At 62.1% G+C, this 57671-nt stretch carries 28 protein-coding genes (2 of these 28 cut by a window edge); 15 read left to right on the top strand and 13 right to left on the bottom strand.

All coding sequences use genetic code 11. The features are described from left to right. The 3 genes from H0Z09_RS17280 to H0Z09_RS17290 all read left to right on the top strand — a co-directional run. Window positions 1–444 carry the 3' portion of a DMT family transporter gene (locus H0Z09_RS17280; protein ID WP_076955052.1) on the top strand. 45 nt of this gene lie to the left of the window's left edge, so the window shows 444 of its 489 coding nt (coding positions 46–489); its start codon lies beyond the left edge, outside the window; its stop codon occupies window positions 442–444. Between the two features lie 4 nt (window positions 445–448). Beyond that, on the top strand, window positions 449–901 hold the full coding sequence (locus H0Z09_RS17285; protein ID WP_076955051.1) for a DMT family transporter: 453 nt from the start codon (window positions 449–451) through the stop codon (window positions 899–901). Window positions 902–989: 88 nt separating this feature from the next. Then, window positions 990–1160, top strand: coding sequence for a metallothionein (locus tag H0Z09_RS17290; protein WP_169374691.1), 171 nt, complete (start codon window positions 990–992; stop codon window positions 1158–1160). Window positions 1161–1387: 227 nt separating this feature from the next. Here the strand turns inward: H0Z09_RS17290 and H0Z09_RS17295 are convergent, their stop codons facing one another. The 5 genes from H0Z09_RS17295 to H0Z09_RS17315 form a co-directional block, all read right to left on the bottom strand. Next, complete coding sequence (locus H0Z09_RS17295) at window positions 1388–1660, bottom strand: hypothetical protein (protein ID WP_186691724.1); 273 nt, start codon at window positions 1658–1660, stop codon at window positions 1388–1390. 16 nt (window positions 1661–1676) lie between these two features. Then, window positions 1677–1919 carry a DUF6555 family protein gene (locus tag H0Z09_RS17300; RefSeq protein WP_186691748.1) on the bottom strand — a complete coding sequence of 81 codons (243 nt, stop codon included), beginning with the start codon at window positions 1917–1919 and terminating at the stop codon, window positions 1677–1679. Between the two features lie 99 nt (window positions 1920–2018). Beyond that, window positions 2019–3047 carry a purine nucleoside permease gene (locus H0Z09_RS17305; protein ID WP_186691750.1) on the bottom strand — a complete coding sequence of 343 codons (1029 nt, stop codon included), beginning with the start codon at window positions 3045–3047 and terminating at the stop codon, window positions 2019–2021. Window positions 3048–3061: 14 nt separating this feature from the next. Next, window positions 3062–4024: a nucleoside-specific channel-forming protein Tsx gene (locus tag H0Z09_RS17310; RefSeq protein WP_186691752.1), complete on the bottom strand. Its 963-nt coding sequence runs from the start codon at window positions 4022–4024 to the stop codon at window positions 3062–3064. A gap of 138 nt (window positions 4025–4162) precedes the next feature. After that, window positions 4163–5116, bottom strand: coding sequence for an AraC family transcriptional regulator (locus H0Z09_RS17315; protein WP_186691754.1), 954 nt, complete (start codon window positions 5114–5116; stop codon window positions 4163–4165). Between the two features lie 207 nt (window positions 5117–5323). Between H0Z09_RS17315 and H0Z09_RS17320 the strand changes: the two genes are divergently transcribed. Both H0Z09_RS17320 and H0Z09_RS17325 read left to right on the top strand, forming a co-directional pair. Then, window positions 5324–6649, top strand: coding sequence for a sugar ABC transporter substrate-binding protein (locus H0Z09_RS17320; protein ID WP_186691757.1), 1326 nt, complete (start codon window positions 5324–5326; stop codon window positions 6647–6649). A gap of 25 nt (window positions 6650–6674) precedes the next feature. Further along, complete coding sequence (locus H0Z09_RS17325; RefSeq protein WP_186691759.1) at window positions 6675–7448, top strand: L-iditol 2-dehydrogenase; 774 nt, start codon at window positions 6675–6677, stop codon at window positions 7446–7448. A gap of 145 nt (window positions 7449–7593) precedes the next feature. Here H0Z09_RS17325 and H0Z09_RS17330 read toward each other — a convergent pair whose 3' ends face one another. Continuing rightward, window positions 7594–8286 carry an NUDIX hydrolase gene (locus H0Z09_RS17330; RefSeq protein WP_186691761.1) on the bottom strand — a complete coding sequence of 231 codons (693 nt, stop codon included), beginning with the start codon at window positions 8284–8286 and terminating at the stop codon, window positions 7594–7596. A gap of 144 nt (window positions 8287–8430) precedes the next feature. On the opposite strand from H0Z09_RS17330, the gene H0Z09_RS17335 reads away from it, so the two are divergent. The 4 genes from H0Z09_RS17335 to H0Z09_RS17350 all read left to right on the top strand — a co-directional run bounded on the left by H0Z09_RS17335 (window position 8431) and on the right by H0Z09_RS17350 (window position 12419). After that, window positions 8431–9078, top strand: a complete 648-nt coding sequence (locus tag H0Z09_RS17335) for a nicotinamidase (protein ID WP_186691763.1) — start codon at window positions 8431–8433, stop codon at window positions 9076–9078. A gap of 11 nt (window positions 9079–9089) precedes the next feature. Beyond that, window positions 9090–10307 carry a nicotinate phosphoribosyltransferase gene (pncB, locus tag H0Z09_RS17340; RefSeq protein WP_186691765.1) on the top strand — a complete coding sequence of 406 codons (1218 nt, stop codon included), beginning with the start codon at window positions 9090–9092 and terminating at the stop codon, window positions 10305–10307. 1 nt (window position 10308) lies between these two features. Next, complete coding sequence (gene nadE / locus H0Z09_RS17345) at window positions 10309–11121, top strand: ammonia-dependent NAD(+) synthetase (protein WP_186691774.1); 813 nt, start codon at window positions 10309–10311, stop codon at window positions 11119–11121. Between the two features lie 164 nt (window positions 11122–11285). After that, window positions 11286–12419 carry a hypothetical protein gene (locus tag H0Z09_RS17350; RefSeq protein WP_186691776.1) on the top strand — a complete coding sequence of 378 codons (1134 nt, stop codon included), beginning with the start codon at window positions 11286–11288 and terminating at the stop codon, window positions 12417–12419. Between the two features lie 27 nt (window positions 12420–12446). On the opposite strand, the gene H0Z09_RS17355 is transcribed toward H0Z09_RS17350, so the two are convergent. Further along, window positions 12447–14087 carry a methyl-accepting chemotaxis protein gene (locus H0Z09_RS17355; protein WP_186691778.1) on the bottom strand — a complete coding sequence of 547 codons (1641 nt, stop codon included), beginning with the start codon at window positions 14085–14087 and terminating at the stop codon, window positions 12447–12449. A gap of 264 nt (window positions 14088–14351) precedes the next feature. Here H0Z09_RS17355 and H0Z09_RS17360 point away from each other — a divergent pair, with 264 nt between their 5' ends. Beyond that, window positions 14352–15707 (top strand): MATE family efflux transporter, encoded by a 1356-nt coding sequence (locus tag H0Z09_RS17360; RefSeq protein WP_186691780.1) that lies wholly within the window; start codon window positions 14352–14354, stop codon window positions 15705–15707. A 39-nt stretch (window positions 15708–15746) separates the two neighbouring features. Further along, window positions 15747–16919, top strand: a complete 1173-nt coding sequence (locus H0Z09_RS17365; protein WP_186691783.1) for an MFS transporter — start codon at window positions 15747–15749, stop codon at window positions 16917–16919. Here H0Z09_RS17365 and H0Z09_RS17370 read toward each other — a convergent pair whose 3' ends face one another. Further along, on the bottom strand, window positions 16920–17285 hold the full coding sequence (locus H0Z09_RS17370; RefSeq protein ID WP_186691785.1) for a toxin-antitoxin system HicB family antitoxin: 366 nt from the start codon (window positions 17283–17285) through the stop codon (window positions 16920–16922). Then, window positions 17282–17533, bottom strand: coding sequence for a type II toxin-antitoxin system HicA family toxin (locus H0Z09_RS17375; RefSeq protein WP_186691787.1), 252 nt, complete (start codon window positions 17531–17533; stop codon window positions 17282–17284). Before H0Z09_RS17375 ends, H0Z09_RS17370 begins: the two co-directional genes overlap by 4 nt. A gap of 209 nt (window positions 17534–17742) precedes the next feature. Between H0Z09_RS17375 and H0Z09_RS17380 the strand changes: the two genes are divergently transcribed. Genes H0Z09_RS17380 through H0Z09_RS17390 form a run of 3 tightly spaced genes read left to right on the top strand, consistent with a single transcriptional unit; the run spans window position 17743 to window position 50029 of the window. Then, entirely contained in the window at window positions 17743–28671 is a 10929-nt protein-coding gene (locus H0Z09_RS17380; protein ID WP_186691790.1) for a non-ribosomal peptide synthase/polyketide synthase, read from the top strand. Window positions 28672–28674: 3 nt separating this feature from the next. Continuing rightward, entirely contained in the window at window positions 28675–36456 is a 7782-nt protein-coding gene (locus tag H0Z09_RS17385) for a non-ribosomal peptide synthetase (protein WP_186691797.1), read from the top strand. 10 nt (window positions 36457–36466) lie between these two features. Then, entirely contained in the window at window positions 36467–50029 is a 13563-nt protein-coding gene (locus tag H0Z09_RS17390; RefSeq protein ID WP_346656797.1) for a non-ribosomal peptide synthase/polyketide synthase, read from the top strand. A gap of 111 nt (window positions 50030–50140) precedes the next feature. Here H0Z09_RS17390 and H0Z09_RS17395 read toward each other — a convergent pair whose 3' ends face one another. Both H0Z09_RS17395 and H0Z09_RS17400 read right to left on the bottom strand, forming a co-directional pair. Further along, window positions 50141–52513 carry a TonB-dependent siderophore receptor gene (locus H0Z09_RS17395; RefSeq protein ID WP_186691907.1) on the bottom strand — a complete coding sequence of 791 codons (2373 nt, stop codon included), beginning with the start codon at window positions 52511–52513 and terminating at the stop codon, window positions 50141–50143. 153 nt (window positions 52514–52666) lie between these two features. Then, complete coding sequence (locus H0Z09_RS17400) at window positions 52667–54319, bottom strand: cyclic peptide export ABC transporter (RefSeq protein ID WP_186691807.1); 1653 nt, start codon at window positions 54317–54319, stop codon at window positions 52667–52669. Between the two features lie 201 nt (window positions 54320–54520). On the opposite strand from H0Z09_RS17400, the gene H0Z09_RS17405 reads away from it, so the two are divergent. After that, complete coding sequence (locus tag H0Z09_RS17405; RefSeq protein WP_186691809.1) at window positions 54521–55351, top strand: formyltransferase family protein; 831 nt, start codon at window positions 54521–54523, stop codon at window positions 55349–55351. Window positions 55352–55668: 317 nt separating this feature from the next. Here the strand turns inward: H0Z09_RS17405 and H0Z09_RS17410 are convergent, their stop codons facing one another. Then, entirely contained in the window at window positions 55669–56529 is an 861-nt protein-coding gene (locus tag H0Z09_RS17410) for a formylglycine-generating enzyme family protein (protein ID WP_186691811.1), read from the bottom strand. Between the two features lie 34 nt (window positions 56530–56563). Continuing rightward, window positions 56564–57671, bottom strand: partial view of an aminotransferase class V-fold PLP-dependent enzyme gene (locus H0Z09_RS17415; RefSeq protein WP_186691813.1) — the 3' portion only. Its footprint extends 164 nt past the window's final position; the window shows 1108 of its 1272 coding nt (coding positions 165–1272); its start codon lies off the right edge, out of view — the gene reads right to left on this strand; its stop codon occupies window positions 56564–56566.

Here is a 57671-nt window from a genome sequence, read left to right on the forward strand (position 1 = left end):
AAAAACCTTCTGCGGCTGCTGTTGTTGCCGCTGGTAATCCTCGCGGGTATGGGCCTGTCGGTTGAAGCGGGGTTGCTCGGGCCGCTGGGTGTGCAGGTGGGCCATTTATGGGCGACCTTGAGCATCTTCGGCGTGGGCTCGGCGATTTTGTATCTGCTGTTGTTGTTCAGTGGCCCGCAAAAGGGCCCGGCGCTGTCCGAGCTGCCGCGCTGGCAGTTGATCGGCGGTTTCCTGGGGCCGATCTACGTGGTGGTGCTGACCCTGGCCACGCCGCATATCGGTATTGCGATGACCATGATCGCGATTTTGTCCGGGCAGGTCGGCAAGAGTGTGCTGATTGACCATTTCGGCTGGTTCGGCACGGCGCGCAAACGGGTCAATGGCGAGCGCTGGATTGCGTTGGCGTTGATTGTGGTGGCGCTTGTTCTGATTGCACGAGGTTAAGGCGATGAATCTGATTCTGTTATTGGCAGTGGTGGTGGCCGCGGGCGCGGTGTTGAGTGTGCAGGCAGCGATCAATGGCCGCCTGGGCCAGGCGGTCGGTGTGTTGCGCGGCAGCCTGTTGACCTTTGTGGTGGGCGCGATTGTCACCGCCTTGCTGATCCTGTTCTTTGAACCGGCCCAGGCGGTGAGCGTGCTGGATGTGCCCAAATGGCAACTGACCGGCGCATTGTTCGGCGTGGTGTACATGATGGTGATGGTCGGCGCGGTGCCGATTGTCGGCACCGCCGTGGCGACCGTAGCGGTGATCGTCGGCCAACTGGGCATGGGCATGTTGATCGATAATTTCGGCTGGCTGGGCAACCCCGCCATCGAACTGTCGGGCAGCCGGATCGTGGCGATGGCCTGCCTGGCCCTGGCACTGGTGTTCATGTACCGCAGCAATACACGCACCGATTGATGATTTGAACCATCGCCGGCGGCGCGCAGTCACTGTTTGAGGTGGGGCGTGCGCCGCACCGGTCATGATCAACAAGAGGAGTCTGAACATGCCAGATCAAACGTGTGCCTGCCCACATTGCCGATGTGTGTTGGGCATTGACGCGGTGATGAAGGACGGTAAGGGCTATTGCTGCCAGGGTTGTGCCGAACACCATGCCCATGGTGAGCCGTGTGCGGCGGTAAACGGTTGCGAGTGCGCCAAAGCCGCTCATGACTGACCGCAGTTAAAAACTGGGTGGCTTGAATGGGATAGTCATATCTTGTAGTGAGCGGGCTCGTCCCGCGCTGGGCTGCGAAGCGGCCCCAAACCAGGCGAATCCGGTTTGTCTGGAGCTGCGCGGCGTGTTTATTGGGGCGGCTTCGCCACCCAGCGCGGGGCAAGCCCGCTCACTACAAGGATTTTTCGGCCAGTGGGCGTTGTGTAGGTACCATGCTGCGATGGTGTTTATTGGATTTCCAGCTCAAGCCTCAGGCTATCGTCGGACAGGCGCTGGCTATTCTTGACCACGCCGCTGGTTCGCCGCCCGTCCAGGGCGACCACCACGGTGTGCGCTGCGTGCAGATCGTCTGGCAACGGCTGGAAGACCTTGAGGACCATCCCGTCTGTTTGACGCTGCACGGCCACTTGGCACTCGACATGCTTGGCCATCGGCCCGAACAACGTGTCCTGGGTGTAGTCGATGCGCGCTTTGCCATTGACCGGTTCCAGTGAATTCATGGGTATCTCTCCTCGATCAAGCCTGGGCGCGCGCATCGGAGCGGCGCCATTGCACGCCGGTAAGGCCGAACTTTTCGGCTTGCTCCTGGCTGGTCTTTTTTACCTGCTCACGCGCGAACCTGCCGATACGGCCAATGCCTGCGTCACAACTCGCCCAATGCCAGGCTTCCAGGTTGTCGAGTTTTTCCAGGCGGATAATGAAAGACTTGGGTTCGCCATGCAGCCTGTAGTCGATCACAAAGAGTTTTGCGTTATTCATTGGTCCATCAACCCTGGTGGTGTAAGCAAGTGATCACCGACGGCCGCGAAAATTCACTCGGATTGCCGGGCGGTAGCCATCACCAGGGTTGCCTCTTTCTCAGGCTTCGGGAACGCCTTTCTCCCACGCCGACCAGTTCTGGAGGATCGCCTGCACCAACGGGTTGCCCGTGCGGTAGAGGTTTTCCAGCGCCGGTACAAAGCCGCCCTGGTCCGCGTATTTGAGCAGGTTGTCCACTTCGCTGTAGCCAGGGTAGGGGCGGTCGAAGTCCGAGCCGGCGCGCACCACGGCCAGGCGTTGGATGTCCACCAGACCCTCGCGGCTGGCACGCAGCAGTGCTTCGTAGGTGGAGTTGTCTTCCTGTTGGGTGGTGCAGTACTCGCCCTTGTTGTCGGTGAGCAGCTTGGTCCAGACTTCGGCACGTTCGCTCAGGCGCGTGCCGGAGAACCAGGTGTTGCCTGCCAAGGTGTCGCAACGGGTAACCTGTGGTGGCTGGTTGGCCGGTGCCGCAGGGTAGTGTTTGCGCCAGGCGCTCGATTCTTTGCTTTCGCTCAGCTCAACCTTTTGCGACAAGGCAAACGCCTTGGCCTGCAGCTTGGGGTTCAGTTCAAACACCTCGGTCTTGTAGTCCAACGGTGGTTTCTCGTTGGGGCCCTTGGTATTGATGCCGATATAGCCCGTCGGCCACGCCTTGGGCGCGTCCCGCGCGTCGAGTTCCCACTGGGTGCCGAATTCCACCAGGTAGTGCGCCCAGGCGGCGGTGCCGAGGGTGCCGTGCTTGGGGCTTATGCCGGCGATCCCGGCGATCAGAAAGTAGCTCTGGCGCAGGTCGAACTTGGGCGACAGCGCCAGGGCCAGCGTGGACGCGGCGGCATTGGTCTGGCCCATGCCCGTGACCAGCAGGCACACGTCCTGGGTGTTGCAGCGGATCACCGGGTATTCGGCGGACAGCCCTGGTACACGCACTTCTTGCTTGAGTGCCAGGCGATCGATCCAGGTTTGCGCCTCGGGGGCGAACATAGTGATCAGCATCACTTTGGGTTTGATCGGCGCGGGCGTATTCGCCAGCACCACGTGGGGCAGCAGGGCCAGGCCCACGGCCAGCGAGAGTCGGGTAAGTGCTTTCATCTGTAACTCCTGCATCAGAATTGGTAGCCCACGCCGGCGTAATAACCCCAGCCATCGGAGCGGGCGCGGAAGTTGCCTTCGCCGAAATTCAACTCGCTGCCATCTTCCCAGTTGCCGCCGTTATGGAAGTAACGGCCGACCAGGGTGAAGCGCAGGTGGGTAAACGAATACAACAGCACGTTGGTCGCCACCAGGGAGTTGGCGGTGCGTGCGGGATTGTCCTTGTGCAGATCCGAGCCGAAGTCGTAATTGGTGAAGCCGATATAGGTCAGTGACGCACCATTGTCGAACTTGCCGATGGGCACGATGTACTTCATTTGCGCGCGGTAACCGTCCCACGAATATTCATTGCTGGCGCCATAGTTCTCCCATTGGTATCGCCCGTAGAAGTTGGCCGACAGGTTGACCCGCGAGTGGGTATCGATGTCAGTGCCCAGGCCGCTGTACAGCGTGTTGGCGCGGTTTTCCTTACGGCTGCCGTGGTCGTAGATCCAATCGAACGCCACGTACCATTCCTTGAATGGCCCGATGGCCAGGCTGCGGCCGGCCAAATAGTCGATGGAAATGCGCGGTTCATGCTCCATGAACACCGGCGAGCCATGGTCCCACACGCCTTTGTCATTGCTGTTACCGATGGTGAGGATCTTCGGCACGTCGATGTAGCCGTACAGTTCGAAAGGCCCCTTGCGGCCGAAGTACTCATATTCCAGGTAGATATCATCCTGGGGCTTGGGGCCGAAGCTGATGTCTTTGCTGCCGATCAACGTCAGGTCCTGGTTGAACCAGTCCGACAGGTATGCGCCTGGTTTTGTCGGGCTGGCTTCAGGAGGCTTGGTTTTTGGGCTGAGGGTTTCGCCCTGTGCTGAGTCATCGACGGGTTGCCCCTGCGCCAAAATGGGCGCGCTGAGTACTCCCGTAACGGTAGCCAGTAGCAGGGAAACACCCAGGGTGGCAGGACGCCTTGAGGTGGGCTGCATTGAAAATCCCTATTCGTACGCGGTTGGGACCCGATTCTTCGGGTCAGGTGAACTTGGCGAGCAAGTCCGTACCGCAAACGTTTGCACAGGTTGTACCAACTTGGCTCAATCGATTGATCAGCCTGCAAAAAAGCCGATTTAGTCGACCTTTTGGTCAGAATTGACTGGGTGGCATTTTTCAATGGGTTGGAACAAATGCATCGCCGTTTCCCGTCGATAGTCGCTCGGCGTCTGGTTCATTTCGATGCGAAAGTGCCGGTTGAAATTGGACAGGTTGGCGTAGCCCACTTCGAAGCAGATGTCTGCCACTGACCGGTCGCTTTGCAGTAACAAGCGACAGGCGCGCTGCACGCGGAACTTGCGCATCAGGTCGATAAAACCGTGGCCGGTGTTGCGCTTGAAGAAGCGCGAAAACCCCGGCTCGCTCATCTCCAGTTGCTGCGCAATGACCGACAGGCGCACCTCGCCGGTCAGCTCGCGCATCAAATAGTCGAACGCCTTATTGATGCGTTCGGCGCTGCGTGCATCCAATGTCGGTGCGTAGCAAGGGCTGGCCAGGGCCTTGACCTGCTGCGTCGGGGCGTTTTTCAGGGTACCGAGCAGTTGCAGGAACAGGATCAAACGCTGCAGGCCATGAGCGCTGCCGATGGCCTCCATCAACTGTGCGGCCTGCAACGCCGTGTCGCCGGCGAATTCCAGGCCGCGTCGGGCGCGCTCGAACAAGGGCTGTAAATCACCAAGTTCCGGCAGGGTGGTGCGCAGGGCGAGGAGGGCGGCACCGTCGAATTGCAGCACCACATCGCGGCCGCTCAGGTGTTCGCCGGGCGCCAATTCGCCGATCCAGTCGTGGGGCAGGTCGGGGCCGATCAGCGCGACATGCCCGGCGTTGAATGCACCGATGTAGTCGCCCGCCACCAGCTTGCCGCTGCCTTGGCGGATCAAGTGGATTTCGAATTCGGGGTGGTGGTTCCAGCGCGCCAGGTCGTAGGGGTAATCGTGTTCGAACCAGCGGAAGCAGTGGTCCGGTTCGGGCAGGATCACTTCCAGCTCGGCGGGGCGGTGCTCGAACAGCTTGGCGCGGCTGACAGGCATGGCGGGCTTCTTAGGGTTCTTGGACGCTTCAAAATACGCGCCTGGGTCGTGGGCGCGCTACCCCCGTTTTGCCTGGCACTGATACTTTTTTAACTGCTGATCCAAGGTTAAAAAAGTACCGGTCGAGCATCCGCCACGCGTTTGTGAAGGCTGGGCCAAGCTGCTGTAATCGGCCCTCAACAACAAAAAAAACAGGTGGAAACCGCCATGCTCCTGTACGGAAAAGCCAAGATCCCGCAAGCCTTGTTCCTGCTTTCCAGCCTGGCGTTGGCGCTGCCAAGCCACGCCGCCGACACCGTAACCATCGCCACGGTCAACAACAGCGACATGATCCGCATGCAGCGCCTGTCCAAGGTGTTCGAGGAACAGCACCCAGGTATCAAACTCAACTGGGTGGTACTGGAAGAAAACGTGCTGCGCCAGCGACTCACCACCGATATCGCCACCCAAGGCGGGCAGTTCGACGTGCTGACCATCGGCACTTACGAAACCCCGCTGTGGGGCGCCAAGCACTGGCTGGAGCCGTTGACCCAACTGCCGGCCGACTATGACGTCGACGACATTTTCCCCTCGGTGCGCCAAGGGCTTTCGGTTAACGACACCCTGTATGCCTTGCCGTTCTACGGTGAAAGCACGGTCACCTATTACCGAACCGACCTGTTCAAGCAGGCCGGCCTGAGCATGCCCACGCACCCTACCTGGACACAGCTCGGCGAGTTCGCCGCCAAGCTCACCGCCAAGGACAGAGGCCAATACGGCATGTGCCTGCGCGGCAAGGCCGGCTGGGGCGAGAACATCGCCTTGCTCAGCACCATGGCCAATGCCTTTGGCGCGCGCTGGTTCGATGAACAGTGGAAGCCCGAGCTGACCAGCCCCGAGTGGACCGCTGCCGCCAACTTCTACGTCAACACCCTCAAGCAATACGGCCCGCCGGGGGTGTCCAGTAACGGCTTCAACGAAACCCTGGCGCTGTTCAACAGCGGCAAGTGCGCGATCTGGGTCGATGCCAGCGTCGCCGGGTCCTTCACCACCGACAAGGCGCAAAGCAAGGTGGCCGACAGCGTAGGCTTCGCCGCCGCGCCTACCGAAGTGACCGATAAAGGTTCCTCGTGGCTCTACGCCTGGTCCCTGGCGATCCCGGCCACGTCCAAGCACAAGGACGCCGCGAAGGCCTTTATCGCCTGGGCCACCTCCAAGGACTACATCCGGCTGGTCGCCGACAAGGAAGGCATCACCAATGTGCCGCCGGGCACCCGCCAGTCCACCTATAGCGAGGCCTATTTGAAAGCCGCACCGTTTGCCCAGGTAACTCTCGAGATGATGAAGCATGCCGATCCCGCGCACCCGTCGGCCAAACCGGTGCCTTACGTGGGCATCCAGTATGTGACGATTCCTGAGTTCCAGGCGATCGGCACCTCGGTGGGCAAGCTGTTCTCGGCGGCGCTGACCGGCGGCATGTCGGTTGACCAGGCCTTGCTCCAGGCCCAGACCACTACCGAGCGCGAGATGAAGCGCGCCGGTTATCCCAAATAATTTTCCAACAAGGGCCAGGTATCTCATGAAACGACTGGAAGGAAAAAGTGCGTTGATCACCGGATCGGCACGCGGCATCGGCCGCGCCTTTGCCGACGCCTACATCGCTGAAGGCGCCACGGTTGCCATCGCCGATATCAACCTGCAAAGGGCCCAGGCCACGGCCGCCGAGCTGGGCCCGCAGGCTTACGCGGTGGTGATGGACGTCACCGACCAAGGCTCCATCGACGGCGCGATTGCCGCCGTGGTGGCCCAGGCCGGCAAGTTGGACATCCTTGTCAATAATGCCGCGCTGTTCGACCTGGCGCCGATCGTCGACATCACCCGCGATAGCTATGAACGGCTATTTTCGATCAACGTCGCCGGCACGCTGTTCACCTTGCAGGCCGCCGCACGGCAGATGATCCGCCAGGGGCACGGCGGCAAGATCATCAACATGGCCAGCCAGGCCGGCCGCCGGGGCGAGCCGTTGGTGGCGGTCTATTGCGCGACCAAGGCGGCGGTGATCAGCCTGACGCAATCGGCGGGGTTGAACCTGATCAAGCAAGGCATCAACGTCAACGCCATCGCACCGGGCGTGGTGGATGGCGAACACTGGGATGGGGTGGATGCGCTGTTTGCCAGGCACGAAGGCCTGGCGCCCGGCGAGAAGAAGAAGCGGGTAGGGGCCGAAGTGCCGTTTGGGCGGATGGGCACCGCGCAGGATTTGACGGGGATGGCGGTTTTCCTGGTGTCAAAGGACGCCGATTACGTGGTCGCGCAGACCTACAACGTCGACGGCGGCAATTGGATGAACTAGAGCCAGTTCAGACAAAAAGGGATTGAGTGTGGGAGCTGGCTTGCCTGCGATAGCGGTCTGTCAGTTGAAACTTGATTGCCTGACTCGCCGCCATCGCAGGCAAGCCAGCTCCCACATTTGAGCCTCGTTGGGCTTGGAATCTAGGCTAGTCAGCAAAACTGCGATCAAAGAAGTAGATATCTCCGGGCCTCAGCATTTCCACCGTCGCCTGGGGCCTGCCGCCTTCACCGTGCTTCTTGCGCCCGGTCTCGCGCAAATACCCCGCCTCGGCCAGCTTGAGCAAACGCTGGCGAATACTGGTCTTCAACACCGGCCGCTCCAGCACCAGCGAAAAGATCGTCGTTGCTTGCGGCGCGCTGAATTCATCGCCCAGGAACATCAGCGGCAAGCTGCTGTACAGGGACTTGGAAAACAACCGCTCCTTGACCGCCGCCACAATGTTGTTGTGATCGAAGGGCAACTTGATGCCGCCGTCGGCCACCGCCGTCAGCGAAAACCAGCCCTGGTGCTCGGCTAATTCCACCTCATCGCTCACGATCGCCAGGTAGTAGGTGGACGATGACCAGCAGCGCGGATCACGAAACGCATCCCCTACGGTGCCGACTTGCTCGCTCCAGGCCAACGCCAGCCCAACCTTGTCGCTCGCGCGCAACCGCTCCACGGCATCCTTGAGGCTCAAATCTTGCACGCCGCCGTTGACGACTACGCCCGGTAGCGCCCAGTGCCCGGCGAACGGTTCGGCCTCGCGCTTGTTCAGCAGCAGCTTCAGTTCCCCGTCCGCGCGGCAATAAAACAGCACGCACAGGTCAACGGTATGGAGGTAGGCGCTCAGTGGCATGGGATGTCCTTCTAACAGCGGTGGGGCATAGTCTAACGAATCGAGCAGATATGTCATGTACTTGCTCCCAGGTAGATATCCAAATGTTTCTTGCAATGAAAGTACATGACGTGTACTTTTGTTTCCAGGCCACAGGAGAACGCCATGACCCACGCGAAAACCGCCATTGCTTCATTCGACGTCGACGCCCAGAAGAGCTTTACGCCGCTGTGCCCCGATGAGTTGCCTGTAGCCGGTGGCGACCTGATTGGTGCCGAGCTCAACTACATGGCGAGTCTGGCCGGCCATCGCGTCGGCAGTAAAGACGCCCACACGCCGCACGCCCCCTGGGTGGTGAGCCAACACAGCGCGATGCTGCAACCCACCGGCCTGGCCCACGCCGATGTGACCTGGGTGAGCCACTGCGTACCCGGCACCGAAGGCTTCACCTTGCTGGACGAATTGCCCACGCCTTATGACTACGATTACTTCATCTGGAAAGGCGTCGAACCCGACCTGCACCCCTACGGTGCCTGCTACCACGACCTGCACAACAAGCTGTCCACGGGCGTAATCGAGTACTTCAAGGCCCAGGGCGTCAGCCGCGTGATCGTCGGTGGCCTGGCCCTGGACTACTGCGTCAAGACCACCGCGCTGCAACTGCTCAAGGCTGGCCTGGAAGTGGTCCTGCACCTGCCGGCGTGCCGAAGCATCACCGAGGAGGGCGGCGTACAGGCTGTCAATGAGTTGCTCAAGGCCGGTGCCGTCATCAGCAGCACCCGCGAAGAACTGGCCGCGATGGCCACGCGTTAAGGAGATACACCATGGAAAGTGCATACGACTACCAATCCCCGGTCATCCAGGGGCTGCTCGACACCGACTACTACACCTTCACCATGATGCAGGCCGTGCTGCACCAGCACCCCAACGTCGATGTGGAGTACAGCTTCATCGTCCGCTCCAGGGAAAAACTGGGGCACTTGATTCCGCAATTGCGCGACGAGCTGGAAAAGCTCGCCGGCCTGAACATGCGCGAAGGTGAACTGCGCTTTCTGTTCAACCCACGCTTTCGCGAATACCTTACCCCGGACTACGAGCGCTTCCTCGGCCTGTTCCGCTTCAACCTGCGCTACATTCACGTCAGCGAAGTCGACGGCCAACTGAACATCCGCGTGGTCGGCCCGATGCTGCACTGCATCATGTTCGAGCAACCGGTACTGGCACTGGTCAGCGAGCTGCGCAACCGCGACAAATACCCCGACGTGACCCTGGAAGACGTTACCCGCAAGCTCTACCAAAAGTTCGACTGGCTGGAGAAAAACCTCAGCCGCGAGGAACTGGCCGACTTGCGTGTCTCGGATTTTTCCACGCGGCGGCGCCTGTCATTCAAGGCCCAGCGCGAAGTGGTCGATATCATGCGCCGCGACTTCCCTGGTCAGTTCCTCGGCACCAGCAACGCGCACCTGGCCTATGAGTTCGACCTGCCGCTGATCGGCACCATGGCCCACCAATGGCTGATGGTGCACCAGCAGCTGGGCCGTCTGCGCGAAAGCCAGAATGCCGCCCTGGAAAACTGGGTGCATGAATACCGTGGCCGCCTGGGGATGGCCCTGACCGACTGCATCAGCACCGACTTTTTCCTCAAGGACTTCGATCTGTACTTTGCCAAGCTGTACGACGGCCTGCGCCAGGACTCCGGTGACCCTATCGTCTGGGCTGACAAAGTCCTGGCCAGATATAAGGAACTCGGCATCGACCCCATGACCAAAGACCTTATGTTCTCCGATGGCCTGAACTTCGAAAAATGTCTGCCGATCCTGCGTCACATTCGTGGCAAGGCTCGGTTCGGCTTTGGCATGGGCACCAGCCTGGCCTGCGATGTGGAGGGCGTAGAGCCGCTGAGCATCGTGATGAAACTGGTCAGGGTGCACGGCGAGCCAGTGGTGAAATTTTCGGATGATCCGATCAAGAACGTCTGCGAAGACCCCTCGTTCTTGCAGTACGCAGCACAAGTGTTCAACGTTGGCAGTGTGGAGGTATGACATGCAAACCCAGGACCGTATCGCTCAGGAACTGAATATCGACCGCTCGCTGGTAAAAGGTCGCGAGCCCCAGGAAATCCAGCACCGCGTCGACTTTATCAAGGACACCCTGCGTCAATCCGGCTGCAAGGCCCTGGTGCTGGGCATCAGCGGCGGGGTCGACTCGCTGGTGGCCGGGCGCCTGTGTCAGTTGGCGGCAGAGCAACTGCGCGCTGAAGATTACCCTGCGCGTTTTATTGCCATGCGCCTGCCGTACAAGAGCCAGGCGGACGAGCACGATGCGACAGCCTCCCTGGACTTTATCCGCCCAGACCAGACCGAGACGTTGAATATTGCGGCGGGCGTCGACGGGCTGATGTCCAACCTGTCTGTGCCGGACGTCAGCGCCGAGCGCGTGGATTTCATCAAAGGCAACGTCAAGGCGCGAGCACGCATGATCGCCCAGTACGCCGTGGCCAATTTGCACAACGGCCTGGTGGTCGGCACCGACCAGGGCGCCGAAGCCTTGATGGGGTTCTTCACCAAATTCGGTGACGGCGCCTGCGACCTGGCGCCGCTGTCCGGCCTGACCAAAACCCAGGTACGCCTGCTGGGCGCGAGCCTCGGCGCACCGGCCGAGCTGGTCGGCAAGCTGCCCACCGCCGACCTGGAAGAGCTGGCGCCGGGGAAAGCGGATGAGCTGGCGTACGGCTGCACCTATGCAGACATCGATGCGTACCTGATGGGCGAGCCGGTGAGCGAGCGGGTGAGGGCGATCGTCGAAGAGGCGTACAACAAGACAGCGCATAAACGAGCGCTGCCTTTTGTGCCTTAGATTTTGAGTCCAGGCTCTTTTCAGGTGGCGAGGCGACCCCGAGCCCACCCCGAGTGCGGCCTGCGGGAACCGTATTTCCGCTCGTGGCCACAGAGGGAATGTTGATTCGACGACCAGTCGGTTCGGGTTGACAGCTATCGATTCCCATCTCTGAGGTCTTTGCCATGTCCTACGTGAATCTTCGTCAGGAAACCCCTTTTTACGGTAATTTCAACCTGCCCTGCGAGCAGCCCAGGGTTTCCTGCGATAACAACGATATCTGTCACGCGCCCAACTCAGTGGTTGCGCAGAATTTCGCGGCTAATTTCGGTTGTTTCCCGAGCGCTGACGGGTTCGTCACTCGGGAGACCCTCCTGGAATTCGCCGCTCGCCGGCTACCGACCGGTAACCCGTTCGAAGATGGCCTGGTAAAGTTGGCGAGTACGATTCTCGAGCGTCCCGAGTTGAACTGCATGCTTGATGCAATCAACCACGGCGGTTCGGTAGATGGGCGGATCAGCATGGGCGACGTGATGCGCACCATTGATCATTGTGAACGGCAGGAAGCGCCGCCCATGCGTGAATTTCCCGGGCGTTACAGCGGCGCCCTGATGCGCCAGCGCCTGGAAAACGAATATGCGCCCCAACGCGACTGGCAACAGCCCGCTTTCTCGGCACCGCGTTACGCTGATGAGACCCGCTGGAGCAGTCCGATGTCAGCGTCCGGGCAGCGTCCTTATGCAAACGACAGCAAGCAAGAACTCCTCGATAAGATCCTGGCGCGTTTCAGTTCATTTGAAGACCCGAACTCCCCAGGGCTGATCACCGATAAATCGCTTAATGCCGTTGCCAGCGGTTACCGCCTGGATGGTCAGCCCGCCACGCAAGCCGAAAGGGATCTGGCCAGTGAGCTGCTGGAGCGCGGTGATGTGTTCAAGGAGCTTGATCGAAGCAGCATGGGCGTACTCGACGGGGCTTTCTCCAGGGGTAATCTGGATTTCTCCTCAAACAAATACCGGAATATGAGTGACCACGATCTGATTCAGGGCATAAAGGATAACTTCAGGCAATACACCGCCGGCGCCGACGATCAATACATCAATGTCAATGAGCTGAAGGAAGCTGCCGGGTTAACGCCATCGAACCGTACGTTCAGCACCGAAGCTCGGGAGCTGGCCACTCAACTATTGAACCGTCCCGGTCTTTTGCGTGACTTGGACATCGGTACCAACAACCAGGGCGGGCCGGGCTACGAAGACAGACGTTTCGATATGGATAACCTCAACTTCATGCTTGATAACGGGCGTGTCTCTGTCTGATACACGCCCACATGAGCATCGCGGGCCTCACGCCACGTTGAAAAATGCCACCCTGGTGCTCAACCGGTCCGCCAGCTCCACGAGTTCCTGATTGGCGCCTTCCACTACTTCGGAGCCGGCCGCCGACTGCACGGTAGAGCCGTGAATGCGCGTGACGTTCTGCGCGACTTCTTCAGCGGCGGCGCTCTGCTGCACCGAGGCACTGGCGATCTGTGCGTTCATCGCATTGATCGCCCCCACTTCCTGGCTGATCTTGCCCAGTGCCACTTGGGAGTCGCGGGTCTGCGCCACGGTGACCTGGGCCAGGTTGCGGCTGCGTTGCATGATATCGGCGGCGTCCTGGGTGCCGCTTTGCAGCTTGCCGATCATGTCGCGGATTTCCTGGGTGGATTGCTGGGTGCGCGTCGCCAGGGAGCGCACTTCATCGGCCACCACCGCAAACCCCCGGCCGTGCTCACCGGCGCGGGCGGCCTCAATCGCGGCGTTCAGCGCCAGCAGGTTGGTCTGGGCGGCGATGGCGTTGATCACTTCAATTACGGTTTCGATGCTCTCACTGTCGCTGGACACCTGAGTGACCCGGTGGGTGGCCTGGTCGAGGATCGTCGCCAGTTCCTCGATTGCCACTGTTACTTCGCCGACCAGACGGTGGCCGCTGTCGACTTCCGCGTCGGCCAGGATGGTGGCCTTGGAGGCGGCGGACGCGTAGCCCGACACCTCGCTGACCGAGGCGGCCATTTGTGTGATCGCGGCCGCCACATGCTGCGCTTCGCTGGTCTGCAGGGTGATCTGTCGGCGGTTGTCGCTGGCAACCGACAACAAGGTGACCGAGGAGTGGCGCAGGGCCTGGGCCGCCGAACGTACTTCAGTGATGGTGTCGCCCAGGCGCGCCAGGGCGTTTTTCAGCAGGCCCATCACGCTGTCGGGGTAGCGCGTTTCGATGGGCTGGTTCAGCTCGCCATTGGCCAGGCGGCGGATTGCCTCGGCGACTTCTTCGGGCTCGGCGCCAAGGGTGGCCTTGACCTTACGGATAATCAGGAGTGAAACCAGCACGCTCAAGATAATCGCAGCGGCGCTGGCCAGCACCATCAACAGTGCAAAGTGGCTGGCGGCCGATTGCACCGTGTCCAGGCGTTGCCTGATTTGCGCTTCTTCGAAGTCAATCAGGGCGTTCACACGCCCAAGCCACTGGGTGTAGTCGGCGGACGCCTGCGTCAGCAGCAGGTCCTGGGCACCGGCGAGGTCATTATTGCGACGCAGGTTGATCACCCGCTCAGTGGAAGCCAGGGCCTGGCGCTCGATGGCCTTGATATCGCCCAACAGGCGGGTCTCTTCGCCGCTGGCGGCACTGGCGCCCAACAGGCGATCCATCATCACGGCGGAATCCTGGTAATCACGCTTGAGCTGGTCGATCTCGGCCAGGTGAAGGTTTAGCGCCGCTTCATCCTTGACTAGCACCGCATCGCGAATGGCGATGGCACGGTTGTGTACGCTGCCGCGAAAATTGATCGCGTAGCGCTGCACCACGGCGGCCTTTTCACCGACATCCTTGAGTGTGCTGTCGATAAAACCCACACGTTGGATACCGACGGCGGTGATCAGCACCAGCAGCGAGAGGGTGGACGCGAAGCCCAGGCCGATACGCATCGCCAACGAGACAGGTTTTTTCATGGGAAACTCGATAGTCAGGAGAGTAGAGGTGATGGCTAAAAGCTATCTATGCGGCGAAATCTAAAGCTCCGCCGGGTGCGCGTCCAATCAGTAAATACTGAAACCGCTATTGAGCGAATTGATGGAATAAAATCGCGCGGCCTGAGCGACGTTGGTTTCCGCGCAGCGGAGTGAGCGAGCGGGAATGCCTTAAAGCACAGGAACATAGGATCCAATTACGGTATAACCCTCGCACGCTTTAGTTTTCCGAGGCCCGGTTTTTTCATGCGAAGCCCCCTGCAACGACCCCTGTGGCAGATCTACCTGATCTTTCTGGCACCCATGGTGCTGTCCAACTTCCTGCAAAGCTTTTCCGGCACCCTCAACGGCATTTATGTCGGGCAAATGCTCGGCACCCAGGCGTTGGCGGCGGTGTCGGGGATGTTTCCCATCGTGTTCTTCTTTATTGCGCTGGTGATCGGCCTGGGGGCGGGTGCGTCGGTGCTGATCGGCCAGGCCTGGGGTGCGCAGGAGACAGGGATGGTCAAGGCGATTACCGGCGCCACCCTGACGTTGGGGGCGCTGGTCGGGGTGATTGCCGCAGTGCTGGGCAGCTTGTTCGCGCGTCCGGCCCTGCAGGCATTGGGGACGCCGGTTGATGTGTTGGACGACGCGGTCGGCTACGCGCAGAAGATGATGCTGATCATGCCGCTGCTGCTGGTCTTTATTCTCTACACCCAACTGCTGCGCGGCGTCAGCGACACAATTTCGCCATTGCTGGCGCTGATGGTCTCGACCCTGGTTGGCCTGCTGCTGACCCCGGCGCTGATTCGCGGCTGGGTTGGCCTGCCGTCCATGGGCATCCAGAGTGCGGTGTATGCCGGGTTAGTGGGTAACGCCTTGGCGATGCTGTTTTTGGTCCTGCGCCTGCGCCATAAAAGCCATGTAATGGCGCCGGATCGCGAATTGCTCGCGGCGTTGCGCCTGGACCGCGTCATTCTCGCAAAGGTCCTGCGCATCGGCTTGCCCACCGGCCTGCAAATGGTGGTGCTGTCGCTGTCGGAACTGGTCATTCTCGCCCTGGTCAATGGCCACGGCTCCCAAGCCACGGCGGCGTACGGCGCGGTGACGCAGATCGTCAACTACGTGCAGTTCCCGGCGCTGTCGATTGCCATCACCGCCTCGATCCTCGGCGCCCAAGCGATCGGCGCCGGGCGCACGGAACGTATCGGGCCGATCCTGCGTACCGGGTTGTTGATCAACATGGGCCTCACCGGTGGCCTGATCGTGTTGGGTTACCTGATGTCCCACTGGCTGCTCGGCCTGTTCATCACCGACGATGTGGCACGGGTCAACGCCGAGCACCTGCTGCACATCATGCTGTGGAGCATCCTGATATTCGGCTTCCAGGCCGTGATCGGCGGGATCATGCGCGCCAGCGGCGTGGTGTTGATGCCGGTGGTGATCTCGATCTTCTGCGTGCTCTGTGTCGAGTTGCCGATGGCGTACCTGTTCAACGCTCACTTCGGGCTGGAAGGGGTGTGGATGGCGTTTCCGGTGACCTACCTGGCAATGCTGGCGTTGCAGACCGCCTATTACCGTTTGGTGTGGCGGCACAAGCAGATCAAGCGGTTGGTGTAATAAAAGGATGTGCACTTAATGAAAGAAGGCTGCTGAGTCATGGCGAACCCCTACGCGCAATTGTTCCAGGTCCCTGGCGCGCGGGCTTTTGTGCTGGCAGGCATGCTGGCGCGCATGCCGGTATCGATGACGGGCATCGGCGTGATCACCATGCTCTCGCAGGTCCATGGCGGTTACGGCCTGGCCGGTTCGGTGGCGGCGGTGTTTGCCCTGGCCACGGCGTTTTGCGCGCCACAGGTATCCAGGCTGGTGGACCGCTACAGCCAGGGCCGGGTGCTGCCGATTGCCGCGCTGATCGGCGGCGGGGCTTTGTTGATGTTGCTGCTGTGCACACGTTTGCAGGCGCCGGACTGGATGCTTTTCCTGTTCGCCGCGTTGGCCGGTTGCATGCCGAATATGTCAGCCATGGTGCGGGCCCGCTGGACCGAGTTGTACCGGGGCCAGCCCAAGCTGCAGACCGCATTTGCCCTGGAGTCGGTGCTGGATGAGGTGTGCTTCATCGTCGGCCCGCCGATTTCGGTGGGGCTGAGTGTCGTGTTGTTCCCGGAAGCAGGGCCCTTAGTGGCAGCGCTGTTGCTGGCCGTAGGCGTTACCACGTTTGTAATGCAACGCGCGACCGAACCTCCTGTGCATGAGCATCAGGACCATCACGGTCGTTGGTTGATCGCTTCGCCTGCGGTGCTGATCCTGATGATCCTGCTCTTGGCCATGGGCGTGATTGTCGGCGTGGTGGACGTGGTCAGTGTCGCCTTTGCCCAGCACCAGGGCCAGCCGGCGGCGGCGAGCATCGTGCTGTCGGTGTATGCCATCGGCTCGTGCCTGGCCGGGCTGGCCTTCGGTACCCTTAGACTCAAGGCGTCGTTGCCCCGGCAGTTCCTGTTTTGCGGCGTGGCCACGGCGTTAACGACGTTGCCGCTGCTGCTGGTCACCAACATCCCCGGGCTGGCGGTGGCGATCTTTATCTCCGGGCTGTTCTTCGCGCCGACCCTGATCGTGTCCATGGCCCTGGTGGAGCGCATCGTACCCGCCAGCCGCCTGACCGAAGGCATGACCTGGCTGATAACCGGTCTTAGCATCGGCGTGGCCATCGGTGCCGCCAGCTCCGGTTGGATGATCGACCACTTCGGCGCCACCAGCGGGTTCTGGGTCGCGCTGGCGGCGGGGACGGTGGTGTTGGGTTCAGCGGTGTTGGGGTTTCGGCGGCTGGGATGATCAGCCAATCGCCGGACAGGCCTCGGCACTGTGGTGCTGCAGAAATTCATTCAGCGCTTGGCGGGTCAGGTCGTTGAGCGTCACTTTCTTGCGGGTCGCCGCCAGCGCCGCCGCCAGGTGCAGGTCATGGCCGACCCGGACATTGAAGGAACCTTTGCAAGGCTTCTCCGGTGTGTGCCCCAGGGTCTGGCAGGTGGCGAGATAATCGTCGACCGCCGCCCGAAAAGCGGCGTCCAGTTCGGCGACGGTTTTACCTTCGTAGCTCACCAGTGCCTTGATGTACAGAATCTTGCCGAACAGGCAGTTGTCTTCGAGACTGGCTTCGATAGAGCCGATGTAGCCTTTGTGTTTCAGTTGGTTGTTCACTGAATCAGTTCTCCTGATCTCAATTGCTCAATGATCTGGCGCCGAATGTAGTGTTTCAGTTCGTTGCCAGGGTGAGGCTTGTGCAAGGTGATCATTGCACTGGGGTCGCCGATGTCGAACTTGACGCGGCTTCCAGCCCCTTCAATCTGTGTGTAGCCGAGCCAACGCAACAGCGTTACGAGCTCGGGCCAGGTAAATGCCATGTGCTCGTTGAGCAGTTTGGCCAGCAGCTTTTCATTTTTTGACACGGCGATCCTTGCCTGTAACTAAATGTAGTTGCAAAAAGTGGTGTGCGTCAATCCTAGCTCGGCTTCAGGTGCTTTTCCCCGGATTGATGTAACCCCTGATGACACCTCGCGCCACGCCCCCCATCCCTCGCTAATTTTTCCCTCTGCGGTTCGTTTTATAGGGACGACGTGCCTTTGTGCTTCCTGCCTATTGCTCCGGACTCCAAGAAATGAATGCTGAAGACTCCTTGAAACTTGCTCGCCGGTTTATCGGGTTGCCCCTGGAAAAGCGCCAACTGTTCCTGCAGGCCTTGCAGAAAGAGGGCGTGGATTTTTCCCGGTTTCCGATTCCGGCAGGAGTGGAAGTGGAGGATCGCCAGGCGCCGTCCTACGCCCAGCAACGCATGTGGGTCCTGTGGCAATTGGATCCCGCCAGTGGCGCCTACAACCTGCCCGGTGCCGTACGGCTCAAGGGCACGCTGGACCTTGGCGCGCTGGAGCAGGCGTTTGCCAGCCTGGTCGCGCGCCATGAAACATTGCGCACCGTGTTCCGGCGCCAAGCGGATGAGCGTCTGATGCAAGTCGCCCTCGAGCCGTCGCTGGCGGTAGAGCACCTGGATTTCAGTGAGCTGGCCGTCCGCGAGCGTGAACAGGCCGTCAGCGAAGCCGCGACCCGTCAATCGCTGCTGCCGTTCGACCTGGAAAACGGCCCGCTGCTGCGTGTGCAATTGCTCAAGCTCGCTGCGCAGGAGCACGTGTTGCTGCTGACCCTGCACCACATCGTCTCCGATGGCTGGTCGATGAATGTGCTGATCGACGAGTTCATCCGCTGCTACGACGCCCACGAGCGCAATGCCGAACCGCAACTGCCGGCCTTGCCGATCCAGTACGGTGACTATGCCCTGTGGCAGCGGCGCTGGCTTGAAGCGGGGGAGCAGGTCCGCCAACTGGACTATTGGCAGGCGCGCCTGGGTGATGAGCACCCCGTGCTGGAACTGCCGACGGACCGTCCGCGCCCGTCCATGCCGAGCTACCGGGGGGCGCGTCATAATTTCGCGATCGACCCGCAGCTGGCCGCACAGCTGCGCACCTGCGCCCAAAAGCACAACGTCACTCTGTTCATGTTATTGCTCGGCGCTTTCAACGTGCTGCTGCATCGGTATACCGGGCAGGGCGATATCCGCGTCGGCGTGCCGATCGCCAACCGCAACCGCACGGAAGTCGAAGGGCTGATCGGCTTTTTCGTCAATACCCAGGTCCTGCGCACCGAGCTGACCGGGCAAACCCGCGTCAACGAACTGCTGCAAAGCATCAAGGAGCACGCGCTGGGCGCCCAGGCTCATCAGGAGCTGCCATTCGAGCGTCTGGTGGAAGCGCTCAAGGTTGAGCGCAACCTCAGCCATACACCCTTGTTCCAGGTGATGTACAACCACCAGCCGGTCGTCGCCGATATCGCCTCGGTCAGCACCGCCTCCGGCCTGGAGCTGGCGCTGGTGGAATGGCAAGCCCGCACCACCCAGTTCGACCTGACCCTGGATACCTACGAAAAATCCGGCACCCTGCACGCTGCGCTGACTTACGCCACTGACCTGTTCGATGCCGCGTCCATCCAGCGCATGGCCGGGCACTGGCTCAGCCTGTTGCAGGCCATGGTCGCCGACGGTGAGCAGCGTATCGGCGAGTTGCCGATGTTGGCCCCGGATGAACAGCAGGTGCTGGTCCACGCCTGGAACCAGACAGCCAGGACTTACCCGACCGAGCGTGGCATTCATCACCTGATCGAAGACCAGGTGCACGCCACGCCTGATGCACCGGCGCTGGTGTTCGGCGCTACCACATTGACCTACGCCCAGCTTGATACGCGCGCCAACAGACTGGCCCATGCCCTGCGTGAGAAGGGCGTCGGCCCTGACGCCCTGGTGGGGATCTGCGTCGAGCGCTCCATCGAAATGGTGGTGGGCCTGCTGGCGATTCTCAAGGCCGGTGGCGCCTACGTCCCGTTGGACCCCGAATACCCCCGGGATCGCCTGGCCTATATGGTCGAGGACAGCGGCATTCAATTGCTGCTCAGCCAGCGCAGTCTGTTGCCGTTGCTGCCTGTCGAGGGCATTCAGGTGATCGCCCTGGACCAGCCCGCCGGTTGGCTCGACAGCTACGGCATCGAAACGCCGGATGTCAGCCTGCACGCGCTGAACCTGGCCTACGTGATCTACACCTCAGGTTCCACCGGCAAGCCCAAGGGGGCAGGCAACAGCCATCGCGCGTTGGTCAACCGCCTGTGCTGGATGCAGCAAGCCTATGGCCTGGATGCCAGCGATGCAGTGCTGCAGAAAACCCCGTTCAGCTTCGACGTGTCAGTGTGGGAATTCTTCTGGCCACTGATGACCGGCGCACGCCTGGTGGTCGCGGCGCCAGGCGAACATCGCGAACCGGCACGCCTGATCGAGACCATCGCGCAGCAAGGCATTACCACCTTGCACTTCGTGCCCTCGATGCTCCAGGCCTTTATCCATGAGCCGGGTGTACAGGCTTGCACCCAATTGCAGCGCATCGTCTGCAGTGGCGAAGCCCTGCCGCTGGATGCGCAACTGCAAGTGTTCGCCAAGTTGCCGCAGGCCGCTTTGTTCAACCTCTACGGCCCGACCGAAGCCGCCATCGACGTGACTCACTGGACCTGCATCGACGAAGGCGCCGACAGCGTGCCCATCGGCCGGCCCATCGCCAACCTCGGTACCTACGTGCTCGATGCGCAGCTCAACCCGGTGCCCGCCGGTGTCAGTGGCGAACTGTACCTGGGCGGCATCGGCCTGGCGCGCAGTTACCATCGGCGCCCGGCGTTGACCGCAGAGCGTTTTGTGCCGAGCCCGTTCGATGACGGCGCACGCCTGTATCGTTCGGGCGACCGTGTGCGCCAGCGCGCCGATGGGGTGATCGAGTACCTGGGCCGTCTCGACCATCAGGTCAAGTTGCGCGGCCTGCGGATCGAGCTGGGCGAGATCGAGGCGCGCCTGCTGCAACACCCGTCGGTGCGCGAAGCCGTTGTGCTGGTGCAGGGCGGCAAGCAACTGGTGGCTTACCTGGTGCTGGAAGACCAGGCCCCGGCCGACCTCAAGGCGTGGCTGCTCGACAGCCTGCCTGAATACATGGTGCCGACCCATATGGTGCACCTGGCCAAGCTGCCGGTGACCGCCAACGGCAAGCTCGACCGCAAGGCCTTGCCATTACCCGACGCCACGCCACAACAGGCGTATGCCGCACCGGAAAACCCGTTGCAAAAAGCCCTGGCCGCGATCTGGAGCGATGTGCTCGGTGCCCCACAGATCGGCCTGGACGACAACTTTTTCGAGCTGGGCGGTGATTCGATCATCTCCATTCAGGTGGTCAGCCGTGCCCGCCAGGCGGCCATTCGCCTCAGTCCACGGGACTTGTTTCAGTACCAGAGCATCCGTAGCCTGGCGCGGGTGGCGACCTTTGAACCAGCGAGCGTTATCGACCAAGGGCCGGTCACCGGCGAGGTGATGCTGACCCCCGTGCAGCACAGTTTTTTCGAGCAGGCGATCCCGGCGCGTCAACATTGGAACCAGTCGTTACTGCTGACCCCGCGTGAAGCCCTCGAACCTGCGCGCCTGGAAGCGGCCCTGGTCCAGTTGATCAACCATCACGACGCCCTGCGCCTGCGGTTTGTGCGCCACTCGGAAGGTTGGCGGCAAACCCATGCCGCGCCGGTGACCACGCCCGAGCTGTGGCAAACCCAGGCCGCCGACGACGCTCAGTTGGCCGCACTTTGCGACAAAGCCCAGCGCAGCCTCGACCTTGCACAGGGCCCGCTGTTGCGTGCGGTCCTGATCGCCATGGCCGATGGCAGCCAACGCCTGCTGCTGGTGGTGCATCACCTGGTGGTGGACGGTGTGTCGTGGCGCATCCTGCTTGAAGACCTGCAACAGGCTTATAGCAACGCCGCACTGCCAGCCAAGACCAGCGCCTACCAGCAATGGGCGCAGCAGTTGCAGGCCCATGCGCAGACCCTGGACGCTCAACTGCCGTACTGGCAGGCGCAGACCGCGACCGCCGAGCTGCCCTGCGACAACCCCCAGGGCGGCCTGCAAAACCACTTGGGCAGCCAGCTCGAAATTCGCCTCAGCGCCGAACACACCCGCCAACTGCTGCAAGACGCTCCGGCGGCCTATCGCACCCAGGTCAACGACCTGTTGCTGACCGCACTGGCGCGCGTCATTACGCGTTGGAGCGGCCAGCCCGCCGCGCTGATCCAGCTGGAGGGCCATGGCCGCGAAGACGTGTTCGACTCGGTTGACCTGAGCCGTACCGTCGGCTGGTTCACCAGCCTGTTTCCGGTGCGTCTCGAGGCCGATGGCGAGCTGTCGAGCGCGATCAAATCGGTCAAGGAGCAACTGCGCGCCGTGCCAGGCAAAGGCCTCGGCTACGGCGTGCTGCGCTACCTCGGCACACCTGACGCCCGCGCGACCCTGTCGAACCTGGCCGCGCCACGCATCACCTTCAACTACCTGGGCCAGTTCGACCGCCAGTTCAACGAGTCGGCGCTGTTCGTCCCGGCCACCCAGGGCAGCGGCCAGGCCCAGGATCCTGAAGCGCCGCTGGCCAACTGGCTGACGGTGGAAGGGCAGGTGTATGGCGGGGAACTGGCGCTGCGGTGGGGTTTCAGCCGGGAGATGTTTGAGGTAGCGACCATTGCGCGCCTGGTGGATGACTACCGGCAGGAACTGCTGGCGCTGATCGCCCATTGCGTCGATCCGCGACACGGCGGGCTCACACCGGCCGATGTGACCTTGGCCCGCCTGACCCAGGCGCAACTGGACGACTTGACCTTTGCCCCCCGTGCGGTGCAGGACTTGTACCCGCTGTCGCCCATGCAGCAAGGCATGCTGTTTCACAGCCTGTACCAGCAAGGGCAGGACGACATTTACATCAGCCAATTGCGCGCCGATATCCAGGGCCTGGATATAGCCCGTTTCCAGCGCGCGTGGGAGCAGGTCCTGGCGCGGCATGACATGCTGCGCACCGCTTTTGTCTGGCAGGATACACAGGCGCAGCCGTTGCAAGCGGTGTACCGCGAAGCGGCGTTGCCGTTTGCCGAATACGACTGGCAGGCGCGACCCGACCAGCGAGCGGCATTGGACGCATTGAGCGAGTCGACACGGGCAAAGGGGTTCGAGCTGGAACGTGCGCCGCTGCTGAGCCTGAAACTGGTACGTACCGGTGCCGAGCGTTTCCATCTGATCTACACCAACCATCACCTTCTGCTGGACGGTTGGAGCCGTGCGCAGCTGTTTGGAGAGGTCTTGCAGCACTATGCCGGACAACCATTGCCGGCAGTCCAGGGGCATTACCGAAACTACATTGCCTGGTTGCAGACCCAGCCATCCAGCGAGGTGTTCTGGAAAAGCCAGCTGGCCGCGCTGCAAGCACCGACCTATCTGGCGCGGGGCGTCCCAACCAATCCTTCGTCAAGCAAGGGCAACGTGCATCTGGCCCTCGGTCTCGAGCCAACCGCGCAACTCAGGGCATTTGCCCAGGCGCATAAAGTCACCCTCAATACCCTGGTGCAAGCGGCATGGCTGCTGCTGCTGCAACGCCGGACCGGTCAAGACGCGGTCACCTTCGGTGCCACTGTCTCCGGCCGGCCTGCCGGTTTGCAGGGCATTGAGCAGCACGTCGGCCTGTTCATCAACACCTTGCCCATTATCGCCACTCCCGATCCGCAACTGTGGGTCGGCGAATGGTTGCAACAGGTGCAGGAACTTAACCTGAGCCTGCGCGAACACGAACACACGCCGCTGTTCGATATCCAGCGCTGGGCTGATACAGGCGGCAGGGCGTTGTTTGACACGCTGCTGGTGGTTGAAAACTACCCGGTAAGCGCGGCATTGGCTCAAGGTGCGCCGGCCGGGCTTACGTTCAGCAATGTGCAGAATATCGAGCAGACCCATTACCCGTTGACTGTGCTGCTGGGTGCGGGTGCAGCGCTCGAATTCGAGTTCAGCTTCGATACGGAACTGTTCGGCGAGGGCGACGTTCACCAACTGGCTGAGTACTACCAGCACCTGCTGCTAAGTTTGAGCAGTGCTGCCCAGCAACGCGTGGGCGATGTGCCGGCGCTGGCGGACGCGGTGCGCCAGCAAATCGTCTATGACTGGAACGCCACCGTGCGCGACTACCCGTTGCATCTCGGCGTGCATCAACTGATCGAAGAGCAGGCCGCACGCACGCCGGACGCGCCGGCGCTGGTCTTCGCGCAGCAGCGTTTGAGTTATGCGCAACTGAACCGCCGCGCCAATCGCCTGGCCCATCGCTTGATCGAAGCCGGTGTGGGCCCGGATGTGCTGGTGGGCCTGGCCGTCGAGCGCTCCATTGAAATGGTGGTGGGCTTGCTGGCGGTGCTCAAGGCCGGTGGCGCCTACGTACCGCTGGACCCGGAATACCCGCGTGAACGCCTGGCCTATATGCTCGCTGACAGTGGCGTGAAGTTGTTGTTGACCCAGGCTCATCTGCTTGAGCAATTGCCGGTGCTGTCCGGCGTCGAGAGTCTGATACTCAATGACGTGGGGTTCGACGCTTACAGCGAAGCCAACCCAGGCGTTGCCCTGGATGGCGAAAACCTGGCCTATGTGATCTACACCTCCGGTTCCACTGGGCAGCCCAAAGGCGCCGGCAACCGGCACTCGGCACTGACCAACCGCTTGCAATGGATGCAGGAAGCCTACGCACTGGGCACCCACGATAGCGTGCTGCAAAAGACCCCGTTCAGTTTTGACGTCTCGGTGTGGGAATTTTTCTGGCCGTTGATGACCGGCGCGCGCCTGGTGGTCGCCGCGCCAGGGGATCACCGTGATCCGGCCAGGCTGGTCAGCCTGATCAACGCCGAACAGGTCACCACGTTGCACTTCGTACCATCAATGTTGCAGGTATTCTTGCAGGAACCGGCGGTTGTCACCTGTCACACGTTGCAGCGCATCGTGTGCAGCGGCGAAGCGCTGCCGGTCGATGCCCAGCGGCAAGCCTTCGCCAAGCTGCCCCAGGCCAGCCTCTACAACCTGTACGGCCCGACCGAAGCCGCCATCGACGTAACCCATTGGACCTGCGTGGACGAAGGCCGTGACGTGGTGCCGATCGGTCGCCCGATCGCCAACCTCGGTTGCTACATCCTCGACAGCAATTTCGAGCCCGCTCCTGCGGGAGTGCTGGGCGAGCTGTACCTGGGCGGCATCGGCCTTGCCCGTGGTTACCATCGCCGTCCGGCACTGACCGCCGAACGCTTTATCGCTCATCCGTTCGTCAGGGGCGAGCGCCTGTACCGCACCGGCGATCTGGCGCTCTACCGCGAAAACGGCGTGATCGAGTACGCCGGGCGTATCGACCACCAAGTCAAGCTGCGAGGCCAGCGTATCGAGCTGGGCGAAATCGAAGCGCGCCTGCTGGCGCACGACTGGGTGCGCGAGGCGGCGGTGTTGGCGGTAGACGGCCAATACCTAGTGGGCTACCTGGTGCTGCAAGACGCGTATGACGATTGGCGCGATGTGTTGAGCGCCCACCTGGCCCGGCACCTGCCGGACTATATGGTGCCGGCGCAATGGATGCTGCTGGAGCGGATGCCGCTGAGCCCCAATGGCAAGCTGGACCGCAAGGCGCTGCCCAGCGTTGACGTGCTGGCCCGTGACTACGTGGCCCCGCATACCGTGCTGCAACGCCAGGTCGCCGCCATCTGGTCCGAGGTGCTGGGCGTGGAGCAGGTCGGCCTGAACGACCATTTCTTCGAACTGGGCGGACATTCGCTGCTGGCCACCCAAGCCATATCCCGCACGCGCCAGGGGCTCGGCCTGGAGGTCGGGTTGAAGGCGCTCTTTGATCAACCGGTACTCGAGCGCTTCGTCGAGGCGCTGACCGATGCCTGGGTCGAAGCCAGCCCGATAGGGCCAGTCGAGCGTGACCAGCCACTCGCGCTGTCCTACGCTCAGGAGCGCCAATGGTTCCTCTGGCAACTGGACCCGCACAGTGCGGCCTATCATGTGCCCCGTGCGTTACGTCTCAAGGGGCCGCTGGACTGTGCCGCGTTGCAGCGCGCCTTCGATACGCTGGTTGCGCGCCATGAGAGCTTGCGCACCCATGTGCAACAGGACGCTGACCGCACGGTGCAAGTGATCAGTCCCCAGGTAAATATCGACTTCAGTCCGATAGAAGCCGATGAGGCTAACCTGAAAGCGCTGGTCGAAGCCCGTATCACCCAGCCGTTTGACCTGCGCCAGGGCCCGCTGATGCGGGTCAGCCTGTTGCGCCTGGCCGAGGATGAGCATGTGCTGGTGATCGTGCAGCATCACATCATTTCCGATGGCTGGTCGATGCAGATCATGGTTGACGAACTGGTCCAGCTTTACGCCGCTTATAGCCAGGGCCAGACCCTGCAATTGCCGGCCGTGCCGATCCAGTACGCCGACTATGCCCGGTGGCAGCGCGATTGGATGGAAGCGGGGGAGAAGTCCCGTCAACTCGACTGCTGGCTTGAACTGCTCGGCGGCGAACAACCGGTGCTGGAGTTGCCTCTCGATCACCAGCGCCCGGCGGCGCCGTCCCATCGCGGTGCGCGCTTGAATATTGCACTGCCGACCCTGCTGGTCGAGAGCCTCAAGGCCTTGGCCCAACGTGAGGGCGTAACGCTGTTCATGCTGTTGCTGGCCTCCTACCAAGCGTTGCTGCATCGCTACAGCGGCCAGCAGGACATCCGCGTCGGCGTACCGATTGCCAACCGCAACCGGATCGAAACGGAGCGGCTGATCGGGTTCTTCGTCAATACTCAGGTGCTCAAGGCCGAGATCGACGGCCACACCACCGTTCGTGAGTTACTTACCCAGGTCAAACAGCGTGCTTTGCAGGCCCAGGCTCACCAGGACCTGCCGTTCGAGCAATTGGTCGAAGCGTTACAGCCTGAGCGCAGCCTGAGCTTGAGTCCATTGTTCCAGGTTGCGTTCAATCACCATGTCAGCCTGGCGGGCCAGCATTTGCAACGCCTGGCGCAATTGGACGTGAGCCCGGTGAGCTGGGATGAGACGGCCGCGCATTTCGACCTGACCCTGGATATCGAGGAATCGCTGGAGCAGTTGGGCGCGTCGCTGAGTTATGCCACCGATCTGTTCGAAGCCTCGACCATCGAGCGCATGGCACGCCACTGGCAGAACCTGCTGCAAGCGATGGTTGCCGACCAACAGCAGACCATCAGCCAATTGAACCTGCTGGGCGAGGATGAGCAGCAGCACATCCTGCAACTGTGGAACCAGACGGACGCGGGCTTCTCGTCCGAGCGCCTGGTCCACGAATGTGTCGCCGACCGCGCCGCTGAAAACCCCCAAGCAGTGGCGGTGAAATTCGACGCGCAAACCCTCACCTATGGTGAACTGGACCGCCAGGCCAACCGCCTGGCCCATGCCCTGATCGCCCGTGGCGTCGGCCCCGAAGTACGTGTGGCGATTGCCATGCCACGCAGCGCCGAGAGCCTGGTGGCATTTTTGGCGGTGATGAAAGCCGGCGGCGTCTACGTACCGCTGGATATCGAATACCCGCGTGATCGCCTGCTGTACATGATGCAGGACAGCCGTGCGAAGTTGCTGCTGACCCACAGCCGTGCCTTGCAGCAACTGCCGATTCCCCCAGGGCTGGACACCCTGGCAATCGACCGCACCGAAGACTGGGCCGATTACAGCGACAGCGCACCTGAGGTGAAGCTCGACGGCGACAACTTGGCCTACGTGATCTACACCTCGGGTTCGACCGGCATGCCCAAAGGCGTGGCGGTCTCCCACGGCCCGCTGGTGGCGCACATCATCGCCACCGGCGAGCGTTATGAAACGTCCCCGGCCGATTGCGAGCTGCACTTCATGTCGTTCGCTTTCGACGGCGCCCATGAAGGCTGGATGCACCCGCTGATCAACGGCGCGAGCGTGCTGATCCGCGATGACAGCCTGTGGCTGCCCGAATACACCTATGAACAGATGCACCGTCATAACGTGACCATGGCGGTGTTCCCGCCGGTCTATCTGCAACAGCTGGCCGAACATGCCGAGCGTGACGGTAACCCGCCGAAGGTTCGGGTTTACTGCTTCGGCGGTGACGCCGTCGCTCAAGCCAGCTACGACCTGGCCTGGCGCGCGCTCAAACCGAACTACCTGTTCAACGGCTACGGCCCGACCGAAACCGTGGTGACGCCACTGCTGTGGAAGGCGCGCCAGGGCGATCCGTGCGGCGCGGTCTACGCACCGATCGGCACGCTGCTGGGCAACCGCAGCGGCTATGTGCTGGACGCGCACCTCAACTTGCAACCCATCGGCGTGGCCGGTGAGTTGTACCTGGGCGGCGAGGGCGTGGCGCGGGGTTACCTGGAACGTGCGGCATTGACCGCCGAGCGGTTCGTGCCGGACCCGTTCGGCAAGCCCGGCAGCCGTGTGTATCGCAGCGGCGACCTGACCCGTGGCCGTGCGGATGGCGTGGTGGATTACCTCGGCCGTGTCGACCATCAGGTAAAAATCCGTGGTTTCCGCATCGAACTGGGCGAGATCGAAGCCCGCTTGCGCGAGCAGGACAGCGTCGGTGAAACCGTGGTGGTGGCCCAGGAGGGTCCGACCGGTAAGCAGTTGGTCGCTTATGTGGTGCCGGCAGACGCCAACCTGGCCGACCAGGCCGAGTTCCGCGACAGCTTGCGCCGGGCCCTGAAAGCCCGCCTGCCGGATTACATGGTGCCGGCGCACTTCATGTTCCTGGCGCAAATGCCGCTGACCCCTAACGGCAAGCTCGACCGCAAGGGCCTGCCCGAACCGGATGCGAGCCTGCTGCAACAGGCCTATGTGGCCCCCGAAACCGAGCTGGAACAGCAGATCGCCGCGATCTGGGCCGACGTGCTGCGCCTGCCGCAGGTGGGCCTGAACGACAACTTCTTCGAGGTGGGCGGCCACTCCCTGCTGGCGATCCAGATTACCTCGCGGGTCCAGGCCGAACTGCGGCTTGAAGTGCCGCTGGTGGAAGTGTTCCAGACCGAAACGCTGCGCGCCTACGTGCAGGCCGCCGCCACCTTCCGTGCCGGCAGCGCGGAAGATTTTGATGACCTTCGTGACTTTTTGAGCGAACTAGAGGCGATTTGAACCATGCTTTCCAACCCTAATATCGATCTGGTCTCGCGCTTTCTCCGCCTGCCTCTGGAACAGCGCCAGCAGTTCTACCAGCGCCTGCAAAGCCGTGGCATGAGCTTCGCGCAACTGCCGATTGCCTCGATCCGCGAGGACGGCCAGCACCTGCCGCTGTCCTACGCCCAGGAACGCCAGTGGTTTCTCTGGCAATTGGACCCTGAAAGCGCCGCCTATCACGTCCCCGGTGCCCTGCGCCTGAGCGGGCGTCTGGACAAGGCCGCCCTGCAACGCAGTTTCGACACCCTGGTGGCGCGCCACGAAAGCCTGCGCACCCGCCTGCACCTGGACGGTGAACAACGTACCCAGGAAGTGCTGGCGCCTGCACCGATCGAGATCGCCGAAAGCGCGGTCGACGAAGCCCGCCTCAAGTCGCGGGTAGAGGCTGAAATCGCGCGGCCCTTCGATTTGCAGCAAGGCCCGCTGCTGCGGGTCAGCTTGTTCGCGGTGAGTGAAGCGGAGCACGTGCTGGTGCTGGTGCAGCACCATATCGTCTCCGATGGCTGGTCGATGGGCGTGATGGTGCAGGAATTGATGCAACTCTATGCCGCCTACAGCCAGGGCCTGCAGTGTGTGTTGGCGACGCTGCCGATCCAGTACGCCGATTACGCGGTGTGGCAGCGCGGTTGGATGGAAGCGGGGGAGAAAGCCCGTCAATTGGACTACTGGCATAAATTGCTCAGCGGCCCGCAGCCGGTGCTGGAGTTGCCGTTCGACCAGCCGCGCCCGGCGCAGCAGAGCTTTCGTGGCACGCGGCAAGACATCGAGCTGGAGCCGGCATTGGTCGTGGGGCTCAAAGCCCTGGCCCAACGCGAAGGCGTGACGATGTTCATGCTGCTGCTGGCCTCTTTCCAGGCATTTTTGTACCGCTACAGCGGCCAGCAGGATATTCGCGTCGGCGTGCCGATCGCCAACCGCAACCGTGTCGAGACCGAGTCGCTGATCGGCTTCTTCGTCAACACTCAGGTGCTCAAGGCCGACCTCGATGGCCGGATGACCTTTGCCCAGTTGCTGCAACACACCAAGTGTCGTGCGCTGGAGGCCCAGGCCCACCAGGACTTGCCCTTCGAGCAACTGGTGGAAGCGCTGCAGCCGGAGCGTAGCCTGAGCCACAACCCGCTGTTCCAGGTGATGTTCAATCACCAGGCCCATTCACACAGCGCCGCGCAGCAACTGCCAGGCCTGAGCGTGGCCAACCTGGAATGGGACAGCCACAGCGCCCAGTTCGACCTGAGCCTGGATACCCAGGAAAGCGGCGAGGGCATCTGGGCGTCGCTGACCTACGCCACCGACCTGTTCAGCGCCGCCACCGTCGCGCGCATGGGCGAGCATTGGTTGAGCCTGCTGCGTGATGCCGTGGCGAACGCAGCAGTGCCCGTGCAGGACCTGGCATTACTCAGCGCCGGTGAGCGCGAACAGATCCTGTATCAGTGGAACGCCACCGAGCGCGACTACCCGCAAGGGCAGTGGGTACATCATTTGATCGAAGCGCAGGCGCAGGCGCAGCCGGATGCACTTGCATTGCGCTTCAATGACGAGTCCCTGAGCTACGCCGAACTGAACCGCCGCGCCAACCGCCTGGCCCATCGCCTGATCGAGGCCGGTGTACGACCAGACGTGTTGGTGGGCCTGGCCGTGGAGCGCTCCATCGACATGGTGGTGGGCCTGCTGGCGGTGCTCAAGGCAGGTGGTGCCTACGTACCGCTGGACCCGGAGTATCCGCGCGAACGCCTGGCCTACATGCTGGAAGACAGCGGGGTGAAGCTGCTGCTGACCCAGGCGCATTTGCTTGAGCAGTTGCCGATACCGCAGGGACTGGAGACCCTGGTATTGGGCGAGTCTGCCCTTGAGGGCTACAGCGACACCAACCCGAATATCGCGCTGGACGGCGAAAACCTGGCCTACGTGATCTACACCTCCGGCTCCACCGGCCAGCCCAAAGGCGCCGGTAACCGGCATTCGGCGCTGCTCAACCGCCTGCAATGGATGCAGGAAGCCTACGGCCTGGATGGCAGCGACACGGTGCTGCAAAAGACTCCGTTCAGCTTCGACGTGTCGGTGTGGGAGTTTTTCTGGCCGCTGATGACCGGCTCGCGCCTGGTGGTCGCGGCGCCGGGCGATCATCGTGATCCAGCGAAATTGATCAGCCTGATCAATCAAGAGCAGGTCACCACACTGCACTTCGTGCCCTCGATGCTGCAGGCGTTCCTGCAGGATCCCGCCGTGTCGACCTGCCAAAGCCTGAAACGCATCGTGTGCAGCGGTGAAGCCTTGCCGGTGGATGCGCAGCAGCAAGTGTTCGCCAAGCTGCCGCAAGCCGGGCTCTACAACCTGTACGGCCCGACCGAGGCCTCCATCGACGTGACTCACTGGACCTGCGTGGACGAAGACCGTGACGCCGTACCGATCGGCCGCCCGATTGCCAACCTTGGTTGCTACATCCTCGACAGCAACTTCGAGCCGGTGCCGTTCGGCGTGCTGGGCGAGCTGTACCTGGGCGGTATCGGCCTGGCCCGTGGTTACCATCATCGCCCGGCACTCACCGCCGAACGCTTTATCGCTCATCCGTTTATCCAGGGCGAACGCCTGTACCGCACCGGCGACCTCGCGCGCTTTCGCGAGGGCGGTGTGATCGAATACGCCGGGCGCATCGACCACCAGGTCAAACTGCGCGGCCTGCGCATCGAGCTGGGCGAAATCGAAGCGCGTCTGCTGGAACACGACTGGGTCCGCGAGGCCGCCGTGCTGGCGGTCGATGGCAAATACCTGGTGGGCTACCTGGTGCTGCAAAACGCCGGTGATGACTGGCGCGAAGAGCTGGCCATCCACCTGGCCCAGCATCTGCCGGACTACATGGTCCCGGCGCAGTGGATGCTGCTCGAGCAAATGCCCCTGAGTCCCAACGGCAAGCTCGACCGCAAGGCCCTGCCCAAACCCGAAGCCACCCATCGCTACGAAGCGCCGCAAAATGACCTGGAACAGCAGATCGCCGCGATCTGGGCCGAAGTGCTGGGCGTCGAGCAGGTGGGGTCGAACGACAACTTTTTCGAGCGTGGTGGTGACTCGATCATCTCCATTCAGGTGGTCAGCCGTGCGCGTGCGGCCGGTATCCATTTCACCGCGAAGGCACTGTTCCAGCACCAGACCGTCCGCAGCCTGGCCCGCGTGGCGCAGTTGCAGACCGCACGAGTGATCGAGCAGGGCCCGGTGCAGGGCGAAACGCCGTTGCTGCCGTTCCAGCAGTTGTTTTTCGAGCGGGAGCTGCCGGACCACCATCACTGGAACCAGTCCTTGTTACTGACGCCGCGCCAGCCGATTCAGGGCGATCAGTTGGAAGCTGCGTTGCAAGCGATCACCCAGCACCACGACGTGCTGCGTTTGCGCTTCAGCCGTCAGCCTGAGGGCTGGACAGCTTGGCATGACGCCCAAGCAACCCCCTTGCTATGGCAAGCGAGCGTGCAGGACAGCGCCGAACTGCAGACCCTGTGCGAGCGTGCCCAACGCAGCCTCAACCTGCAACAAGGCCAGTTGCTGCGTGCAGTACTTGCCGACCTGGCCGACGGTTCACAGCGCCTGCTGCTGGTCATGCACCACTTGGTAGTGGATGGCGTGTCCTGGCGAGTGTTCCTTGAGGATTTGCAAAGCCTGTACCGCCAACGGACGTTGCCGGCCAAGACCTCGTCGTTCAAAGCCTGGGCCGAGCGTTTGCAGGCGCATGCCCGCAGCGCAGCGGTACAGCCGCAGAAAGACTTCTGGCTGCAACAGCTGCAAGGCGTGCCTGCCGACTTGCCATGCCGTGATCCGCACGCCGCGCGTCCCGGTCGTCTGGCCCGGACGGTGGTCAGCAGACTGGATGCCGAGCGCACCCGGCAATTGCTGCAACAGGCGCCCACGGCGTACCGCACCCAGATCAATGACCTGCTGCTGACGGCCCTGGCGCGCGTGGTCTGCCAATGGACCGGGCAGGCCTCCAGCCTGATCCAGCTGGAGGGGCATGGCCGCGAAGAGCTGTTCGACGATATCGACCTGACCCGCACCCTGGGCTGGTTCACCAGCCTGTTTCCGGTGCGCCTGACCCCGGCCGAATCCCTCGCCACTTCGATCAAGCAGATCAAGGAGCAACTGCGCGCGGTGCCGGACAAAGGCCTGGGCTTCGGCGCGCTGCGTTATCTGGGCGATGACGCCACGCGCCAGGCGCTCAGCGCGCTGCCGGTGCCGCGTATCACCTTCAACTACCTGGGCCAGTTCGACGGCAGCTTTGACCAACCGGACGGCCTGTTCACGCCGGCTTCGGAAAGCGCCGGTGCCGAACAAAGCCCGGACGCCCCGCTGGGCAACTGGTTGACCCTTAACGGCCAGGTGTATGGCGGAGAACTGCACATGGGCTGGACCTTCAGCCCGCTGATGTTCGACGCTCCGCAGATCGAGGCCTTGAGCCAGGCCTTTACCCGCGAGCTGACGGCGTTGGTGGAGCATTGCTGCACCCCCGGCAACCACGGCGTGACGGCCTCCGACTTCCCGTTGTCGCGCCTGACCCAGCAACAGCTTGAATCCTTGCCCCTGGCTGCCGAGGCCATCGAAGACCTCTACACCTTGTCGCCCATGCAGCAGGGCATGCTGTTCCATACCCTGTACGAACAGGCGGCCGGCGACTACATCAACCAGATCCGCGTGACAGTCGAGGGCCTGGACGTGGCGCGGTTCCAGCAGGCCTGGGACGCTACCGTGCAAGCCCATGACGTGCTGCGCAGCGGGTTCTTCTGGGAAGGTCAGCTGGAATGGCCGTGCCAGGTGGTGTACCGCGAGGCGCGCTTGCCGATCGAACAGCTTGATTGGCGGACCATGCCGGAACCTGAGCTGGCACTGCAGAACCTGCAGCACGCCGAGCGCCGCCAGGGTTTCGACCTGGCCAAGGCGCCGCTTGTACGCCTGGTCCTGGTGCGCACCGACGAGCACCTCCACGAGCTGATTTACACCCACCATCACATCCTGATGGACGGTTGGAGCAACTCGCGACTGTTCGGTGAGGTGCTGCAACGCTACGCCGGCGTAGCGGTGCCTGAAGCGGTGGGGCGCTATCGCGATTACATCGGCTGGCTGCAGCAGCGTGATGCGGGTGTGACCGAAGCCTTCTGGCGCGAGCAACTGAGTGCGTTGCAAGCGCCGACCCGCCTGGGCAGCAGCCAGCCGATGGCGCCGGATGGGCAGGGCGAACATCGACTGGGCCTGGATCGCCGGATGACCGCGCGCCTCGAGGCCTTCGCGCGCGGCAACAAGGTCACCCTCAATACTTTGATCCAGGCGGCATGGTTGATCCTGCTGCAGCGCCATAGCGGGCAAGCGGTGGTGTCCTTCGGTGCCACTGTCGCCGGGCGTCCGGCGGAGCTGGCGGGGGTGGAACAGCAGATCGGGCTGTTCATCAACACGTTGCCGGTGATCTGCGCGGTGGATGACCAGCAGTCCGTGGCGCAGTGGTTGCAAGCGGTGCAGGCGCGAAACCTGACCCTGCGCGAGCATGAGCACACCGGCCTGTACGATATCCAGCGCTGGGCCGGGCAAGGCGGTGAAGCCTTGTTCGATAACATCCTGGTGTTCGAGAACTACCCGGTGTCCAAGGCCCTGGAACAGAGTGGCGGCAGCGGTATCCGCTTTGGCTTGCCCGACTCGCGCGAGCAAACCAGCTTCCCGCTCACGGTGCTGGTGGACGTCGGTGACACCCTGTCGGTGCAGTTCAGTTTCGCCCGTGCGCATTTCAGCTCAGACATGGTGCAACGCTATGGCCGCCATCTGGTCAACCTGCTGCAAGCGATGCTTGAGGGCGGCCAGCAGCGTCTGGGCGAGTTGGCGATGCTGGATTCGACCGAGCGTCGGCAGCAGCTACACGACTGGAATGCCACCGCACGCGACTACCCGCTGGGGCAGTGGGTGCATCAGTTGATCGAAGCGCAGGCCGCACGCACGCCGGACGCAGCGGCCCTGGTGTTTGCCGAACAGCGCTTGAGCTATGCCGAGCTGAACCGGCGCGCCAACCGCCTGGCCCATCGCTTGATCGAAGCCGGCGTGGGGCCGGACGTGCTGGTGGGCCTGGCCGTGGAGCGCTCCATCGACATGGTGGTGGGTTTGCTGGCGGTGCTCAAAGCCGGTGGTGCCTACGTACCGCTGGACCCGGAGTATCCGCGCGAACGCCTGGCTTACATGCTGCAAGACAGCGGCGTGAGGCTGCTGCTGACCCAGGCGCATTTGCTTGGGCAACTGCCGATTCCCCAAGGGCTGGAAACCCTGGTGCTGGGCGAGGCTGACTTTGAGGGCTACAGCGACACCAACCCGAATATCGCGCTGGACGGCGAAAACCTGGCCTACGTGATCTACACCTCCGGCTCCACCGGCCAGCCCAAAGGCGCCGGTAACCGGCATTCGGCGCTGCTCAACCGCCTGCAATGGATGCAGGAAGCCTACGGCCTGGATGGCAGCGACACGGTGCTGCAAAAGACTCCGTTCAGCTTCGACGTGTCGGTGTGGGAGTTCTTCTGGCCGCTGATGACCGGCTCGCGCCTGGTGGTCGCGGCGCCGGGCGATCACCGTGATCCAGCGAAGTTGATCCATCTGATCAACCAGGAACAGGTCACCACACTGCACTTCGTGCCGTCGATGTTGCAGGCATTCCTGCAAGACCCGGCCGTCGGAACCTGCCATACCCTGCAACGCATCGTGTGCAGCGGCGAAGCCTTGCCGGTGGACGCGCAGCAGCAAGTGTTCGCCAAGCTGCCGCAGGCCGGGCTCTACAACCTGTACGGCCCGACCGAGGCCGCCATCGACGTGACCCACTGGACCTGCGTGGACGAAGGCCGCGATGCGGTGCCGATTGGCCGTCCGATCGCCAACCTCGGTTGCTACATCCTCGACAGCAACTTCGCGCCCGTACCGGTCGGCGTGCTGGGCGAGCTGTACCTGGGCGGTATCGGCCTGGCCCGTGGTTACCATCGCCGCCCGGCACTCACCGCCGAACGCTTTGTTGCCCATCCCTTCATCAAGGGCGAGCGCCTGTACCGCACCGGTGACCTGGCGCGCTACCGCGAGGACGGCGTGATCGAATACGCCGGGCGCATCGACCATCAGGTCAAACTGCGCGGCCTGCGCATCGAGCTCGGCGAAATCGAAGCACGCCTGCTGGAACATGACTGGGTCCGTGAGGCCGCCGCGGTGGCGGTCGATGGCAAATACCTGGTGGGTTATCTGGTGCTGCAAAATGCCGGCGATGACTGGCGCGAAGTGCTGGCCATCCACCTGGCCCAGCACCTGCCGGACTATATGGTCCCGGCGCAGTGGATGCTGCTCGAGCAAATGCCCCTGAGCCCCAACGGCAAGCTCGACCGCAAGGCCCTGCCAGCGCTGGACGCGAGCCTGCAAGCCCGCGAATACGTGGCCCCGCACAGCGAGCTGGAACAGCAGATTGCTGCCATCTGGGCCGAGGTGCTGGAAGTGGAGCGGGTGGGCATGAACGACAACTTCTTCGAACTGGGCGGGCATTCGCTGCTGGCGACCCAGGTGGTGGTGCGCCTGCGCGAGCAATTGCACGCCGAGTTCGACGTCAAGGCGATCTTCACCGCCCCGACCCTGGCCGATTTCAGTGCGCAGATAGCGGCCCGGCAGACAAATAATTCGCCGGTGCAGGACGCATTGGCTAAATCCTTGGAGGCCCTTAAACGTCTATCAGCAGAAGATCTGGATAAATTGATTTCCTGAGGGGCGTGGCGTGCAAGCATTAATCGAGTCGGTAGGGTCACTTTCGGCGCAGCAAAAGAAAGCGTTGGCGGTCATGCTCAAGCAGCAAGGTATCAACCTGTTTGAGATCGCCCCGGTTTTCAAACGCCAGGAAGGTGAGCCGCTTCGACTCTCTTATGCCCAGGAGCGGCAGTGGTTCCTGTGGCAGTTGGAGCCGCAGAGCTCGGCCTACCACCTGCCGCGCGCCTTGCGTTTGAAAGGCCGCCTGGATCGGGCGGCCTTGCAGCGCAGCTTCGATAGCCTGATCGCCCGTCACGAAAGCCTGCGTACTTATTTGCATCAGGACGTCGATCAGGTGTTGCAGGTGGTCAGGCCTGAATTGCAACTGCAAATCGCCGTTGAAACCGCTGATGCTGCGCAGCTTGAAGCGCTGGTTCAAGCGGAGGCCGCCAAGCCCTTTGACCTGCAGCAAGGCCCGCTGCTGCGGGTCAAGTTGCTGCAGTTGACGCCTGAGGATCACGTGCTGGTGCTGGTGTTGCACCACATCGTTTCCGATGGCGTGTCGATGCAGGTGATGGTCGATGAACTGGTGCAGTTGTACGTCGCTTACAGTCAGGGCCAGGACGTGCGTCTGCCGGACTTGTCGATCCAATACCCGGACTACGCACTGTGGCAGCGCAGTTGGATGGAAGCCGGTGAAAAAGAGCGCCAGCTGGGCTATTGGTGCGAGCGGTTGGGCGGTGAGCAGCCGGTGCTGGAACTGCCACTCGATCATCCGCGCCCGGCGGTGCAGAGCTATCGCGGTGCACGGCTCGACATGGGGCTCGATACGGGGCTGGTCACTGGGCTCAAGGCATTGGCCCAGCGCGAGGGTGTGACCCTGTTCATGTTGTTGCTGGCATCGTTCCAGACCTTGTTGTATCGCTACAGCGGGCAGTCGGATATCCGTGTCGGCGTGCCGATTGCCAACCGCAATCGCGCGGAAACCGAGCGGTTGATTGGTTTTTTCGTCAATACCCAGGTGCTCAAGGCCGATATTGACGGGCAGATGTCCTTCAGTCAGTTGCTCGTCCAAGTCAAGCAGCGTGCGCTGGAGGCCCAGAGTCATCAGGACCTGCCGTTCGAGCAATTGGTGGAAGCCTTGCAGCCCGAGCGCAGCCTGAGCCATAACCCGCTGTTCCAGGTGATGTTCAACCACCAGACCGAAGGCCGCAGTCGCCGTGGCGAACAGCAACTGCCGGGGCTGGGCGTGGAGGCCCTGGAGTGGGACAGCCAGAGTGCGCAGTTCGACCTGAGCCTGGATACCCAGGAGTCGCCCGAAGGCATCTGGGCCTCGCTTACCTACGCCACCGATCTGTTCGACCCTGCGACCGTGCAGCGTATGGCCGGGCATTGGCAAATGCTGCTGCGGGCGGTGGTGGGACGCGCCGGCAATCGTATTGCACAGCTCGGCATGCTGGTTGACGACGAGCAACGCAGGTTGTTGCAGGAGTGGAACCGCAGCACGACCGCATTCGAGGACGTTGCGGGTGTGCACGGTTTGTTCCAGGCCCAGGCGCGACAACGCCCCGACGCGATTGCTTTGTGCCTGGACGGCCAGACCCTCAGCTACGCCGAGCTGAACCTGCAAGCCAATCGCCTGGCCCATTGTCTGATCGGCCAGGGTGTTGGCCCGGAGGTGCTGGTGGGCGTTGCGGTCGCGCGTTCGTTCGATATGGTGGTCAGCCTGCTGGCGGTGCTAAAGGCCGGTGGCGCCTATGTGCCGCTGGACCCGCACTACCCGCGTGAACGTCTGTTGCATATGCTCGAAGACAGCGGCGTGCGCCTGGTGTTGACCCAGTCTCAGGTGGCGATGCCCTTGCCGCAAGGGATGGCCACGCTTGATCTGGCGGATGCGCACCTGGCGCTGTGCCCTGAGAGCGATCCGCAGGTGGCGGTTTCCCCACAAAACCTGGCTTACGTGATCTACACCTCCGGCTCCACCGGCAAGCCCAAGGGCGTGGCGATCAACCATGCGGCCCTGACCGAGTTTTCCAGCATGGCTGCCGGTTATTCGCGGTTGACCTGCGAGGACCGCGTGCTGCAATTCGCGACCCTGAATTTCGACGGTTTTGTCGAGCAGCTGTACCCGGCGCTGACCCATGGCGCCACGGTGGTGCTGCGGGGGCCGGAGCTGTGGGACAGCGCACGGCTGTATGAAGAAATCATTGCCCAAGGCATCACCCTGGCCGACTTGCCTACGGCCTACTGGAACCTGTTCCTGCTCGACTGCCTGGCCGCCGGCCCGCGCGCCTACGGCGCGCTGCGCCAGGTCCATATCGGCGGCGAAGCCATGCCGCTGGACGGCCCGGCGCAATGGATCAAGGCCGGGCTCGGTCAGGTGCGGTTGCTCAATACCTATGGTCCGACCGAGGCCACGGTTGTCTCAAGCGTGCTGGACTGCACCGCAGGCACCGAACTGATCGGCGCCACCGCCAGCCCGATTGGCCGTTCGCTGCCAGGCCGGGCCTTGTATGTGCTGGACCGCGACTTGAACCTGGCGCCGTTGGGCGCCGTCGGCGAGTTGTATATCGGCAGTCGGTGTGGCCTGGCGCGTGCTTACCTGAACCGCGCAGCGCTCACCGCCGAGCGATTCGTACCGGACCCTTTCGATGAAACCGGTGCGCGCCTGTACCGCACCGGCGACCTGGCGCGCTACCGCGCTGATGGGGTGATTGAATACGTCGGCCGGGTGGACCATCAGGTCAAGATCCGTGGTTTCCGCATTGAGCTGGGGGAAATCGAAGCCCTGTTGCTGGCCCAGGAGGGCGTGCGCGAAACCTCGGTGCTGGCTGTCGAGAACCAGCTTGTGGCCTATCTGGTGGCCGAGCCAAACGACGCCGAAGCGCTCAAGTCGATTTTGCGTGAGCAACTGCCGGACTACATGGTGCCTGCGCACCTGGTTTTCCTGGAACGCATGCCCCTGAACCCGAACGGCAAGCTGGATCGCCAGGCGTTGCCAAAACCGGATGCCAGCCAATCGCAGCAAATGTGGGTCGCGCCTGCCACAGAGCTGGAGCAACAGGTTGCGGCGGTATGGGCGCAGATACTCGGCGTTGAGCGGGTAGGGCTCACCGACCATTTTTTTGAAATGGGTGGGCATTCGCTATTGGCGATGCAGGTGGTCTCGCGCCTGCGTCATGTATTGGCCCGTGAAGTCCCGTTGAAACTGGTCTTCGAGCAACCGCGGCTCGAAGGGTTTGCCGCCGCCTTGCAAGCGCTGGAGGCGCCCGAAGGTGAGCAGGCGCCGCCGCTGCTCGCAGTCGGACGCGAACAACCGCTGCCGCTGTCCTACGCCCAGGAACGCCAATGGTTCCTCTGGCAACTGGACCCCGACAGTGCCGCCTACCATATTCCCAGCGCCTTGCGCCTCAAGGGCACTTTGGACGTGTCAGCACTGCAGCGCAGTTTCGACGCCCTGCTGGTCCGCCATGAAAGCCTGCGCACCTGTGTGCAGGTGCAACCGGAAGGCGCACGGCAGGTGATTCGGCCTGACGCGACCTTGCCGATCCGGTTGGGTGAGGTCGATGAGGCAGGCCTGCAGGCGCAGGTCGAGGCCGAGATCGGCCGCCCATTCGATTTGCAGGAAGGGCCGTTGCTGCGCGTAACGCTGCTGCGACTGGCCAAAGACGATCATGTGCTAGTGCTGGTGCAGCATCACATCGTGTCCGATGGTTGGTCGATGCAGGTGATGGTCGACGAACTTGTGCGGTTGTATGCCGCGTTCAGTCAAGGCCAGGTGCCGCAACTGCCGGGCATGCCGATTCAGTACGCCGACTACGCCGTGTGGCAACGCAGGTGGATGGAGGCGGGCGAGAAGGCCCGCCAGTTCGACTACTGGCGTGAAATGCTCGGCGGCGAACAGCCCGTGCTGGAGCTGCCGTTCGACCATCAACGCCCGGCCCAGCAGAGCCATCGCGGCGCGCGCCTGGACGTGCCGCTGCCAGCCACCCTGGCCGCCGACCTCAAGGCCCTGGCCCAGGCGCAGGGGGTCACCCTGTTCATGCTGCTGCTGGCCTCATTTCAGACCTTGCTGCACCGTTACAGCGGTCAGCAGGATATTCGCGTCGGTGTACCGATCGCCAATCGCAATCGCGTCGAAACCGAACGGCTCATCGGCTTTTTCGTCAACACCCAAGTGCTCAAGGCCGATATCGACGGGCAGACCACCGTTGCCCAACTGCTGGCGCAGGTCAAACAGCGTGCCCTCGATGCCCAGGCGCACCAGGACCTGCCTTTCGAGCAACTGGTGGAAGCCTTGCAGCCCGAGCGCAGCCTGAGCCTCAACCCGCTGTTTCAGGTGATGTTCAACCACCAGGCCGAAGGGCGCCCGGGTGATGCGCCGCAAGCCTTGGCCCACTTGCGTATCGAGGGCTTGGCATGGGACCGGCGTACAGCGCATTTCGACCTTGACCTGGATGTGCAGGAAAGTGCGGGCGGGCTTTGGGCGTCGCTGGGGTATGCCACCGATCTGTTTGAGGCGTCCACCATCGAGCGCATGGCGCGGCATTGGCAGAACCTGTTGCAGGCAATGGTTGCCGATCAACAGCAAACTATCGGCCAATTGAACCTGCTGGGCGAGGATGAGCAACAGCACATCCTGCAGCTGTGGAACCAGACCGACGCGGGCTTCTCGTCCGAGCGTCTGGTCCACGAACGTGTCGCCGACCGCGCCGCTGAAAACCCCCAAGCGGTGGCGGTGAAATTCGACGCGCAAACCCTCACCTACGGCGAACTGGACCGCCAGGTCAACCGCCTGGCCCATGCCCTGATCGCCCGTGGCGTCGGCCCCGAAGCGCGCGTGGCGATTGCCATGCCGCGCAGTGCCGAGAGCCTGGTGGCATTCCTGGCGGTGATGAAAGCCGGTGGCGTCTACGTGCCGCTGGATGTGGAATATCCGCGCGATCGCCTGCTGTACATGATGCAAGACAGCCGGGCCAAGCTGCTGTTGACCCACTCAGCCGTGCAACAGCAATTGCCAATTCCTGAAGGGCTGGAGGCGCTGGCAATCGATCGCACCGAAACCTGGGCCGATTACAGCGACACCGCACCGCAAGTCGAGTTGGACGGCGACAACCTGGCCTACGTGATCTACACCTCGGGTTCGACCGGTATGCCCAAGGGCGTGGCGGTGTCCCACGGCCCGTTGGTGGCGCACATCATTGCCACCGGCGAGCGTTATGAAACCTCCCCGGCCGATTGCGAACTGCACTTCATGTCGTTCGCCTTCGACGGCGCCCACGAAGGCTGGATGCACCCGCTGATCAATGGCGCCAGCGTGCTGATCCGTGACGACAGCCTGTGGCTGCCCGAATACACCTACGCGCAGATGCATCGCCACAACGTGACCATGGCGGTGTTCCCGCCGGTGTACCTGCAGCAGCTGGCCGAACATGCCGAGCGCGACGGTAATCCACCGAAGGTTCGGGTGTATTGCTTTGGCGGCGATGCCGTTGCTCAAGCCAGCTACGACCTGGCCTGGCGCGCGCTCAAGCCGACTTACTTGTTTAATGGCTATGGCCCGACCGAAACCGTAGTCACGCCGCTGCTGTGGAAAGCCCGCCGTGGCGACCCATGCGGTGCGGTCTACGCGCCAATCGGAACCTTGTTGGGCAACCGCAGCGGCTACGTGCTGGACGCGCACCTTAACCTGCAACCCATCGGCGTCGCCGGTGAGTTGTACCTGGGCGGCGAGGGCGTGGCCCGGGGTTACCTGGAGCGTGCGGCACTCACCGCCGAACGTTTTGTGCCGGACCCGTTCGGCAAGCCTGGCAGCCGCGTGTATCGCAGCGGCGACCTGACCCGTGGCCGTGCGGATGGCGTGGTGGATTACCTCGGCCGCGTCGACCATCAAGTTAAGATCCGTGGTTTCCGCATCGAACTGGGCGAGATCGAAGCCCGCTTGCGCGAGCAGGACAGCGTCGGCGAAACCGTGGTGGTGGCCCAGGAGGGTCCGACCGGTAAGCAGTTGGTCGCTTATGTGGTGCCGGCAGACACCAACCTGGCCGACCAGGCCGAGTTCCGCGACAGCTTGCGCCGCGCCCTGAAAGCCCGCCTGCCGGATTACATGATGCCGGCGCACTTCATGTTCCTGGCGCAAATGCCGCTGACCCCCAACGGCAAGCTGGACCGCAAGGGCTTGCCGCAGCCGGATGCGGCCCAATCCCAAGGAGTGTGGGTTGAACCGGTCACCGCCTTACAGCAGCAAGTCGCCGCGATCTGGGCCGAGGTACTGGGGGTTGAGCGTGTTGGCCTGGTGGACAACTTCTTTGAGCTGGGTGGGCATTCATTGCTGGTCATGCAGGTGATTTCGCGTCTGCGCCAGTTGCTGGCGCGGGAAGTCGCGCTGCGCACCCTGTTTGAACAGCCGCAACTGGAAGGGTTTGTGCTGGCCTTGCAGACCCTGGACGCTACGCCGCTGGCGCCGCCGATGCATGCGGTGGCACGTGACCGCGCGTTGCTGTTGTCGTACGCCCAGGAGCGCCAGTGGTTCCTCTGGCAATTGGAGCCCGACAGCGCGGCCTACCATGTGCCCACTGCATTGCGCCTGAGCGGGCAACTGGATCGCGCCGCACTGCAACGCAGTTTCGACGCATTGCTGGCACGTCATGAAACCTTGCGCACGGTGTTTGTCAGCGAGGGCGAGCGCACCGTACAGCGCATTCTCCCGGCATCCTCGCGGGAGCTGGATTACGCCCGCTTTGAGAACACTTCGCCCGAACAACTGCAGGCGCGGGTGGAAGCCGAGATCGCCAAACCCTTCGACCTGCGTCAAGGCCCGCTGCTGCGGGTCACGCTGTTGCAACTGAGTGAGCTGGAACATGTGCTGGTAGTGGTTCAGCACCATATCGTGTCCGATGGCTGGTCGATGCAGGTGATGGTCGATGAGCTGGTTCAGCTGTATGCCGCCTTCAGCCAGGGCCAGTCGGCGTCACTGCCGCCGATGGCGCTGCAATACGCCGATTACGCCGCGTGGCAGCGCGACTGGATGGAGGCCGGCGAGAAGCAGCGCCAGATGACGTACTGGCGCGACCTGCTCGGCGGCGAGCAACCGGTACTGGAGCTGCCGCTGGATCATCCACGCCCGGTTGTTCAGAGTTATCGTGGTGCGCGGCTGAATATCGGTCTTGAGGCCGGCGTTGTTGCAGCCCTCAAAGCCCTGGCGCAGCGTGAAGGCGTGACCTTGTTCATGCTGTTGTTGGCCTCGTTCCAGACCTTGCTGCATCGCTACAGCGGCCAGTCGGATATCCGTGTGGGTGTACCGATCGCCAACCGTAATCGCGTAGAAACCGAGCGTCTGATCGGCTTCTTCGTCAACACCCAGGTGCTCAAGGCCGACATCGACGGGCAGATGACCTTTGCCCAGCTGTTGCAGCAGGCCAAGCGCCGGGCCCTGGATGCCCAGGCTCATCAGGACTTGCCTTTCGAGCAACTGGTACAAGCGCTGCAACCGGAACGCAGTTTGAGCCTCAACCCACTGTTTCAAGTGATGTTCAACCATCAATCCGAAGCCCGCGTGCCGCGTGGCGAGCAACTGCCTGGCTTGCGCGTGGAAGGGTTGGAATGGGACGGCCACACGGCGCATTTCGATCTGAGCCTGGATACCCAGGAGTCCGCTGAAGGCCTGTGGGCCTCGTTGAGCTACGCCACTGACCTGTTCGAAGCCGCGACAGTGGCACGCTTGGCGCAGCACTGGCAGAACTTGTTGGCTGCGGTGGCCAGCGATGCGCAGCAGCCGATTGCTGCACTCGCGTTGCTTGGCAGCGATGAGCAGCAGCGCCTGTTGCACCAATGGAATGCCGGCGGCGCAGCGGCGCCTGTTCAACAGGGCGTACATCGTCTGTTTGAAGCCCAAGTGCGGCAGCGCCCCGACGCGATTGCCCTGTGCCTGGACGACCAGTCCATCAGCTACGCCGAGCTGAACCTGCAAGCCAATCGCCTGGCCCATCGCCTGATCGGCCAGGGCATCGGGCCGGAAGTATTGGTGGGCGTGGCGGTTGCGCGTTCGTTCGACATGGTGGTCAGCCTGTTGGCGGTGCTCAAGGCCGGTGGCGCCTATGTGCCGCTGGACCCGCACTACCCGCGTGAACGCCTGTTGCATATGCTCGAAGACAGTGGCGTGCGCCTGGTGCTGACCCAGTCTCATGTGGCGATGCCATTGCCTGAAGGCATGGCGACGATCGATGTGGCGGATGCGAACCTGGCGTTGTGCCCTGAAAGCGATCCGCAGATAACGGTTTCCCCGCAAAACCTGGCCTACGTGATCTACACCTCCGGTTCCACCGGCAAGCCCAAGGGCGTGGCGATCAACCATGCGGCGCTGACCGAGTTTTCCAGCATGGCTGCCGGTTATTCACGGTTGACTTCTGAAGACCGTGTTCTTCAATTCGCTACCCTGAACTTCGATGGTTTCGTCGAGCAGCTATACCCGGCGTTGACCCATGGCGCCACGGTTGTGCTGCGTGGTCCCGAGCTATGGGACAGTGCAAGGCTGTACGAGGAAATCATCGCCCAGGGCATTACCCTGGCCGACTTGCCGACCGCGTACTGGAACCTGTTCCTGCTCGACTGTTTGGCCGCCGGCCCACGCGCCTACGGCGTGCTGCGCCAGGTTCATATCGGCGGCGAAGCCATGCCGCTGGACGGTCCGGCGCAGTGGTTGAAAGCCGGGCTCGGCCATGTGCGTTTGCTCAATACCTACGGCCCGACGGAGGCCACTGTTGTCTCGAGCGTGCTGGACTGTACATCAGGCGGTGAACTGATCGGCGCCACCGCCAGCCCGATTGGCCGCTCGCTGCCAGGCCGTGCGCTGTATGTACTGGATCGCGATTTGAACCTGGCGCCGCTGGGCGCCGTGGGCGAGTTGTACATCGGCAGCCGCTGTGGATTGGCGCGTGCCTATCTGAACCGGGCGTTGCTGACGGCCGAGCGTTTTGTGCCGGACCCGTTCGGCGAAACTGGCGAGCGCCTGTACCGCACGGGTGACCTGGCGCGCTACCGCGCTGACGGTGTGATCGAGTACGTCGGTCGAGTCGACCATCAGGTGAAAATCCGCGGTTTCCGTATCGAACTGGGGGAAATCGAAGCGCTGTTGCTGGCCCAGGACGGCGTGCGTGAAACCTTGGTATTGGCTGCCGACAACCAGTTGGTTGCCTATCTGGTCAGCGAACAAACCGACGCCGAAGCGCTCAAGTCGACTCTGCGTGAACAACTGCCGGACTACATGGTGCCGGCGCACCTGATCTTCCTTGAACGCATGCCGCTGAACCCGAATGGCAAGCTGGATCGCCAGGCGCTGCCGAAGCCGGACGCCAGCCAATCGCAGCAGGCGTGGGTCGCGCCAGCCACCGAGCTGGAGCAACAGATCGCCGCCGTCTGGGCCGATATCCTGGGCGCCGAGCGAGTAGGGCTGACGGATCACTTCTTTGACATGGGCGGCCACTCGTTATTGGCCATGCAGGTCGTCTCGCGCCTGCGCAACCTGCTGGGCAGGGAAATCGCCCTGCGAAGCCTGTTTGAGCAACCGCGCTTGCAAGGGTTTGTTGCTGCCTTGTCGACCCACAGCGATACACCGCTGGCGCCGCCGCTGTTGGCCGTGGGGCGAGATCAGCCGTTGCCTTTGTCCTACGCCCAGGAACGCCAATGGTTCCTCTGGCAACTGGACCCGGACAGTGCGGCGTATCACGTGCCGGGTGTCTTGCGTTTGAAGGGCCAACTGGACCAGGCCGCGTTGCAGCGCAGTTTCGACACACTGGTCGCGCGTCATGAAAGCCTGCGTACCCATCTGCAACAAGACGGTGAGCGTGCCGTGCAGGTTATTGCGGCGAACATATCTGTAGCGATCACCCGCAGCGATGTAGAAGAGGCTGCACTGCGTACTCATGTGGAGGCGTTCATTGCACGGCCGTTCGACCTGACCCAGGGGCCGCTCATGCGTGTGGGCCTGCTGCGCGTCGGCGACAATGACCACGTATTGGCGCTGGTGCAGCACCACATCATCTCCGACGGTGGTTCGATGCACATATTGGTGGATGAACTGGTGCACCTGTACGTTGCGTACAGCCAGAACCAGGCGCCGCAGTTGCCGGATCTGGCGGCTCAATATGCTGATTACGCAGTGTGGCAGCGCAACTGGATGGGCGCCGGCGAGAAAGCACGTCAGTTGGACTATTGGCGAGGCCTGCTCGGCGGGGAGCAGCCCGTGCTGGAGCTGCCGCTGGATCACTCGCGCCCGGCCCAGCAAAGCCATCGTGGTGCGAGCCTGGACATCGACATTCCCTCGGCGCTGGTCAGCGCATTGCGTACTCAGGCTCGGCTTGAGGGCGTGACGTTGTTCATGCTGTTGCTGGCGTCATTCCAGGCCTTATTGCACCGCTACAGTGGCCAGCGTGATATCCGCGTCGGCGTGCCGATCGCTAACCGCAATCGCGTGGAGACCGAGCGCTTGATTGGTTTCTTCGTCAATACCCAAGTGCTCAAGGCCGACATCGATGGGCAGCAAACGGTCGCCCAACTGCTGGCCCAGGTCAAGCAACGGGCGCTGGAGGCTCAGGCGCATCAGGACCTGCCCTTTGAGCAACTGGTAGAAGCCTTGCAGCCTGAGCGCAACCTGAGCTTCAACCCGCTTTTCCAGGTGCTCTTCAACCACCAGACGCAGGTCGGTTCCGGCGATGAGAGCCAGCAACTGCCTGGCTTGAACGTCAGCAGCCTGGAATGGGACAGCCATACCGCGCAGTTCGATTTGAGCCTCAATACCCATGAATCGACCCAAGGGCTTGCCGCTTCACTGACTTACGCCACCGATTTGTTTGAACCGAGCACCCTGGCGCGCATGGCGCGTCATTGGTTGAACCTGTTGCAGGGTATGGCCGGTGACGTGCAACAGCGTATCGGCCAGTTGCCTTTGCTTGATGACAATGAGCGGCACGCTGCAGTGCATGGCTGGAACGCCACTGCCCGCGATTACCCGTTGCAACGCTGTGTACACCAATGGATCGAAGACCAGGCCGCGATCACGCCAGACGCGCCGGCGCTGGTGTTTGCCGGGCAACAGTTGAGTTATGCCGAGTTGAACCGCCGCGCCAACCGCCTGGCCCATCGTTTGATCGAAGCCGGTGTAGGCCCGGACGTACTTGTGGGGCTGGCGGTGCAGCGGTCCGTCGAAATGGTGGTGGGCCTGCTGGCGGTGCTCAAGGCCGGCGGTGCCTATGTGCCGCTGGACCCCGAATACCCGCGCGACCGCCTGGCCTACATGCTACAGGACAGCGGCGTGAAGCTGCTGCTGACCCAGGCGCATTTGCTGGACCAGTTGCCGGTAGCGCAAGGTGTGCACAGCCTGGTACTGGGCGATGCCTGGCTTGAAGGTTACGCCGAACACAATCCAGGCATCGTTGTGGACGGCGAGAACCTGGCTTATGTGATCTATACCTCCGGTTCCACCGGTCTGCCCAAAGGGGCGGGCAACCGCCATTCGGCGCTGACCAACCGGTTGTGCTGGATGCAGGAGGTTTATGGCCTGACGGCCCGCGACAGCGTCTTGCAAAAAACGCCGTTCAGTTTTGATGTATCGGTTTGGGAGTTCTTCTGGCCCTTGATGACCGGCGCGCGGCTGGTAGTAGCGGCGCCAGGGGATCACCGCGATCCGGCGAAGTTGATCAACCTGATCAATCAAGAACGTATCACCACGTTGCACTTCGTGCCGTCGATGCTCCAGGCCTTCCTGCAGGACCCACAGGCAGGCACTTGCCAAAGCTTGCAGCGTATCGTGTGCAGCGGCGAAGCACTGCCCGTGGATGCCCAGCAACAGGTATTCGCCAAATTGCCGCAAGCCGGGCTGTACAACCTCTACGGCCCGACCGAGGCCGCCATCGACGTGACCCACTGGACCTGTATCGATGAAGGCCAGGACACGGTACCTATCGGTGAGCCGATCGCGAACCTGCGTACTTATGTGCTGGACGCCGGCTTATCGCCGGTGCCTGTCGGGGTGACGGGCGAATTGTACCTGGGCGGCGAAGGCCTGGCGCGCAGCTACCATCGCCGTCCCGGCCTGACCGCCGAACGTTTTGTGCCTTGCCCATTCCAGGCCGGGGCACGCCTGTATCGCACCGGGGACCGCGTGTGCCAGCGTGCCGATGGCGTCATCGAGTACCTCGGGCGCCTTGATCATCAGGTCAAGCTGCGGGGCTTGCGCATTGAGCTGGGCGAAATCGAAGCGCGTTTGCTTGAACATCCGGATGTACGTGAAGCCACTGTGCTGGTGGTGGAAAGCCAGCACCTGGTGGGTTACGTGGTGCTCAAGCAGGCGGGCGAAGGCTGGCGTGACCGCATGCAGGCCTATCTGGAACGTCAGCTGCCAGACTATATGGTCCCTGCGCAATGGGTGGTGCTGGAACAGATGCCGCTGAGCCCCAATGGCAAACTGGACCGCAAGGCGTTACCCAAGCCCGATGCGTCGCGCCGGGAATACGTCGCGCCGCATACCGGGTTGGAACAACGCATTGCCGCCGTCTGGGCACAGGTACTGGACGTAGAACGCGTCGGCATGCACGACAACTTCTTCGAGCTGGGTGGCCATTCGTTGCTGATGCTGAAACTCAAGGAGCGCCTCAACAAGGCGTGCGGTGTCTCGCTGGCGGTCAGTCAATTGATGCTGCATCCGACGGTGGCCGGGCAGGCGCGCTGTCTGCAGGGCAGTGGCTCAGCGTCGCTGATCGTGCCGCTTAATGGCCGAACCGAAGGCACGCCTCTCTATTTGTTCCACCCAAGTTTTGGTTCGGTGCATTGCTACAAAGCCATTGCCCTGGCGTTGCGTGAGCAGCGCCCGGTGATGGGCGTGATGTGTCGCGCGCTGGCGGAAGAAAGCGCTGAGGTACCGAGTTGGGCGCAGATGATTGAGGATTACACGCAGCAGTTGCTCAGCGCCCAGCCAAAGGGTGCCTTTTGCCTGGCCGGCTGGTCGCTGGGTGGCAACCTGGCCATGGAGGTCGCCTACCACCTGGAACAGGCCGGTCGCGAGGTCGAGTCGGTGGGCTGGATCGATGCGCCGCCGCCTGCGCGCTTTACTGCGTTCTGGAATCAGGGCGCGCTGTTGGACGAGCGCGTCATTTCTGCTGCTGAGCGGCGTGCCGATATGCTGGGTGTGATGTTCCCTCAGTATGCCGAACAGATCCAAACCGTCTGGCACGCGGCCAGCGGCGGCGAGGAGGAGCGATGGCAGCACCTGTCCGCCTGGGCGGAGTCGACTCTGGGCGACAGCTACAGTGCCCTCAAGGACGAGTTGCAGGAAGGCGGCGAAACCGAGCGTTCCTGGGCAATCAAGCAACTGTTGGATGAGCGTCTGCAAGATACCGAATACCGCCCGATCAAGGCGCCGGTCAACTGCTGGTGGGCGGCACTGAGTGAAGGCGGTATGCACCAGGCGTTGATTGAAGGCGGCATGCGCGAGGTGATTGGCCAGGCGGGTATTCAGCGTTCAGTGGTGATAGACACCACCCACCACCGGATCGTCGATAACGCCGCGTTCATCCGCAGTTTCGTGGCCGCATTGGAGTAAACGGTGAGGTAGCAAAACGCCCCTGATCATTCTTGATGATCAGGGGCGTTTTGCTATGGGCCATGAAAAAGCCCCTGGTCATGTGTGACCAGGGGCTTTGGGTGTTGCGGGTCAGAAGTCGTAGCGGGTGGTGACCATGAAGTTGCGCGGGTCGCCAGGGTAGGCGGAATCATAGAAACCGATGTTGGTGTAGTAGTGCTTGTCGAACAGGTTGTTGACGTTGAGGGTAGCCGACAGGTTCTCGGTCACTTGGTAGCGGGTCATCAGGTCGACCAGCCAGTAGGGTTCCTGAGTGAATTTTTCAGAGCGTCCGCCGCCGGGGTAGCCCCAGTTGTTAACGGTCTGCCAGCCAGCGCTTTGCCAGCGCGCGCCACCGCCGACGGTGAGCTTGTCGAGGTTGCCTTGCAGTTTGTAGGTGGTGTAGAAACTGACTTGGTCTTCTGGCTCCCAAGTGGCTACTTTTTTGCTTTCATCATCCCGAGCGACCTTGTGGGTGTAGCCCGCCTGCAGTTGCCAGCCTTGTGCGAGCTCGCCGGAGATTTCTGCTTCGTAGCCCTTCGTTTTTGTCTTGGTGCCGACATAGGAATAGTCTACGCCTGGCTGTGAGTTCCAAACCGTGTCGGCAATCGGGCGGTTTTCTTCATGCACTTCGAAGTAGGCGAGGCTGGAGTTCAAGCGGCCGTCAAAGAACTCGCCCTTGATACCAAATTCATAATTCTTGCCTTCGTTGGGATCAAGCATCGCACGCGTGCGGGTACGGTACTGGGTTTGCGGTTGGAATATCTCGGTGTAACTGGCATACGCAGTGAAGTTGTCATTCAGGTCATACGTAAGGCCGGCGTATGGCACTACCTTGCCGCTTTCCTGAGTATCGCTCGTGCCGGTGACCTGATAGTTGGCTATCCTCGAGCCGAGCAACAGGTGCAGTTCATCCGTCAGGCTAAAGCGGCCGGTGACATAGGTGCCGGTCTGGCGGGTGGTTTCGTCATTGACCTTCGTGGCAGTCCACAGTGGCTCAATCGCTTGGCCATGCCAATTATAGAAGTCGTAGGAGTTGCCGAAATAAGTGGTAGCGGTGTAGTCCTTGGCCTTCCACTTGGAGATTGACAGGGATTGCCCGATGACCAGTTCGTGTTCGCGACCAAACAGTTCGAACGGACCCGAAGCGTAGACATCAAGGCTGTCACTCGTGGTATCGCCGACGTATTTGCGCGCGTAAATGGAGCTGGCAGTGGCGGAGTCTTGGGAAATATAGCCCAGAGGTGCGTCGTAGCCATTGACCTGATGGTTGTATTGGCCCTTGGTCACCCAGCCGTTGTCAAAGTTGTGTTCCAGAGTTGCGAACACCGTGCGGCTGTACTGTTCCCACGAGCCCCACTTCGGACCGTTGTTGAACGAGCGCGGCAGGTCTAGCTTATTGCCGGTTGCATCGAAGATCGTGCGTGTGCCGGTCCAACTTGAGCCTTTGGGATCGCTGTTCTGATAATCGGCACCGAGGGTCAGTAGGGTGTCTTCGTCCAGGTCGAATTCAAGGATGCCGTAGAAAACGCCTGTCTTACGCGAGTAATGATCAAGAAACGATTGTTTGTCTTGATACGCCGCGACGGCGCGTCCGCGCACGTTTCCTGTTTCGGTGAGGGGGCCGCTTACATCAACTTGTGAGCGGTAATTGTCCCACGAGCCGGCACCCAGTTCGATGCTGCTTTTGAATTCGGAGGTAGGCTTTTTGCGGATCAGGTTGATGGTGCCGCCAGGGCCGCCTGCGCCAGTTAGCAGGCCGGTAGCCCCCTTAAGGATCTCGACGCGGTCATAGATAGCCATGTCTGTCAGCGTCTGGCCTGCCGAGTACTGGGCATCGCGCAAGGTGGGGATACCGTCGTACTGGAAGTTGACGATGGAAAAACCCCGGGAATAGTAGTTGGTACGCTCGGTGTCATAAGTCGACACTGTGATACCAGGCGTATGGCGCATCACATCATCGACGGATTTGAGACCAAAATCATCCATCACCTGCCGCGTCACCACCGAGATCGATTGCGGCGTCTCCCGTGGCGTCAATACCAGGCGCGTTGCCGTGGCGATGGTGCCAGGGGTGTACGAACCGGTGCCTTCGGTCACGGTGCCCAATTGGTTGGCCGTCACTTGGGTGGCACCCAGTTCCAGCCCTGAGGTCGCGACCGCACTGATGGTCACGGCGTTGCCTTGCAGCGTGTAATTGATGCCGGTGCCTTTAAGCAGGGTGGCGATAGCTTGCTTGGGGTCCTGTTTGCCTTTGACTGCGGTGCTGGTTTTGCCCTGTACGTCGGTAGGGCTGTAGAGCACTTGCAGATTGCTCTGGTGGCCAAGCGCTTGCAGTGCCGTCCCCAACGGCTGTGCAGGGATGTCGAGCTCGATCTCTTGGGCCTGGACGTACCCGGCAATGGGCATTGATACCGCAAGGGCCAGCGCGCTTGGCAACAGGTTGAAGTTCAGGGCCCGTCGCATCGATAGCGCTTTGCTCAGGGGGCTCAGACCGAGACGTACTGACATGGATGCTTTCTCTTCTATGTTTTAGTGGGCAGATTCTAAATGTTTATTGAGGCTGGTTCTCATTACCACTAGTGAGACGTTCCTACCTGCAGAAACCGGAAAAGAAATTCACGCCGGCTCCATTTCATGCACCACCTTGCCGGCCCGCAGGCGCACCAACTGGTCGGCAATGTCGAAATAACGGTCGTCGTGGCTGATCACGATGATGGTCTTGCCCAGGCGCTTGAGGTCCGGCAGCAGCTCTGTGTAGAAAACCCGGCGAAACGCCGGGTCCTGGTCGGCGGCCCATTCGTCGAACACCAGCACCGGGCGTTCTTCGAGCCAGGCATTGACCAGTGCCAGGCGCTTGCGCTGGCCGGTGGAGAGGTCGGTGGTGCTGAATACGCCGTCCTTGACGCTGACCTTGTGCGCGATTTCCAGGCGTTCTAGGTATTTCGCGGCGCTGTCCAGGGACTGGGTGGCACTGCCCTGGACCAGGTCATCGAACAGGTAGTAATCGGCGAATACCGTGGTGAACAACTGGCGATAGTCATCGCGCATCGGGTCGGTCACGGTTTCGCCGTTGAGGCGGATTTCGCCGGCCTGGGGTTGATACAGTCCCAGCAACAGTTTGATCAGGGTGGTCTTGCCGCAACCGTTTTCGCCGACGATAAACACGATATCGCCTTGCTTGATGCTCAGGTTGATCGGGCCCAGATGGAATGGCTCGCTGCCTTCCACAGGGGGCGGGCTATAGCTGACGCCGCGCAGTTCAAGGCTGTTCACCACCGGTGTTGGTGCTTCGCTGCCGTCCATCAGCAGGTGCGGCTCGGGGGACGAGAAACGTTCGGACAGTTCGGTAATTCGCGCAAAGGCAATGCGCGCCTTGCCGATGATGGGCAAGTAACCCACCACATGTTCCAGCGGGCCTTTCATGTACAGCAGCACCAGCACGAAGCCGGTGATCACGGCAGGGTCCGGGTTCGGGTTGTAGGCTTGCATGGCGAGGGCCAGGCCGATGACCACGAAGAACAACATCGAGCCGAAGGTCTTGGCGACGATATAGATGTTCACCGAGCGCACCTGGATGTCGCTGATACGATCGGCGGTTTCCTGGATGCGGTGGGTGTTCATGCGGTAGCGGCGCGGCCGGTGGATGCGCAATTCCTTGGCGCCCGAAGCGATTGCCGAGTAGTAGCGCTGCAGCTCGTCTTCCTGATCCCGGGCCTCGTCGAAACCGCGAATACCCTTGTGCCCGGCGATGAACTGCACGGTGCTGCCAATCACGATGGCCACCACCATCATCAGGAACATCGGCACCGACAGGTACGCCAGGTAGCCCAGGCAGCCGAGCGTCACCGTGGTCGCGATGGCCAGCGGGGTGAACGCGAAGGAAAAGTCACTGATGGTGTCGACGTCGTGGGTCAGCACCGGTATCAGCCGGTGCGAGCGATACTGCTCAATCTGCTCGATGGGTGCCGACAGCACTTTTTCGCCGAGATCCTTGCGCAGCGCCGCAATGATCCGCTGCCCCACATAGTTGGTGCCGATATCGGACACAATCGAGCTGGTCAGCGCCAGCACGCATAACGCTGCAAATGTCAGGATCACCCCCTGCGTCATCCCGGTGGAAGAGTGCAAGGCGTTATTGATGGTCGCCAGCAGCAACGTGATCGCCAGGCCACCGGCCATGCCCAGGGCAACGGAGACGCTCACGATGGTGCGAAAGGGCCTGAGCAATGCGAGCAGGCCTTTGAAGGCGCCGCGCTTGGGGTCGGTCATAAATACTTCCCGGAATAATGAAAAAGAGGGGGCTGGGCACACAGACCCTTACCCATGACAAACGAAGGATTGGCGCGACTATTTAGCGCCGCGTGCCGGGCGGTGGCGGTGGCGGATAAATTGCCAGGGGGCTGGTTCGTTCTTGTGGTGTAGGCGCACGCGTATCGGTGCGTGCCTGATCTATCCAGCGAGAGCGAAACAATGACGAAAAAGAATCTGGTGTACGTGTGGTCCCTGCGCAACGCCGCGGCCGACAAGGCCGGGCAGCCGGTGGCCTACAAGGACCACGAGCGCTACATGATGTCGGTGCTCGAATCCCTGGCGGGAGCGCTGAACGACACGCCACTGGGCGAGGCCTACAACCTGGTGGGCGTGGTGTACGACGATGACGAGCAGAACCCGCGGGACCAGCAGTTGGTCAGCGACTACGGATTTGCCTACAAGCCGGGCCGCCAGTGGCTGTACCCGGCCGACCTGCGGGTGCAGGGCCGGCTGGTCAATGATTTGCTGTTGAGCGTGCCGTCCACCTACCGGTGTCTGCCGCGGGGCAGTGCGGAACACATCGCCGGCAAGCAGGATTTCGAGCGCCGCCTGCACGACACGCTGGTGGAGTTGAAGGCCGATATCGTGGTGCTCGACGGTTTGCTGGTGATCCTGGATGAACTGGTGCGCCCCGGTGCACCGTTTGCACGCCGCATCATGAATATCCATCCGGGCATTACCCGCCTCGAATCGCCTTACGAACGCCGAGGCGCCTATGCGACCTGGAACGCGTTGTACGGTGCACGCGGGCAAACGGTGGTGGATTGGGCGACCAAGGCCACCCAGCCGTCGGAGCCGCTGTACCTGACCGGTGCCTCTTTCCATTATGTGGACAACGGGATTGATTCGGGCGAGGTGTTCCACGACGTGCTCAAGACCGAGATTTCGCCGGACGACACCATCCTTGAATTGCGCTGGAACAACTTCAATAACAGCCTGTTCCCGGCATTGCATGAAGGGTTGGCGTTGCTGGCCAGGCAAGACGCCTGAAGCGGGCACGGTTCAAAACTGTGTGAGCTGGCTTGCCTGCGATGGCCATATGTATCTATACAACTTTCAAAGGCTGGCGAGTTCCCCTGTGGCGAGCGGGCTTGTCCCGCGTTGGGCTGCGAAGCAGCCCTAAAACCAGCCTCTGCGGAATGTCTGACACACCGCATTCTGCTTACTGGGGCTGCTTCGCAGCCCAACGCGGGGCAAGCCCGCTCGCCACAACAGCCCATTCACTGGGGTTTCAGCGTCGAGCCAAAATCGTGTAGATACCTATGGCCATCGCAGGCAAGCCAGCTCCCACATTGAACCGTGTCGTCTTAAAGATCGCGCACAACCCTGAACCCGATCCAGTCCCCACGCGTCTGCGGGTAAATGGTGTTGCGGTTGCCCGAGCGCGAGAACACCGGCGCCTCGCCCCAGTCATTGCCACGAATCATGTAGCCCTCGCAATTGGGCTCCGTCCACGCACTGCCGTCGGTGGGCGCGCCGATGTAATTGGAATGTTCGCAATCGGCGACCCGCTCGTAGACGTTGCCATGCATGTCGTACATGCCAAAGGCGTTCGGCGGGTAACTGCCCACCGGCGATGAGTAGCTATAGCCATCCGCGGGGCCATAGGTGTTGGCGTGCCCGGCGATGCTGTAGCCCTTGCCCTCATCGAACGGGAACGGGAACGGCCCGGTAGAGCCGGCGCGCGCGGCGTATTCACGCTGGGCTTCGCTGACCATGCGGTACGCGTGACCGGTTTTTTTCGACAGCCAGGCCACGTACTGCTTGATGTCGTCCATGTCCATGCACACCGCCGGCTGGCGCGGGCCCTGGGGGTAGCGTGGCTTGCTGGCGATGCATTCGCGGCCGGGGCGGGTGTCGCCGTCGGCGATCTTCACGCCGGTCTGGCGCACATAGCTGTCCCATTCACCGGCAGTGACATGAAACCGGCTCATGGCGAACGGCTTGGCAAAGGTCACTTCGTGCATCGGGCCTTCATCCGGCTCGCGGCCGACTTCATCATCCGGCGTGCCCATGGTGAAGGTGCCGGCGGGCAGTACTACCATTTCCGGGCAGTCCTTGCAGTCCTTGAACACCTTGCCGGGTTGCGGCGCGGCGGCCTGGGCCAGGCTTGGCAACAAGGCGCCGCACAGGGCGGTCAGGGCCAATGCCGTGAGGGGTTTATTCATGGGGTCCTCTCATTCAAAGTGAAAAAGGTGTGCATTACGCACGCTGGCGCAGCAAGGTCATGAAGCGCTGGATCTCATCGGATGAATTGAGCAACCCGGGCGCGGTGCGGATGACCGGGCCGACATCACGGTCTACCGCGTCGATCACCACGCGGTTTTTCATCATGTAGGCCGCCACGGCATCACTGTCCTGGCCCTTGACCCGGAAAAAGGTGAAGCCGGCGGACAGTTCGGCGCTGCGCGGGGTGACCAGTTCGATGTTCGGCTGTGCCAGCAGTTGGTCTTTGAGTTCGGCATTGAGCGCATGGATGCGTGCCTGCACCTGTGCCTTGCCCAGTTGCAAGTGCAGCTTGAAGGCCTCGTCCGCCGCCCAGCGATGCTCGAAGGCGTGATAACCACCGGGCGTCATGATGGTGGCGAAGTCCTTGTCTTCGGAGAAGGTCGGCACCATCGGTGTCACGTATCTGTTTTGCGGGTCGCGGGCGCAGACCAGCCCGGTGCCGCGTGGGCCGAACATCCATTTGTGGGTGCCGGCGATGAAAAAGTCGCAATGCATGTCCGGGAAGTCGAGGTTCTCCACGCCGAAACCATGCACGCCGTCTACCACGTAGAGGATGCGGTCCTTGTCGTCACGGTTGCGGTTGTGTTCGTCCACCAGCGTGCCGATCTCGCCGATGGGCAGTTTGACGCCGCTGCCGGACTGCACCCAGGTCATGCCGAGCACGCGGGTGTTGGGACGGATATGGCGCTGGAGATTGCCCAGCACCTCATCGGCGGACACCCGGTTGGCGCTTTCGAACAGCTTGATCCGGCGCACTTGGGTGCTTTCCTTGAGCGCGCGGTAGTCCAGCACATTCTGCGTGGCGTAATGCTCGTGGACGCTGGTGAGGATTTCCTGGTCGGGCCGCACCTTGATCCCGCCGTAGATCATGGCCAGGCCTTCGGACGTACTGCCGGTGAGGGCGATTTGCGCTGGGGTGGCCTTCAAGTAACGGCTGGCCCATTCGCGCACCTGGCCTTCTCGTTTCCAGGTTTCCTGCAGGTCCCAGTCCATGGCCAGCCCTGGGTTGCGGTCGATCTGCGCGCGGTAGCGCTCGATGGCCTCGCGCACCGGCTTGGGGTGTGAAGCCACCAGGAAGTTG

The organism is Pseudomonas sp. SWRI18 (genome assembly GCF_014268345.1).
Classification (GTDB): domain Bacteria; phylum Pseudomonadota; class Gammaproteobacteria; order Pseudomonadales; family Pseudomonadaceae; genus Aquipseudomonas; species Aquipseudomonas cedrina.

Bases quoted from the DNA above. Each gene is read 5' to 3' on its own strand.
- H0Z09_RS17395 (WP_186691907.1), bottom strand. From the start codon at position 52,513: ATGCGACGGGCCCTGAACTTCAACCTGTTGCCAAGCGCGCTGGCCCTT.
- H0Z09_RS17310 (WP_186691752.1), bottom strand. From the start codon at position 4,024: ATGCAGCCCACCTCAAGGCGTCCTGCCACCCTGGGTGTTTCCCTGCTA.
- H0Z09_RS17300 (WP_186691748.1), bottom strand. From the start codon at position 1,919: ATGAATAACGCAAAACTCTTTGTGATCGACTACAGGCTGCATGGCGAA.
- H0Z09_RS17350 (WP_186691776.1), top strand. From the start codon at position 11,286: ATGTCCTACGTGAATCTTCGTCAGGAAACCCCTTTTTACGGTAATTTC.
- H0Z09_RS17335 (WP_186691763.1), top strand. From the start codon at position 8,431: ATGACCCACGCGAAAACCGCCATTGCTTCATTCGACGTCGACGCCCAG.
- H0Z09_RS17410 (WP_186691811.1), bottom strand. From the start codon at position 56,529: ATGAATAAACCCCTCACGGCATTGGCCCTGACCGCCCTGTGCGGCGCC.
- H0Z09_RS17305 (WP_186691750.1), bottom strand. From the start codon at position 3,047: ATGAAAGCACTTACCCGACTCTCGCTGGCCGTGGGCCTGGCCCTGCTG.
- H0Z09_RS17330 (WP_186691761.1), bottom strand. From the start codon at position 8,286: ATGCCACTGAGCGCCTACCTCCATACCGTTGACCTGTGCGTGCTGTTT.
- H0Z09_RS17405 (WP_186691809.1), top strand. From the start codon at position 54,521: ATGACGAAAAAGAATCTGGTGTACGTGTGGTCCCTGCGCAACGCCGCG.
- H0Z09_RS17320 (WP_186691757.1), top strand. From the start codon at position 5,324: ATGCTCCTGTACGGAAAAGCCAAGATCCCGCAAGCCTTGTTCCTGCTT.
- H0Z09_RS17295 (WP_186691724.1), bottom strand. From the start codon at position 1,660: ATGAATTCACTGGAACCGGTCAATGGCAAAGCGCGCATCGACTACACC.
- H0Z09_RS17365 (WP_186691783.1), top strand. From the start codon at position 15,747: ATGGCGAACCCCTACGCGCAATTGTTCCAGGTCCCTGGCGCGCGGGCT.
- H0Z09_RS17290 (WP_169374691.1), top strand. From the start codon at position 990: ATGCCAGATCAAACGTGTGCCTGCCCACATTGCCGATGTGTGTTGGGC.
- H0Z09_RS17380 (WP_186691790.1), top strand. From the start codon at position 17,743: ATGAATGCTGAAGACTCCTTGAAACTTGCTCGCCGGTTTATCGGGTTG.
- H0Z09_RS17285 (WP_076955051.1), top strand. From the start codon at position 449: ATGAATCTGATTCTGTTATTGGCAGTGGTGGTGGCCGCGGGCGCGGTG.
- nadE (WP_186691774.1), top strand. From the start codon at position 10,309: ATGCAAACCCAGGACCGTATCGCTCAGGAACTGAATATCGACCGCTCG.
- H0Z09_RS17355 (WP_186691778.1), bottom strand. From the start codon at position 14,087: ATGAAAAAACCTGTCTCGTTGGCGATGCGTATCGGCCTGGGCTTCGCG.
- H0Z09_RS17360 (WP_186691780.1), top strand. From the start codon at position 14,352: ATGCGAAGCCCCCTGCAACGACCCCTGTGGCAGATCTACCTGATCTTT.
- H0Z09_RS17385 (WP_186691797.1), top strand. From the start codon at position 28,675: ATGCTTTCCAACCCTAATATCGATCTGGTCTCGCGCTTTCTCCGCCTG.
- H0Z09_RS17315 (WP_186691754.1), bottom strand. From the start codon at position 5,116: ATGCCTGTCAGCCGCGCCAAGCTGTTCGAGCACCGCCCCGCCGAGCTG.
- pncB (WP_186691765.1), top strand. From the start codon at position 9,090: ATGGAAAGTGCATACGACTACCAATCCCCGGTCATCCAGGGGCTGCTC.
- H0Z09_RS17400 (WP_186691807.1), bottom strand. From the start codon at position 54,319: ATGACCGACCCCAAGCGCGGCGCCTTCAAAGGCCTGCTCGCATTGCTC.
- H0Z09_RS17325 (WP_186691759.1), top strand. From the start codon at position 6,675: ATGAAACGACTGGAAGGAAAAAGTGCGTTGATCACCGGATCGGCACGC.